At 61.6% G+C, this 48346-nt stretch carries 40 protein-coding genes and 1 pseudogene; 17 read left to right on the forward strand and 24 right to left on the reverse strand.

Annotated elements, in window-relative coordinates:
* The first annotated feature begins 450 nt into the window (after positions 1-450).
* From AC3EA7_RS18035 to AC3EA7_RS18065, 7 genes are all read left to right on the forward strand, one after another.
* Positions 451-1005 (forward strand): DUF6174 domain-containing protein, encoded by a 555-nt coding sequence (locus AC3EA7_RS18035; RefSeq protein WP_488615460.1) that lies wholly within the window; start codon positions 451-453, stop codon positions 1003-1005.
* 64 nt (positions 1006-1069) lie between these two features.
* Complete coding sequence (gene msrQ, locus AC3EA7_RS18040) at positions 1070-1741, forward strand: protein-methionine-sulfoxide reductase heme-binding subunit MsrQ (protein WP_488615461.1); 672 nt, start codon at positions 1070-1072, stop codon at positions 1739-1741.
* 802 nt (positions 1742-2543) lie between these two features.
* Positions 2544-3074, forward strand: coding sequence for a copper resistance CopC family protein (locus AC3EA7_RS18045; protein WP_488615462.1), 531 nt, complete (start codon positions 2544-2546; stop codon positions 3072-3074).
* A gap of 652 nt (positions 3075-3726) precedes the next feature.
* Positions 3727-5490 (forward strand): copper resistance CopC/CopD family protein, encoded by a 1764-nt coding sequence (locus AC3EA7_RS18050; RefSeq protein ID WP_488615463.1) that lies wholly within the window; start codon positions 3727-3729, stop codon positions 5488-5490.
* Positions 5491-6226: 736 nt separating this feature from the next.
* Positions 6227-6673 (forward strand): c-type cytochrome, encoded by a 447-nt coding sequence (locus tag AC3EA7_RS18055; protein WP_488615464.1) that lies wholly within the window; start codon positions 6227-6229, stop codon positions 6671-6673.
* 318 nt (positions 6674-6991) lie between these two features.
* Positions 6992-7561 (forward strand): hypothetical protein, encoded by a 570-nt coding sequence (locus tag AC3EA7_RS18060; protein ID WP_488615465.1) that lies wholly within the window; start codon positions 6992-6994, stop codon positions 7559-7561.
* Between the two features lie 112 nt (positions 7562-7673).
* A complete protein-coding gene (locus tag AC3EA7_RS18065; protein WP_488615466.1) occupies positions 7674-8273 on the forward strand; it encodes a DJ-1/PfpI family protein in 600 nt (199 codons plus the stop codon).
* On the opposite strand, the gene AC3EA7_RS18070 is transcribed toward AC3EA7_RS18065, so the two are convergent.
* Positions 8261-8665 (reverse strand): RidA family protein, encoded by a 405-nt coding sequence (locus tag AC3EA7_RS18070; protein ID WP_488615467.1) that lies wholly within the window; start codon positions 8663-8665, stop codon positions 8261-8263. The two genes, AC3EA7_RS18065 and AC3EA7_RS18070, sit on opposite strands and share 13 nt — an antisense overlap.
* Before the next feature lie 104 nt (positions 8666-8769).
* Here AC3EA7_RS18070 and AC3EA7_RS18075 point away from each other — a divergent pair, with 104 nt between their 5' ends.
* On the forward strand, positions 8770-8994 hold the full coding sequence (locus AC3EA7_RS18075; RefSeq protein ID WP_488615468.1) for a DUF2267 domain-containing protein: 225 nt from the start codon (positions 8770-8772) through the stop codon (positions 8992-8994).
* A gap of 7 nt (positions 8995-9001) precedes the next feature.
* On the opposite strand, the gene AC3EA7_RS18080 is transcribed toward AC3EA7_RS18075, so the two are convergent.
* Positions 9002-9679 (reverse strand): VanW family protein, encoded by a 678-nt coding sequence (locus AC3EA7_RS18080; protein WP_488615469.1) that lies wholly within the window; start codon positions 9677-9679, stop codon positions 9002-9004.
* Positions 9680-9910: 231 nt separating this feature from the next.
* Here AC3EA7_RS18080 and AC3EA7_RS18085 point away from each other — a divergent pair, with 231 nt between their 5' ends.
* A complete protein-coding gene (locus tag AC3EA7_RS18085; RefSeq protein WP_488615470.1) occupies positions 9911-11044 on the forward strand; it encodes an SH3 domain-containing protein in 1134 nt (377 codons plus the stop codon).
* On the opposite strand, the gene AC3EA7_RS18090 is transcribed toward AC3EA7_RS18085, so the two are convergent.
* The 10 genes from AC3EA7_RS18090 to AC3EA7_RS18135 all read right to left on the reverse strand — a co-directional run bounded on the left by AC3EA7_RS18090 (position 11041) and on the right by AC3EA7_RS18135 (position 22699).
* Positions 11041-11736: a hypothetical protein gene (locus AC3EA7_RS18090; RefSeq protein ID WP_488615471.1), complete on the reverse strand. Its 696-nt coding sequence runs from the start codon at positions 11734-11736 to the stop codon at positions 11041-11043. The two genes, AC3EA7_RS18085 and AC3EA7_RS18090, sit on opposite strands and share 4 nt — an antisense overlap.
* A gap of 217 nt (positions 11737-11953) precedes the next feature.
* Positions 11954-13474 carry a xylulokinase gene (gene xylB / locus AC3EA7_RS18095; RefSeq protein ID WP_488615472.1) on the reverse strand — a complete coding sequence of 507 codons (1521 nt, stop codon included), beginning with the start codon at positions 13472-13474 and terminating at the stop codon, positions 11954-11956.
* 78 nt (positions 13475-13552) lie between these two features.
* The gene (locus AC3EA7_RS18100) at positions 13553-13720 is read right to left on the reverse strand and encodes a PKD domain-containing protein (RefSeq protein ID WP_488615498.1); all 168 of its coding nucleotides are present in this window, start codon (positions 13718-13720) and stop codon (positions 13553-13555) included.
* A complete protein-coding gene (locus AC3EA7_RS18105) occupies positions 13720-16563 on the reverse strand; it encodes an Ig-like domain-containing protein (RefSeq protein WP_488615473.1) in 2844 nt (947 codons plus the stop codon). The genes AC3EA7_RS18100 and AC3EA7_RS18105 overlap by 1 nt, the downstream gene beginning before the upstream one ends.
* Positions 16564-16886: 323 nt before the next feature.
* Positions 16887-18056, reverse strand: coding sequence for a xylose isomerase (xylA, locus tag AC3EA7_RS18110; protein ID WP_488615474.1), 1170 nt, complete (start codon positions 18054-18056; stop codon positions 16887-16889).
* 172 nt (positions 18057-18228) lie between these two features.
* Positions 18229-18651, reverse strand: a complete 423-nt coding sequence (locus tag AC3EA7_RS18115; protein ID WP_488615475.1) for a DUF4332 domain-containing protein — start codon at positions 18649-18651, stop codon at positions 18229-18231.
* A gap of 93 nt (positions 18652-18744) precedes the next feature.
* A complete protein-coding gene (locus AC3EA7_RS18120; protein WP_488615476.1) occupies positions 18745-19521 on the reverse strand; it encodes an SDR family NAD(P)-dependent oxidoreductase in 777 nt (258 codons plus the stop codon).
* 17 nt (positions 19522-19538) lie between these two features.
* Positions 19539-20537 carry a sugar phosphate isomerase/epimerase family protein gene (locus tag AC3EA7_RS18125; protein WP_488615477.1) on the reverse strand — a complete coding sequence of 333 codons (999 nt, stop codon included), beginning with the start codon at positions 20535-20537 and terminating at the stop codon, positions 19539-19541.
* Positions 20538-21107: 570 nt separating this feature from the next.
* Entirely contained in the window at positions 21108-22271 is a 1164-nt protein-coding gene (locus AC3EA7_RS18130; protein ID WP_488615478.1) for a Gfo/Idh/MocA family protein, read from the reverse strand.
* Positions 22272-22312: 41 nt separating this feature from the next.
* Positions 22313-22699: a VOC family protein gene (locus tag AC3EA7_RS18135; protein ID WP_488615479.1), complete on the reverse strand. Its 387-nt coding sequence runs from the start codon at positions 22697-22699 to the stop codon at positions 22313-22315.
* Positions 22700-22960: 261 nt separating this feature from the next.
* On the opposite strand from AC3EA7_RS18135, the gene AC3EA7_RS18140 reads away from it, so the two are divergent.
* A complete protein-coding gene (locus tag AC3EA7_RS18140) occupies positions 22961-23254 on the forward strand; it encodes a cupredoxin domain-containing protein (protein ID WP_488615480.1) in 294 nt (97 codons plus the stop codon).
* A 135-nt stretch (positions 23255-23389) separates the two neighbouring features.
* Here the strand turns inward: AC3EA7_RS18140 and AC3EA7_RS18145 are convergent, their stop codons facing one another.
* From AC3EA7_RS18145 to AC3EA7_RS18155, 3 genes are read right to left on the reverse strand one after another with little or no spacing between them, the layout of a single operon-like run.
* Positions 23390-24592, reverse strand: coding sequence for an MFS transporter (locus tag AC3EA7_RS18145; protein ID WP_488615481.1), 1203 nt, complete (start codon positions 24590-24592; stop codon positions 23390-23392).
* Position 24593: 1 nt separating this feature from the next.
* Positions 24594-25025: a tetratricopeptide repeat protein gene (locus AC3EA7_RS18150; RefSeq protein ID WP_488615482.1), complete on the reverse strand. Its 432-nt coding sequence runs from the start codon at positions 25023-25025 to the stop codon at positions 24594-24596.
* Between the two features lie 15 nt (positions 25026-25040).
* Positions 25041-25307 carry a YkgJ family cysteine cluster protein gene (locus AC3EA7_RS18155; protein ID WP_488615483.1) on the reverse strand — a complete coding sequence of 89 codons (267 nt, stop codon included), beginning with the start codon at positions 25305-25307 and terminating at the stop codon, positions 25041-25043.
* Positions 25308-25366: 59 nt separating this feature from the next.
* Here AC3EA7_RS18155 and AC3EA7_RS18160 point away from each other — a divergent pair, with 59 nt between their 5' ends.
* Positions 25367-26170 carry a DUF4058 family protein gene (locus AC3EA7_RS18160; protein WP_488615484.1) on the forward strand — a complete coding sequence of 268 codons (804 nt, stop codon included), beginning with the start codon at positions 25367-25369 and terminating at the stop codon, positions 26168-26170.
* Positions 26171-26548: 378 nt separating this feature from the next.
* Here the strand turns inward: AC3EA7_RS18160 and AC3EA7_RS18165 are convergent, their stop codons facing one another.
* Complete coding sequence (locus AC3EA7_RS18165) at positions 26549-27346, reverse strand: metallophosphoesterase (RefSeq protein ID WP_488615485.1); 798 nt, start codon at positions 27344-27346, stop codon at positions 26549-26551.
* Positions 27347-27523: 177 nt separating this feature from the next.
* Here AC3EA7_RS18165 and AC3EA7_RS18170 point away from each other — a divergent pair, with 177 nt between their 5' ends.
* The 4 genes from AC3EA7_RS18170 to AC3EA7_RS18185 all read left to right on the forward strand — a co-directional run bounded on the left by AC3EA7_RS18170 (position 27524) and on the right by AC3EA7_RS18185 (position 38065).
* A complete protein-coding gene (locus tag AC3EA7_RS18170; protein ID WP_488615486.1) occupies positions 27524-30082 on the forward strand; it encodes a PBP1A family penicillin-binding protein in 2559 nt (852 codons plus the stop codon).
* A gap of 527 nt (positions 30083-30609) precedes the next feature.
* Positions 30610-37200 carry an Ig-like domain-containing protein gene (locus AC3EA7_RS18175; RefSeq protein WP_488615487.1) on the forward strand — a complete coding sequence of 2197 codons (6591 nt, stop codon included), beginning with the start codon at positions 30610-30612 and terminating at the stop codon, positions 37198-37200.
* A 153-nt stretch (positions 37201-37353) separates the two neighbouring features.
* A complete protein-coding gene (locus tag AC3EA7_RS18180; RefSeq protein ID WP_488615488.1) occupies positions 37354-37572 on the forward strand; it encodes a hypothetical protein in 219 nt (72 codons plus the stop codon).
* A gap of 262 nt (positions 37573-37834) precedes the next feature.
* Positions 37835-38065 carry a hypothetical protein gene (locus tag AC3EA7_RS18185; RefSeq protein WP_488615489.1) on the forward strand — a complete coding sequence of 77 codons (231 nt, stop codon included), beginning with the start codon at positions 37835-37837 and terminating at the stop codon, positions 38063-38065.
* Positions 38066-38152: 87 nt separating this feature from the next.
* Here AC3EA7_RS18185 and AC3EA7_RS18190 read toward each other — a convergent pair whose 3' ends face one another.
* A complete protein-coding gene (locus tag AC3EA7_RS18190) occupies positions 38153-40927 on the reverse strand; it encodes a coiled-coil domain-containing protein (RefSeq protein WP_488615490.1) in 2775 nt (924 codons plus the stop codon).
* Positions 40928-41409: 482 nt separating this feature from the next.
* On the opposite strand from AC3EA7_RS18190, the gene AC3EA7_RS18195 reads away from it, so the two are divergent.
* Positions 41410-42639, forward strand: coding sequence for an MFS transporter (locus AC3EA7_RS18195; protein WP_488615491.1), 1230 nt, complete (start codon positions 41410-41412; stop codon positions 42637-42639).
* A gap of 1 nt (position 42640) precedes the next feature.
* Positions 42641-43729 (forward strand): TRM11 family SAM-dependent methyltransferase, encoded by a 1089-nt coding sequence (locus AC3EA7_RS18200; protein ID WP_488615492.1) that lies wholly within the window; start codon positions 42641-42643, stop codon positions 43727-43729.
* Between the two features lie 86 nt (positions 43730-43815).
* Here AC3EA7_RS18200 and AC3EA7_RS18205 read toward each other — a convergent pair whose 3' ends face one another.
* From AC3EA7_RS18205 to AC3EA7_RS18235, 7 genes and pseudogenes are all read right to left on the reverse strand, one after another.
* The gene (locus AC3EA7_RS18205; RefSeq protein WP_488615493.1) at positions 43816-44595 is read right to left on the reverse strand and encodes an ADP-ribosylglycohydrolase family protein; all 780 of its coding nucleotides are present in this window, start codon (positions 44593-44595) and stop codon (positions 43816-43818) included.
* 310 nt (positions 44596-44905) lie between these two features.
* Positions 44906-45526: pseudogene (locus tag AC3EA7_RS18210) on the reverse strand (type ISP restriction/modification enzyme).
* Positions 45441-45737: a type ISP restriction/modification enzyme gene (locus AC3EA7_RS18215; protein ID WP_488615499.1), complete on the reverse strand. Its 297-nt coding sequence runs from the start codon at positions 45735-45737 to the stop codon at positions 45441-45443. Before AC3EA7_RS18215 ends, AC3EA7_RS18210 begins: the two are co-directional and overlap by 86 nt.
* Positions 45721-46239 (reverse strand): hypothetical protein, encoded by a 519-nt coding sequence (locus AC3EA7_RS18220; protein WP_488615494.1) that lies wholly within the window; start codon positions 46237-46239, stop codon positions 45721-45723. Before AC3EA7_RS18220 ends, AC3EA7_RS18215 begins: the two co-directional genes overlap by 17 nt.
* A gap of 376 nt (positions 46240-46615) precedes the next feature.
* On the reverse strand, positions 46616-46924 hold the full coding sequence (locus tag AC3EA7_RS18225; protein ID WP_488615495.1) for a type II toxin-antitoxin system HicB family antitoxin: 309 nt from the start codon (positions 46922-46924) through the stop codon (positions 46616-46618).
* A gap of 194 nt (positions 46925-47118) precedes the next feature.
* Positions 47119-47631, reverse strand: a complete 513-nt coding sequence (locus tag AC3EA7_RS18230) for a hypothetical protein (protein WP_488615496.1) — start codon at positions 47629-47631, stop codon at positions 47119-47121.
* Between the two features lie 133 nt (positions 47632-47764).
* Positions 47765-48019, reverse strand: coding sequence for a hypothetical protein (locus tag AC3EA7_RS18235; RefSeq protein WP_488615497.1), 255 nt, complete (start codon positions 48017-48019; stop codon positions 47765-47767).
* Positions 48020-48346 lie beyond the last annotated feature (327 nt).

Raw genomic sequence — 48346 nt, forward strand, 5'->3', positions numbered from 1 at the left:
GGGGGTAGAGCCGGTTCAAGGCTTGGCGGATGGCACGGTATCGGCGTACGTTGTCGCTCATGATTCCTCCTAGGGCTGGGACTCGCCATGGAGTATACCATAAGTCAACCCCCAGAAAAAAAGTGTACGGTAGTGAAATCATGGTATGAGTCCACTGCACACCGGCTTCACCGCCAAGGACCCGAAGCGCACGAAGGGGATGAAGCGCATGTCCTTGGTGTCCCTTTGTGCCCTTCGTGGTTACAAAGGACCCGAAGCGCACGAAGGGGATGAACCATGAAGCATATGTCCTTGGTGTCCCTTTGTGCCCTTCGTGGTTACAAAGGACCCGAAGCGCACGAAGGGGATGAACCATGAAGCGCATGTCCTTCGTGTCCCTTTGTGACCTTTGTGGTTACCTTCGTGGTTACAGCTTTTTGCAGTGAAGTCAAATCATGGTATGATTCTTCTATGCCGCCTCTCTTCCGCAACATCCGGCTTCTGATCGTCGCACTGCTGCTGCTCACGGGTGCATGTGGCATCAGTGGCGTGCTGGCGATTGCTCGTCAGCCGGCGGCACGCGATGCCGCCTTGCTCGACGCATACAGGCGCTGGAATGAACGCACCTTCGATGCCTATCGCATGCAGTTGCGTGATCGCGGGTGTCGGATGGAAGTGGACGTGCAGGCTGAGCGGGTGCGGCAAACGCGCTATGCTACGCGACCATGCGAGCAGCCGCCGGTTGCGGTGCGCGATCTGTTTGATCTGGTCGAACGACACGGAACGGTGCGCCGAACCTGTGTCTCACGCGGGTGCGCCTGTGATGATGTGCTTTCGGTGCGCGCCGACTATCACCCGACCCTTGGTTATCCGCGGACTATTGAGATTACGCTGACGCCTACGCCAAACTGGCGCCACCTCGATTTCTGGCAGGCGGTATGGAAAATGCGCAGCCTCGATGCCTGCAACGACCTGCCCGTCGGCAGCCGGGTTCTGACGGTGGTTGCGCTAACACCGCTTCCCTGATGGTAGAGAAGATACTACCGATACAATAAAGCGAGATATCGCTCAAGAAGAGTACCAATCATCCATGCGCGACTGGTTGAAAAAGAACGGGATGCACCTTGTTCATTTTGGGGGCCTGGCGCCGCTGGCGCTGCTGGCATGGGATGCATTCACCGGGAACCTGACCGTCAATCCTATCCAATACCTGACACAGCGCACCGGCTACGCGGCGATCATCTTGCTGATTGCATCGCTTGTCTGTACGCCGTTGAGCGTCGTGAGCGGCTGGAAGCGCATCCTTGCCCTGCAGCGTCCGCTTGGACTGTACGGCTTTCTCTATGCCGTGCTGCACATGCTGATGTTCACCACGCTCGACTTTGGTCTCAACATTCCCCTGATTGTGCAGGAAGTCGCTGAGAAGCGGTATATTCTCGTCGGAACATCGGCGCTTCTGCTCCTCGTGCCGCTGGCGCTGACCTCAACGAAAGGATGGCAGCGGCGGCTGGGGCGTTCCTGGAAGCGTCTGCATCGTCTGGTGTACCTGGCGGCGCCGCTGGCGCTGGTGCACTATGCCTGGGCGCAGAAGAGCGATATTCGCCAGCCGCTGATCCTTGGGGCTTTGGTGGCAGTGGCGCTGATCCTGCGCCTGCCGGCGGTACGTCGCCGGATTGAGGCGTGGCGCCGCGCCTCTGGTCCTGCCCGTGCTGTCGATGGGAGCCGGCGCACATCGACTGGCGGCGCTTCTCGCACCAGATGAAGACTGATGTGCTCAGCGTGCGCCGATTTTCCGGCGCCAGAGCAAGATGTTCATGTTCTATGTTGAAACACATGGGCATCGCCGACGCCGATGCGCATTTTCCGGCGCCAGAGCAAAATGTTCATGTTCTATGAGCGGTAGCATTTTGGCATTGGTTTGACATAAGACGCTGAACGACGTTTTCTCGCCTGTCTGTGATGTCCTGTCCCACTGAATGCCGTGTCTGCAATCCACGCTTTACAATCTGCGCTCTGCCCTCGCAACGGCAGTGAAGGGGCGCCTGCCATACGCGCCCGTGTTCTGCCGGCTCTTGGTTCCATCATCGTCACGATTGCATTGCCGCTGCTCTGTGTTGTACACTGCTACGTGCTGTCGGCACGCGACCACACGACGCCGCACCCCGTCCAGTTTCTTTGCCGCCTGGCTCCAGGCGCTGGAGGTTCGTTTGCATCGTATGCGGCAGAAGTCTCTCCCTCACCTGCGCTGACACTCCGCGCCGTGTATGAATGTGTAGCGGCGCTGCTGCTTGTCATCGTTTGTCTGCTGTTGGTGCGGGTGCGAACGCCTGATGCAACGGCGCGCTACCATCGCTTTGCACCCTCCCCGCAACCTCCCCCTCCCAGGAATTGAACGGATTGCTCAAAGGGCGTCCATCGCCCTTGATATTCGTTCCTGTTCGCGCGCCGCAACGAGGGCGTGGCAATGCCCTCTTGGTCTGCCATGTGCGAATGCTATGGCAGGCGCGCTCCACCCGGATATGTGTTCAATCGAGTTACCTTGAAACACTCGAAGGAGTCATCATATGCCATCATTTCTTCGCCTCAAGCCCATGATCGCCATGCTGACCCTGCTGGCGCTGACGTTCATCAGTGCGAGTCGGGCGCTGGCGCACGCTGATTATGTTTCATCCGAACCGCCCGCCAACGGAACAGTTACCTCAGCGCCAGAGCGTGTCGTCATCGTCTTTTCGCAGGAATTGAAGCCGGAAGGCAACACGATTCGCGTCACTGATGCACGCGGCAATCAGGTTGATCGCGGCGATACAACGCTGGATCGGAATGACCCGAATCGCAAAACGCTCATTGTGTCGCTCAGCCCCGGTCTGAGCGATGGCGTCTACACGGTGAACTGGAAGAATGCCAGCACCGACGGGCATAGCGAGACCGGACGCTTCCGGTTTACCCTCAGCGCCGGTGCAACCCCGGCGGCTGCGGCTACGCCGCTGCCGGCCACATCCGGCGAGGAGGCGCCCTGGCTTGTGTTGCTCGCGGCTGGCGCCGGGGTGATGCTGATCGGGTGGGCGCTGCGTCGCCGTGTGATGCATCAGTCGTGACATTCGGCGTCCAGGCGGAGGGGTGCTCCGACAGAGCATCCCTTTACACTAATGACTTCACGGCACAAAGCGAACCACAAAGGTCACAAAGGGACACACAGGAAATGCGCTTCATGGTTCTTCACCTTCGTGCGCTCCATGTCCTTGGTGGTTAAGCCTTTGTGCAGTGGACTCACTAATACTAAATGGCAGTCAGTCAGACGAGATATTCAAGCGTTCGCTGTGCAAGGCGCAACGGTCAACGCGCACCGGCAGTCGTGTCGTGGACGCAGACTGCGCCCTGGCATCAGCAGCCCTAGCGGGGCTTCCACTTGCGGTGAGCGCAGTCGAACCGCGTGCGGTGAGCATGGTCGAACTGCGTCCTCAGCGAGGGCTTTCGCCCGCAGCGCCCAGGCGTCCCGCTGCGCGCCCCGGCGGTATTATACAAATGACCACGCATGAGTATAACTCGTGTTTGAAGCGAACCAGGCGCTCGAACATCTTGTCTGATTGACTGCGATGTGGCATCAGAGGGAAAATGGTGTCCCTGTGGGAGGGCGCAGTACGAGCAATGCCGCGATCTCGAACATCTCCCCATACAAGCCCCCTGTATTCTGACAGAATTCTAACCAGGCGACGCTCGTTCCTCCAACATCGGCGTTACCGGTTGGCGATGAGCGCCGTCGTCGTATGGCTGATGCTACTGTCGGCGTCGGTCGTGTACGCTCACCCGCAGATTGTGTCGGCTGAACCCGCGCCGGATGCGCAGCTCGACGCTGCTCCTCACTCGGTGCGCATAACCTTCAACGAACCAATCGAGGAGGCGTTCACATCGGTGCAGGTGTTCGACGCCACAGGGCGCGCCGTTGATCGTGGCGATGGCGGTCGGGCGTCGGACGATCCGCGGGCATTGCACGTCAGCCTTCCGCCGCTCGATCCCGGCGTCTACACAGTGGCATGGCAGGCAGTGGGGCGTGATGGGCATCTGGTGAAAGGATATTTCGCCTTCACGCTGCTCGGCGTCCTGCCTGAACCGACGGTATCCGCTCCAATCCCGCAATCGACGCCGACTCCCGTGATGAACGAGGCGCCCGAGACGTCGCCGGTTTCGCGCGAACCTGGATTGCCACCATCCGTTGATCTGCTGGCGCTGCTACGCAGCGTGATGCTGATCGGCGCCGTAACAGCGATTGGCGGATGGGTCTTCCTGTCGGTGACGCTTATATCGGAAGGCGGAGATCTGGCAGCGCCAATACGACGAATGACCGCCGGCGCATCATTCCTTCTGCTCGTGGCAACACTGGCATTCTTTGTTGCGTACACAATCACGGTCGCCGGGCGCGTGACGCCGGATACCATCACTGCTGTTGCGCGCGATACCCGATTGGGGCAGGCGCTCGCCGGACGGATAGCGTTTACGATGGTCTTTATTGGCGTGATGCGGTTCTCTAACCGATGGTCCCATCCTGGAGGCGTGGTGATTGGCGGGTTGATCCTGCTCACCTTTTCGATCAGCGGGCACGCCGCAGCGACGGATCGACCATTTGTGTCGATGGCGCTCGACTGGGTGCATCTGGCAGCAGTGACGATCTGGGTTGGCGGGCTGATGGCGCTGACCGTCGTGCTGCTTCGCCGGAATGCGGCGTCGGCGCCGCATCTTGTGCGACGGGCGCTGGTGCGCTTCTCGTGGCTGGCGCTTGCATCGGTTGTCGCGCTGACGATCAGCGGCGCGCTTGCGGCGCTATCCTATCTGCGCGACGAGAGCGACTTGTGGGTGACCGCTTATGGGCGCACATTACTGGCAAAGACTGCGCTGTTCGCGCTTGTGGCTGGCATTGGCGCCTATCATCTTGGACTGGTGCGCCGCGCAGCGAAGCATGCGGCGAGAGCAATGACCGTAGTGCTGCGGATGCGTCGCTCAGCGCCGTTCGAGGCGGCGTTTGCGCTTGTGATCGTTGGGGTTGCCGGAGTGCTGACGAGTCTGCCGCATCCGGGCGCAGCGCCGGTGCAGCAACCGCCGGTTGCCGCACCAACTGTCGTGCCTGAACCCACGAGCGTTGTTGTTGAGGAAACCGCAACGCCAGAAGAACCGGCGCCGCTCTCTGATCCACAGCCATTCACGGCAATCCAATCAGCAGGCGATCTACGGGTTGCGCTGCACGTCGAACCTGCCGTCGTTGGTCGCAATGTAATGCGCATTACGATTACCGATGCACAGAACCAGCCGCGTGATGTGCAACGAGTCAGGGTGATGTTTCGTCTTAGCGACAGGGATATCGGCGAAACACATGTTATTGCAGAGCCTGATGGTCAGGGAAGGTATATTGTTCGCAACCAGACGCTCGGCATTGCCGGCGTGTGGCGGGTGGAGGTGCAGGTGCGGCGGATCGACGCCGATGATGTGACTGTCGATTTTCTGTTGCCGATTAGCACGTAATATGCCGTATAATGGATTCTGGAATCCCGTGGATCTGCTCCATCACAACCGAATCCTCACGGCATGCAACGGCTCTGCGTCGAACGCCATCGGCATCCAGACGCAAACGGTGAAGATGTGTTCACTCGAAATGAGTTGCAAACGTCCTGGAGGTGTGCTACCATACCCCTGTCAATCTTTGTGATAAATCGCACATGGTACGTGCATCCGCACAACTGAACAGTTTGCCCGGACGGCTTTCCCTCGTTGTTCAGGCAATGGTGCACACCGCGCGCAGAGCAGCGCCACGGGTTTTGGCAATTCTGCTCGTGTGGAATATCGCGTTGCACGCTCCATTCTGTTGCATTGTGCACTGTCACGTTGCGCCCTGGTTGATGACCCGCACGTCTTCGCATCAGAAACCCTCATTTACGTGCACGTTCAACATTGATACGAATAGTTCGCTTCCGCCAGTCTCGGCGCTGCCGCCGGTGTTCTACCCGGCGATTCTTACGCTCCCAATCGTGTTGATTGTGCTTCTGACGGCGGTCGGCTGGCTGATGTCCGTTTCGTATACATTCTCGCGTAATCTGGCGCCTCCTCCCACCCCTCCTCCTCGCAGCGCGTAACCGTCTCCTGTCGGCGACCGGGTTGGTGCGACAGTCGGGCGAAAAGCCTGCTGCGCCTGATCTGGTTGGGAAACTCTCTCTGTCCATGTATCTGAACATTGTGCCTTCATCTAGGTAGGGAGGATTCTATGAATCGCACGTACACGATCACATTCGCCGCTCTGCTAGCGTTGGTGCTGACGCTTTCGGCATGCGGCGGCGGCGGGCAAAGCGGTCCAGCCGCCAGTGCGCCAGTCGAACCGCTGGCTCGCACGATCTCAGCCAACGGCGACCCTGAGAAGGGGAAGATCTACTACGAAAACGACGGCGGATGCCTGGCGTGCCACTCGACCGGCACCGATAAGCTTGTCGGTCCGGGCATGGCGGGTGTGATGACCACGGCAGGTCCGATCTATCCCGAAGGGGTCAATTACCGCGGAAACCTGCCAAATGGCCAGCCGCGCTCTGAGGAGAACATCGCAGCCTGGATCCGCAGCGGCGGCCAGGGGCAGATCGGCGTGATGTCGCCGCACGAAATGAGCGATGAAGACATGGCGAATCTGCTGGCGTACCTGCATACGTTGCAGCGACCGTAGGAATTGTTGTTGCGAGGAGGAAGACGGGTGAGGACTCCGCGCCTTACCCGTCTGTCCAGGTGTGGGAGGCGCAACAGCCGGCGCGTGCAGTGAAGTGGGGGGCGGCGCATCGTCTATTGCCTGCTGAATGGCAGTGCAAGTAGTTGCTATTGTCTCAAAACGCCTCCCCTCATTGCATCTTCATGGCGACATTGGCGATCGTTCGCCTCCCCAATGTGAGCAATATCGTCCTTTGACCGGGTATACGATGCGTGTTGTGGAGCAGGCACGCTTCTCTGGCTGTGCTTCGCACGACGCCGTTTATGGAGAGAGTTTGCCATGAAGCGACTGCTGTGCGCTCTGATCTCCTCAGAACGCCGAGAGGCGTTCTGTTTACAGCGCGTCAGTCTCAGTCTCCTGATGGGGTTGATAATCTTGTGGCCCGTTGCTGTTCCAGGAGTTGCCGTCGGCGACATGCCGATCCAGGCGCATCTGACGATCCAGGTGCGCCGCTTCTGGGAACGCAACGTCCCGTTCTTCCTGCGGCGCGCAGGCATGATCCCGCAACCGCCGGAGCATGTTGCGCAGCAGGTGCTGTTCGCTCTGGATCGCCACGATATGACCGGCGTGATGCGGTTTGTCGATCCTGGAGCGCCGTCGGCGCATCGGGACATCAGTGAGGCGCTGCGCCGCTGGCCCGCTGACGTGTTGCGCCAACCAGGATGCTGGGGACGTATCGGTCCGTATGTCCAGGACGTCTGGTTCGCTGCTATTCCCGAAGGGAGTATGCGTCGCATCCCAATCACCCTGTCGAGTCCGCGTGAGACGCACGAACTTGTTCTGCTTGTGCGCTTCAATGGACGCGCATGGCACATTGCCAGCGCGCATCACCGACAGATAGACCGTTAGCGCCTGATCTCTCGTGCGACACACGCCCGTTCCTTCTCTTTGATGCGCCAGAACTGGTAAAAATCGGTTACAATATATGTCCGTTCACTCGTCAAAGAGAAAGGAGGCGGTGATGTCATCTCGCAAACGTACCGTTGCGATCCTGATCTTCGACGACGTTGAGTTGCTCGATTTTGCCGGTCCGTTCGAAGTATTCAGCTCGGTGCGCAACCTGACCGGCGATCACGAGCGATTGATGGATGTCTTCGCAGTCGCCGAGTCGATGGCGCCGGTGCGCTGCCGCAATGGGCTGGTCGTTCAGCCGGAGCGGACGATCCACGATTGCCCGCCGGTCGATGTACTGGTCATTCCGGGAGGCGCGGGAGTTCGCTCTGCGCTTGAGCGCAACGACCTGGTGGAATGGGTGCGCTCGCGCGCGCAGGAAGCGGAACTGACGGTCAGCGTCTGCACCGGCAGTTTCCTGCTGGCACAGGCGGGTCTGCTTGGCGGTCGCCCGGCGACGACGCACTGGGAACGGATCGACGAAATGCGCGAACGTTTCCCTGAAATCGAAGTCGTCGAGGATGAGCGCTGGGTCGATACCGGCGCGATTATCACTGCTGCCGGGGTCAGCGCCGGCATCGATGTTGCGCTGCACGTGGTTCGGCGGTTGTATGGCGCGGATGTGGCGCGCGCCACGGCTCTCGGTATTGAGTACGATTATTGGGAATGACCGGCGTCCTCACGCACCATCGCCCATACATCGATCTCGACCTGCGCGCCGCCGAGTAATTCTTTGACCCCAATCGTGCGGCGCGTCGGGTAGGGCGGATGAAAATATTCGCGGTAGAGCCGATCCATCTCGGTGTATTTCTGTATATCGGTCAGCGACACATTCACGCGCACCACGTCGCGTAGCGTACACCCGGCGGCTGTGAGCACGGCGATGATATTGTGCATCGCCTGACGAAACTCCGCCTCGAAACCGCCGGCGATAATGCCTGCGTGACTCGGATGCAACCCCATGTAACTCGATGTGATCACGATATTGCCGATACGGATGGCCTGATCGTATGCGCCGTGTGGGACCGGAGCGGCGTCGGTGAGGATGTGTATGTGCTCCACTGTGAGCCTCCTGTTGTGCGCCAGGCGACGCTGCTGCGCCTGCAATGATTGCTGAACTATGGTACCATAGTTTTGTCGCAGGCTCGAATAGAAGGAGGAGAAAGATGGCGACTCTCGCGCAACTTGTGGCCGAAAAAGCTGGCATTACCGAATCGCAGGCGCAGATGGCGATCAAGACGGTTGCGGATTTTCTGAAAGAGAAATTGCCGGCGCCAATCGCCGGTCAGGTTGAAGGGTTGCTCGCCGCTGACGTCAGTGGCGTTGCGGGAGCGGCTGAGTCGATGATGAAAGGGCTTGGCGGGTTCATGGGAAGCAAGAAAGAAGGGTAGGAGACATTCAATCCGCTACCCTCAATGCCCGCACGACGATCTGGTCCGCCGCTGGTCCCTCGACGACAACCAACCGCAGCGTACCATTGGTCGTATTGGTGATCTGCAAATCCTGGCGCCCGCCGAATGATCCGGGCTGACCGTCGATATTCCAGATGGCGACTGCGTCTTCATCGGCGACATTCAGCAACCCGATGCCAGCGGTGCGCACGTGGTTCGGAAAGGCGAACGCTTCGGGCGGCAACACCGGACGCAGCGCCTGAACATACCGGCTGGCAAGATCGCACCATCCACCGCCGGGGATGCCAGCGACGACGCGTACGCGAATGTGAGCAGGCGGGCCGACGCTGGCGTTGAAACTCCACGTCTCACCCGGTCGGATGATGACATCGCGCAGGGCGCCGTTGCTGGCATCGAGCGCTACGCGAACGTTGTGGCCCACATCGCCGGCCAGGCTCAACGGCGCACTCTCACCGAGCAGCACGAAGCGTGGTGACGAAATGTGCGCAAACGCAGGAGTTGCTCCTGTCGTCTGCAACCAGGCTGGGTCGAATATCCCATTCTGCTGGAGCGGTCGGTCAAAAACGATGGACGAAGGCGCATACCGATAATCCAGATACAGGACGGCGGCGCTCAGTGTCAGCACGATGATCGCAATCCGCGGCGATACCGATGGTCGCAGCATTGTCTGAACTCCTTTGCCCGGGTTGTACGATCTGCGCATGATGCCTCCCTGCACCCGTGTGGCAGACAGGGATCGACAAAAGGCGACACGAATTATAGCACACTTGTTCTAAAACGCAAACAAGAGCCTGCCTCCCCCAAAAGTACCGCCCTATCCTGGCGCTGATTGGGGTATACTTGAACCCGATATGGTCGATGACTCCGATAGCAAGTCATGCAAGTGCGTCTTTTTATGCTGATAGTGAGCGTTGCGCTGCTGGCAGGCGCTGCGCTGCCGGATCCAGCGGCAGAACCGGCGTGGGCGCAGACAATCGTAACCGTCACCCCCACGCCTCCGCGCCAGCCTGCGGCGCCGGGCGGCGCGCCACGCCCGACGACCACGCCGGGCGCAGCAGCGAAAGAAACCGAACGTCTGCTTTCTGCGGCGCTGGAACGCACGTCACAGTCGCCGTCCTATCAGATGAACGTATCCATTCGCGCAGCAGGCGTCGTGGCTGGCGCACGCGGCGTGCGCGAGGAGACGTTGATCGACTACACTGGCGAGTATAACGGCGCAAACTTCGCATTTGTCTTGCGCGCGCCAGAACTGCTGCGCCAGGGTATCGACCCGACGACCGGCGTTACCGCAGTGCGCGCGAATGGGGTGACGTATGCTGTCGGTCCGCTCCCAATCCACGGTGTAACCGAAGCGGTCTGGTACACGGTCGGTTCAAATGCGCCATCGTTTTTGTCGCCTCCCTACCGTCTCGACAATCTGTTACGACGACTGGGCAATGCGCTTCCACTGGCAGAGATGACGCGCGGTCGCACGGAAACGATTGATGGGCGGCGCTGCACGGCGTACCAGGCGGCTGCGGATGTGACGCCGGCGGCGCTGGGAGCGCTTGGCAGACCGCTTTTGCCGCCACGTGCGACGAATACGAACACGCCGCTCGATCTCAACATCCAACGGGGCGTGGTGCAACTCTGGCTGTGTAGCGATGGCATGCTGCGCCGTGTTCAGGTGATTGCAGCAGGCAATGTGCGCCAGCAGCCATCGAATGTGTTTTCCACGACGTTTCTCATCGAAGTCAGTAATCTCAACGGCAGGGTGACAATTGCCGCGCCGGCAGAGTCTCGTTCGCTGAAGCGCACTCCTGAGCCAACCGTGGCTGCCCGACGCGCCGGTCCGATCCGGAGTGCGCCAGGCGCAGGCAGCATCGTAGGGCAGATGAACGTCCAGGATGCAGTCATCATTATCGAGCGCAGCGCCGATCAGCGCTGGTACCGCGTGCGTGCGCCAGCAGCGACGGGGTGGGTCAGTGCGTCGCTGCTGTCCGTATCGCCATCGGTTGCGCGCCAGGTGCCGGTAACCCCTAACCCCTAACCCCTATCACCAGGACTCAGCGCTGCTGAGGGGAAGACCACGCTGGCGCGTTCGAGCAGGTCGAGGCAGGTTTCCAGGATGGCGATGCCGCGCTCATCCAGGGGGACGCCGCTCTCCCAGTCGTGGAGCAGGCGTGAGGCTTCGCTGTACGACGCGAGGATGGCGGCGGTTTCCGCCGTTGTGGGCAGGCGCGCGTCGATTGCGGCAATCAGGAGGTTCAGACGTTTGCGGGTAATCTCCATATTCTCGGCGTGCGGGCGTATCGCCTGGTCGCACTCGATCAGCAATCGTTCTTCCTCTTCCAGATACGCGATGATGTTATTGAAACAGGTGGTCAATTCATGCGCCTGCGGATCGCTCGATGTGTGGCGCGCCAGCATGGTGATTGCACGCTGCGCTTCGTTGCGGTAGGCGCGCGCCTCGTTGATCTCGTTGGAGAAGCCAAGCGTGCGTGCCAGTGATTGCTCACGATATGGCCAGAGATTGCTGATTGTGTAGGCGATCTGCGCGAGCGTTGCGATCTGCGGGCTGTTGGCGAATGCCAGTAGCGCCTGCACCAGACGCACCTCTTTGAGCACTTTGTCACACAATGATCGCGCCTCGGGCAAGGCTTCGACAATTGTGCGCAATGCCCGTGCGTATGCCGCCATGTCGTGCCGCAGCGCCTGATTCGCGTAGTCGAATGTGGTCAAGGTTTCCCTCCAACATGGTGACGGTCACGTTAATCGGCGGTGCGCCCGCGACGCGGCCGCCGCCCGGCTCGCTGGCGTTGCGGGTTCGCCCGGCGTATCGCGCGTGACCGTCACCTGGCGGCTCCGCTGTTCTGCACCCCACCCGGCGTTGCAGAGTGGCGCGGAGTCTTTGCCTCGCCGCTGTTTGCTTGAAGTACCGTTCGACTGAGCCGTGCAGTTACGTTGCCAGCGAAAGATGCGCCAGCCGGTGCATGCTGTCGCGCAGTGTTGCGTACATGTCACGGTAGACTGCGTAGACCTCATCATACCGTGCGACGGCGCGGTCGTCCGGCGCGGTCGTCGTTGTGAGCGTCACGCAGCGTGCAACGGCATCGTCCACATCCCGGAAGACCCCGGCGCCTACCCCCGCGAGCAGCGCGGCGCCGTATGCCGGTCCCTCTTCCGCCGCCAGCGTCACAACATCGGTGGCGTAAATGTCCGCCTGCAACCGTCGCCAGAGCGGGCTTTTGCCCCCACCGCCGGTGGCGCGGATCTGGTCCGGCGCAATGCCCAGGCTGCGCATGATCTCCAGTCCGTCCCGCAGCGAGAAGACGACTCCTTCCATCACTGCGCGCGCCATATGCGCCGGTGTGTGGCGCGCCGTCAACCCGATGAATGCACCGCGCGCCAGCGGGTCGAGGTGTGGTGTGCGTTCGCCGCTGAGATAGGGCAGGAAGATCAACCCTTCGGCGCCAGGTGGAACCGATGCCGCCAGCGTGGTCAGTTCGTCGTAACTGAGACTCTGACCGGTGACGGCGCGTAACGTATCGCGGAACCAGCGGAACGAGCCGCCGGCTGCCAGCGTGACTGCCATGAGGTGGTACCGTCCTGGAACGCTATGGCAGAAGGTGTGCAGGCGCCCCTGCGGATCGAGTGCAATCTCGTCGGAATAGGCGAACAGAACCCCGCTGGTGCCAATACTGCTGCTGATAATGCCGGGCTGTACGATGCCGGCGCCGACCGCCGCTGCCGCATTGTCGCCGCCGCCGGCAATGACCGGCAGTTCAGCGGGCAACCCGAGGTCGGCTGCAATCTCCGGCAGGATTCCGCCGGTCACGTCTGGTCCCTCGAACACATGCGGGAGCCAGGCGCGCGGAATGTCGAGCGCCGCCAGCAGGTCATCGCTCCAGTCGCGGCGGCGCAGATCGAGCAACAGGGTTCCGGCGGCGTCGGCGGCATCAGTGGCACTGATGCCGGTCAGTTTGCGGCGGATGTAGTCCTTGGGCAGCAGCACCTGCGCAAGCCGCGCGTAATGCTCTGGTTCGTGGTTGCGCAGCCAGAGGATCTTAGGCGCCTGGAACCCGGTGAGCGCCGGGTTTCCGGCAATGGCAATCAGTCGTTCGGCGCCAACGCGCTGCGTGATCTCGGCGCACTCCGCCGCGGTGCGCTGATCGTTCCACAGCAGCGCAGGACGAATGACCCGATCCTGTTCGTCCAGAAAGACCGATCCATGCATCTGGCCCGTCAAGCCCAGCCCTGCGATCTGCGCCGGTGCGACGCCTGCCTGCGCCACAACCGTGCGGAGCGTCTCACACGCTCCGCGCCACCAGTCCTCCGGGTTCTGCTCGCTCCAGAGTGGTTGGGGAGTCGAGAGCGGGTACTCGGCGGTTGAGACTACCAGAACCCGGCCGTTTTCGTCGCAAAGCAACGCTCTGGCGCCTGTGGTGCCGATGTCGAGACCGAGAAGATAGGCGGGCATGAGATATTCCTTGCAGGTCAGAGACGTTCCTGCGCAGAATCATATCGTGTTCTGGCATATCGTCAAGGCGTCGGTTGCTCACCGCACCACCAGCGGCATATGGACAAAGAAAAAGCGCGACACACGGACGGATATGGTCGCAGTTCCGGCTGCGCCTTCGATGTCGGAGACGCGCACTGTGACGGTGTATGTTCCTTCCTCCGCGTAAGTATGGTTCAGCGTGAAACGCTTATCTCCAGACAGCATCAACGGCTGTGGTCCGCTCCCGTCGCCGTAATCGACGGTTGCATTCCACGAACTCGTAGCAACTCTTCGATATCGGCGAACGATCCGGCGCCGGTAAAAGCATTGCCCAGCAGAACCTGACCTGGCGCGTTGAGGGTGACGACCGGCGGCATATTGACGACCTGTACTGTTTGGGTGGTGCGCGTGGTCGACTCGGAGTCGCTCGCTGTGACGGTCATGGTGTACGTTCCGGTTCGCTGATACCGGTGACTGAACGTAAAGGCGCTGCTCGGCGACGCGGTGAGCGATTGGGCCTCCGTGCCGTCGCCGAAGTCAATCTGAAGCGTAATGTTGTCGTTCTCGGTGTCGAAGAACGAACCGGCGCCGTTGTACGGGGTGAAAATATGCGCAGTTGCAGGATTGTCGGCATTGAACGTCACAACGGGCGGGTCGTTGATCACGCGCACCACAAATGAGGAACTGGCAGCCGCATTCTCGGAGTCGCGCACCGTCACGGTGACGGTGTACGTTCCGCTTTGTTGATAGGCATGGTTGAATATGAATGCTCGATCCGGGGCGGATGCAGTGGTCTGCGCCGATGCGCCATCGCCAAAATCGACCGTTATTGTCAGCGTCTGGTCTTCGACATCGAAGGACGAGCCGCCGATACTGAACGGCGCCAGGATATGGGTTGTCGTGATGCTGCTCGAAATCGAGATCTCTGGCGGATCATTGACCGGTGTCACGGTAATTGTTGCGGTTGCCGTGGCACTGCTATAGGCGCTGGTTCCGCCGCCATTGCCGGGATCGACCCCGCGCTGACCATTGGCGAAGCCATCGGTCCGATCCCATGCGCGATAGGTGATGCTTGCCTGACCAAAGAAATTCGGCGCCGGACGGAACCGTAGCCGTGCCGATGGTTCGAGCAGCAGGGTGCTGGTTGGGGCGACTGTGCCGACATCTAGCCAGGAATTGCCGTCGAGTGAGTATTGCCATGTTCCATTGCCGCTGGCGCCGGTCAGCGCTACCCCTGCGGGAAGCGCATCAGGATCGGGATCGGTGACCATGCCGCTGAGCAGTGCGCTTACCGTCGTTCCAGGATTGCTGGCATCGGGAACATCTTCGGGAATCGAGGGGAATGTGCGTGGCGACGAGTTCAGCGCCGGCGCATCGTTCACCGGCGTGACGACGATATGAATGGTTCCGGTATCCTCGCCGTCGGCGCTCGAGACGCGGAAGTCGAACCGATCCGCACCGTTGTAGTTCGCCTGCGGCGTATAGCGGTGCGTGGTTCCCGATCCGCTGAGCGTTCCACGCGACGGGTTGTTGATCGGTGCGATCGTCAGCGGGTTAAGGAACGGCGTCGAGCCGGTCAACGTGACCGTAATCGGTGTGTCTTCCGGGGTGACGATCACCTGGTCGTGGGCATAGGGCGCATCGACCCGTTCAACCATCAATGCCGGACCGGGCCAGTTGATCTCCAGATGATGCCCCTGGCGATTGGTCCATACCCCGAAAAGATTATCCCCCCGGATCAACGCCGACACTGGCACATCGCGCCAGTCGAAACTCCAGTGATGGTCAGCGCCGATCGGCGGCGTCGCGACGGCAGGCGGAGGGGCATTGACATTGACGATGGGGACATTGTTGATCGTGATGCGATCGCGCACATTCGGCTCTTCTTTGGTCTGATCGCCTGCCCAGGTATGGATGATCATCCGTGCTGAGGCGGCGCCGGTTGGGTCATCGTCAATCGTGATAGTGGTCGTCAGTGGCGGTGTGGAAGCGCTCATATTGCGCGGGCCGAAGTTCTGTCGCACGCCAAACACACGTTGAGGCAGACTGCCGTAGTCGTGCGAGGAGGTATACATCCGCACCTGACGCCCGCTGCGCTGGAACCAGACCGTGCGCGCGGCGGTCATCACCGACACCCCGTCGCTGTCGGTGATCCGCGCCATCAGGCGCACCGGCAGCGGATTGCCGTTTGCATCGACCTGATCCGGTATCCAGGTAGTGTTCCAGACCACGCGGTAGACATTGCCGTCGCGCACTGCCCAGCCGATGTGACGTTGCATCTGGGTGCGCGCCAGTTGATACTGCCACTCGCGCAGCACGCCATTGCCGTCCCAGTCGTAGTCGAGGTATTCACCGATGACGTCGACACGCGCAATCGTTCGACCGGCGGGAGGGGTCGCCTGGACAGTAATCTGCGGCATCTCGCCAATCGTGGCGTTTTCTGCAGGTGAGGCGATGCTGCCGCTTGGCGCGGGAATGCTTCCCGGCGTGTAGTACAGCCGGGCAGTGAAGCCATAGATATAGGTTGTGCCCCAACCAAAGTTTCCAGGGCAACTCGTATCCTGCCCGAATTGGTTGTTGTACTGAATGGTGAAACGGAAACGGTTCTCACCATTCCGCAGCTGGCTCAGGTCGAGCGGCAGTGTGCGTCCCAGGATGGTGCGGAAATAACACTGCTGGCGAGCGCCCGAGGGAACATTCTGGATCGGCGGCAGCGGTTGCCAGTAATCTTGCGCGTTGACGCGAAAATGCTGGCGCGTGCCAATGTGCCCGCCCCAATATTCAACGGCTAATTCAGCCCGCGTGGCGCCTGCGGGGTTGAATGTCAATCCGGCGGAACGTTCTGCCGGAATGTTGTTGCACGATGCGCTATTCGATGGCCGAAAACAGAGAGTCAGGCGCTGCGGGAAAGCAAACTCACGGAAGACATCGCCTGGTTGCGGTCCTCCCACAGCGCTCTGCGCCAGCGCGACCGGTTGCTCCAGATGTGTGATGGAACCCACAGGCAATCCGCCAAGGATCACGACAATCAGGGTCCATAACGCCACCCAACGATTCACACGAAACATAGCCGTCTCCTGGCAGATGCACTGAAGCCATAATCGCCCGAACGCTTGCTTCCGTCGCGCAACGCACGTCTATGCACGGACAAACGTCTACGGATGTCCATGTGCGATATGATCAAACCCGGATCGCACATTCCTTCGAGTTACGAGCAGTGAGCGGTAGACGAATGCACTATACCTATTCGTAACGCATGTCGTCAATCATTCTGAAAAGATCGTTATCCAGAGAAGCATGTCGCAGATGTGGTATTCTGAGGCGATAAAAACCGAAGCGCGCCGTCCAGTGGCGCGCTTTGAGGTGAGAAAAATGTTATTTTGCCGGGCGATTAGCGCACGCCAAGCAGCAGTTCATTCGTCAGTTGATCGAGGCGCTCATACGCCAGCCCACGTCGTCCGAGCGTGCCACGATCAAACGGATGCGCCTTGAGCGCAGTTGCCTTCTCGCGGCTGTAGCCGCCCCAGAACGGCGCCATCGCGCCGTCGTCGGCGGTGATCTCTGCGAGCAGCGCCTGGATTTCAGCGTCTTCGTCGAAGCGGCGCGCCTTTTCTTTCAAGATCAGGTAGGTGCGCATGCAGCCGCGCGCGAATGCTTTGACCCCCTCATAATCCTCGGTGCGGTAGGCGTGCGCGTCGAAGTGGCGGCTCCCCTGGTAGCCGACATTCTCCAGGAAGCGCACCAGGAAGAACGCTGCTTTCAGGTTCACCGCGCCAAAACGAAAGTCCTGATCGTAGCGCCCGATCACCTGATCGTTCAGGTCGATATGGAACAGTTTGCCCGCGTCCCACGCCTGTGCGACGCCGTGCAGAAAGTTCAGCCCCGCCATGGTTTCGTGAGCGACTTCCGGGTTCAACCCGACCATGTCGGGGTCGTCGAGCGTGTTGATGAACGCCAGTGCATGCCCGACGGTCGCCAGGTAGATGTCGCCGCGCGGCTCATTCGGTTTTGGTTCGAGTGCGAATCTCAGATCGTACCCCTGATCTTTCACATAGGCGCACAGAAAATTGATCGCTTCGCGGTAGCGCTTCAGTCCCTCCAGCGGGTCTTTGGCGGCGTCGCTCTCCACCCCCTCGCGCCCGCCCCAGAAGACGTATACCTTTGCGCCGCATTCAACTCCCAGATCAATAGCGCGCATCGTCTTTTGCAGCGCATAGGCGCGCACCTGTGGGTCGTTCGAGGTAAACGCGCCATCCTTGAAGACGGGATCGGCGAAGAGGTTGGTTGTCGCCATCGGCACGACAAGTCCGGTCTCCTGCAACGCCGCCTTGAAATCACGCAGAATACGATCCCGGTCGGCAGGCGTCGCATCGATCGGGATCAGATCGTTGTCGTGAAAGTTGACGCCATACGCGCCGACTTCCGCCAGGAGATGGACGATCTCAACCGGTGACAGCAGATGGCGCACCGGCTCGCCGAACGGATCGCGTCCGACGTTGCCGACCGTCCAGAGACCGAAGGTGAACTTGTGCTCAGGTTTGGGTTCGTACATGGTGCTCATAGGATTACTCGCTTTTATGAAGGAAGGTGCGCCGCCGCTGCGGGCTAAAGCCCTCGCTGAGCGTGTGAAAGCCCCGGAGGGGCTTGCCTGGCCTGAGCCGGGGCGTCAACCCGCAGATCAGAATGTCCAGGTTCACGTTGATCGTCCCTGGAAAAGGACGCGGGACCAACGTTCAATACGTTTCGCCGCCGCCATCGAACCGCAGCGTGGCGGGCAGCGTGCGCGCCTGCTCGATCCAGGCGCTGACCTGCGCCAGTGACGGGACGCGCTTCACCAGGCTACGTTCAGCATTGATCGCCGCCAGGCGCTTGCGCAGGTCCTCCGCCTGACGGTGCGCCAGATCGACTGCGGTGCTGACACCTGCCTCTACCAGCAATCCGGCGTAATCCCAGCCAACGCCGCGCACTCGTTCAAGGTCGGCGCGGAACAAGATGGCGAGCAGCGCCGTCTCGGTCAACCCGGAAGCGCCGGTGATCTCGGCTCTGCCCGCCGGTTCGGCGCCCCGGTGCAGCAGATCATGCGTTGTGTCGATGCCAATCGTACTGAGGCGGGCAATCATCTCCGGTTCGAGTCCTTCAATCTGCGCCAGTTTCATCCTCTCCTCCTCCTGGTTGCATATGCCCGGAATGCCTTTCTGCATGCAGAACGCATCCTCGGCGCCCCTGCGCCGCGCGCATGATACCAGGAGTCAGGAAGACGACGGCAGCGGGCTGATCAGCGTCCATCCGCCGTCGATAATGAGCGTTTGTCCGGTGATATGCGCCGCTCCCGGCGACGCCAGAAAGATCAGCGCCCGTGCAACATCGTCTGGCAAGCCGACGCGCCCGGTCGGCGTGACGCTGTTCCAGTGCGCTTCATACTCCGGGTCGTCGGCGCGGTTGCGTTCATTCAGAATGGCGCCGATGCCCAGGGCGTTGACGGTGATGCCATACGGACCGAGTTCACACGCCAGGGTCTTCGCCATGTGCCGCAATGCGGCTTTGGTGATCCCATAGGCGCTCAAGCCTGGAATCGCCTGCACGCCGGTCACCGAAGCGGAAAAAACGATCCGTCCGCCATCACCCTGTGCAATCATCTGGCGCGCCGCCGCCTGCGCCGCGAAGAACGATCCTTTGACGTTCAGGTTGAACAGCGTCTCCCACTGATCCTCGGTTGTGTCGAGGAATGGTGCGCTGATCGTGATGCCGGCGTTCGCTGCCAGAATATCAACGCGCCCGAAGGCTTCCACCGCACGCGCGATCAGCGCCTGGTTCGCCGCAACACTCGACAGGTCGGCGTCGCAGGCTTGCGCCCGCCCGCCGGCGGCGCGGATGCGTTCGACCACCGCTGCTGCGCGTTCCGCCTCACCGAAGTGCGCCGCCAGCACCGTGCATCCATGCGCTGCCAGCATCTCTGCCATCGCCGCGCCAATTTCGCGGCTGGCGCCGGTCACAATGGCGACTTTTCCTTCCAGAAGCGGGGGCATGCACTTTACCCTTTGTGTCAGGACTTCTGGAACGCCGCATCGAAGGCGACGGCGCTCGGCGGGAAGTCGCTCTTCTTCACGAGCGCACACGCTTCTGCAGCGCCGAACTCGCGGTCCATGCCGCTGTCTTCCCACTCGACCGACAACGGACCGTTGTAGCCGATGCGGGTCAACGCGCGGAAGATCGGGTCCCACTGAATATCGCCATGCCCTGGCGACACGAAATCCCAGCCGCGGCGTGGATCGCCGAAGTTGAGGTGCGATCCCAGAATACTCGTGCGACCATTCAGGTTACGGCGGCTCTCCTTCACGTGGACGTGATAGATGCGGTCGGCGAATGTCTCGATAAACAGCACCGGATCGACGAACTGATGGATCAGGTGGCTGGGGTCGAAGTTGATGCCGAATGCCGGTCGGCGTCCAATCGCTGCCAGGGTCTTCTCGGTGGTCACGATATCGTAAGCGATCTCGGTTGGATGCACTTCCAGACCGAAACGCACCCCCACCTCATCGAACACGTCCATGATCGGATTCCAGCGCGCTGCGAAATCGGCGTACCCGGCCTCGATCTGTTCGGGAATGTTGGGCGGGAAGGAGTAGATCAGATGCCAGATCGAGGAACCGGTGAAGCCGTTGACCTGTTTGACGCCGAACGCAGCGGCGGCGCGCGCAGTATTCTTCATCTCCTCGGCAGCGCGCTGGCGCACTCCTTCGGGGTCGCCGTCGCCCCAGACGCGCGCCGGAATGATCGCTCTATGACGTTCGTCAATGTTGTCACACACGCATTGGCCGACCAGGTGGTTGCTGATGGCGAAGCATTGCAACCCGTGCTGTTCGAGCAGTTCGCGCTTTTCGCGGATGTAACGGTCGGATTCAAGCGCCTTATCGACCTCGAAATGGTCGCCCCAGCAGGCAAGTTCCAATCCGTCATAGCCGAAACTTCTGGCTTTGGCAGCCAGCGTCGCCAGCGGGAGATCCGCCCACTGGCCCGTAAACAGAGTAACCGGTCGTGGCATAGATTCTTCTCCTGTATTCACTGGCGCACACCTTTGAGGTCAATCCGCGTGCGTGGCGCTGTCGCCGTTCGTTCCGGCGGAAACATGCCTCGAACACCTCCAGAATCGATGGCTGAGACCTCAAAGATCGTACATGCGTTTGATGTTCTTGGAGACGTTGCGATGCAACGTTGCTACTCGCTGTGAACCCCTCTCACCTCTCACCTCTCACCTCTCACCTCTCACCTCTCACCTCTCGCCTCTCACCTCTCACCTCTCACCTCTCATCTCTTGCCTCTCACCTCTCGCCTCTCACCTCTCACCTCTCACCTCTCACCTCTCACCTCTCACCTCTCACCTCTTGCCTCTCACCTCTCACCTCTCACCTCTCACCTCTCACCTCTCACCTCTCGCCTCTCACCTCTCACCTCTCACCTCTCACCTCTCACCTCTCACCTCTCGCCTCTCGCCTCTCACCTCTCGCCTCTCGCCTCTCACCTCTCACCTCTCACCTCTCACCTCTCACCTCTCACCTCTCACCTCTCGCCTCTCGCCTCTCGCCTCTCGCCTCTCGCCTCTCGCCTCTCGCCTCTAATACTCCGGCGCCACCCACTGCTTGCTTCCGGCGGATCGTTCGACGGCGTCGAGGATCGCCTGGCAGCGCAAGCCGTCCTCGAAGGTCGGGGCGGGCGAGACGCCGGCGGCGATGCCGTTCAGCAAATCGTATATGCCGTGGGTGAAGGTATGTTCCCATCCGATGATATGCCCGGCGGGCCACCAGGCGTTCAGGTACGTGTGTGCATTGCCGTTGGTGACCAGCACAGTGCGGAACCCGGCGACATCCAGCATGTCGTCGTCGAGCAGCACCTCGAGTTCGTTCATGCGTTCGAGGTTGAAGCGCACGCTCCCCTTGCTGCCGTTGATCTCGAAACTGTTGTAGTTCGCGCGTCCCTTGGCGAAGCGCGTCACCTCGAACGTGCCGACGGCGCCACTGGCGAAGCGTGCCAGGAACAGTGCTGCATCATCGACGGTCACCTCTCCCATCTCCGTTCCGGCCGCAGCTCCAAGCCCGCCGGTCGTCGCCGCGAGCGTCGGTCGGCGCTTGATGAACGTCTCGGTCAACCCGGTCACTTCGGTGATTTCGCCGACCAGCATGCGCGCCAGGTCGATGATGTGCGCGCCGAGATCGCCCAGCGTGCCGGCGCCGGCGACATCCTTCTGCAACCGCCAGACCAGCGGGAAATTCGGGTCCATGATCCAGTCCTGCAAGTAAACGGCGCGCCAGTGGTAGATCGTTCCCAGGCGCCCGGAGTCGATCAGCGATTTGGCGAGTTGCACCGCCGGGACGCGGCGATAGTTGAAGTTGACCATGCCGACGACCCGGTTGCGCTGCACGGCGTCGAGCATCTGCCGCGCCTCGGCGAGGGTGTTCGCCAGCGGCTTTTCACAGAAGACGTGCTTGCCGTTTTCGGCGGCAGCGATGCTGATTGCGGCGTGCGTGTCGCCCGGCGTCGAGACATCGATCAACTGAATGTCGTCGCGCGCGACCAGTTTTTTCCAGTCGGTTTCGTATCCTTCCCAGCCGAACTGCGCCGCCGCAGCGCGTACCGCCGCCTCGTCGCGCCCACAGATCGCCTTCATCACCGGGCGCAGCGCGACATCGGGAAAGAATGCGGCAACCTGGCGGTACCCGTTCGAGTGCGCTTTGCCCATGAACTTGTAGCCGACCAGACCGACGCCAATTGTGTTTGACATAACCGTGTGCCCCTTCTGCTTCAGAAACAGATTGGTATGCGTTATGCCTGATATTTCAGGTAGTCATCGATAATTGTCGTGAACTCGATCCGATTGCCGAACGGATCGCGGCAGAAGAACCGTGGACGACCGGGGATGGCGACAGTGTCCTCAGGGGTATAGCCTGCGGCGATCAATTGCGAGCGCGTTGCTTCGAGATCCTCGACCTCAATGCAAACGTGTCTTCCAGATGGATCGGCATGCGGCTCCTCGGCGAACAGATGAAGTTCGGCATCACCCAGACGATACCAAATAACATTGAAAGGGATCATTGACGAGGGCGCCGGAATCTCTTCCAGCCCAAGCAATCCGCCGTAGAAGGCGCGGGTGGCTTCATCGCTGCCGGGGGGACGCGGGATGCTGACGTGCTGCACTCGTGGACGTGTCATAAGCCCTCCTCATCGCGGGCAGAGCGGCATCTTTCGGGGCTGGCGCGGAATACGATACGCAGCGTACAGCCTCTGCGAAGGGATGCGCAACTGCACGACTGCGTTGTCGTACACAGGACCATTGCTCGTGAACGGGAGCCGCCAGGCGGGCGATGTCTTTTGCAGGCGCGGATACCGCCAGCGAGTATACCGCAGCCTGAGAAGCGCGTCAAGGTGATGCTATAATAGCGCGAATGGTGATCCGCTTTTGGGGAAATGCGTGTGAGTCAGACCGAGCGTCGTCTGTTGACCGTGGACGTTGATCGGCGCGGGTATGGTCGGCGTTATACCAGCCTGCCGGTCGACGAGTTGCGCGACGATGGGTTCAGCATCTATTTTGAGGGCGCCTACATTCGCCCAGAACATATCGATGTGCGTGTCGGCGACATGGTGCGCTGGCGCAAGGGAGATCGCCGGTTGCAGGGGCGCGTGATTGAGGTGCGCCGCGAAGAACTGGCGTTGCACGTCAGGCTGGCGGATGTGGCGCCGTTGCCGCCGGATGCGTTTTTTTCCTAGGGCGGGAGGGGATGAGGCGCGAGGGGCGAGGGGCGAGGGGATGAGGCGCGAGGGGCGAGGGGATGAGGCGCGAGGGGCGAGGGGATGAGGCAAGAGCAAGGAGAGAGGTCACTGGTTCTCGGTTCTCAGTTCTCGTTACTCCCTCGGTTTCACTACCAGCAGGCAGAGGAGCGACGCGCATAGGATCGCCGCAGTGACCGCTGCCGTCCAGCCGATCCCGAAGGTCAGCCAGAGTGACGTGGCGACCAGCGAAGCGACGACCCGCCCGGCGCCGATGGCAGCGGCGCTGAGCGCGAGCATGGTGCCGCGCGCCGACGGCGCCACCGCAGATACCAGCGGGAATGCCGCAACAATCGCATACTCAAACGACAGATAGAGCAGAACATACACCGGCAGCAGCCATAACCATTCCTGACCGACAAACGGCAGCGCCGCAACGCATGCCGCTGCCAGAAGAAATCCGGCAGCGGTCGTGCGCCGGATGCCGAGCCGGTCTCCAAGGAGCGCGACCCCCAGGGCGCCGATCAGTTCGCCAATCCCTGCCAGCGCAAACAGTTGCCCCAGTTGCGCCTCATTCACCGCAAGCGTCTGACGCAGCCAGGGCGCCAACACGATCTGGATCAGGTCGTATGCACAGAGGGTCAATGCCACGAACAGCAGCGCCAGCAGCGCCTCTCGTGTGCGTAGCGCCCGCCAGTCGATCCGGCGCGTCGTTGTGCGGAGATTGCTCGATCCGTCCGGCAGCAGTGCCCACACCAGCGCCAGTGACGCCAGACCGGCAAGAGACAGCGACCAGAAGGCAGGGGCGGATCGTTGTGTTGTCTGAACGAGTTGCATAAGCGGCGCCACTCCTAGCAGCGCCCCCAGCGCCCACGAGGTCTCGAACACGCCCAGCGCCCATCCCCGCCGCGCATAGGGGGTGCGCGCCGCCAGGTACGCCTGCGCCGCAGGTTGATAGAGCGCAACCGCCAGCCCCACCAGCGCATAGCCGATCAGGAAAGCAACAAACGAAGGCGAGAGCGCACACAACGCCGTTCCCAGCGCAAAGATCGCCAGACCGCTGCTCATCGTTGCACGCTCGCCGCGTGTATCCGCCATCGCTCCGCCCAGCGGGCTGAGCATCGACGCTGCCAGTTGCACCGTAATCAATGCGCTGACGGTGCGCAGGTCCACGTTCAACTCATCGGTCAGGAACGGTTGCAGCGGATAGATGATGCGGAACGCCGCCACCAACGCCAGGCGACCGCCAGTGACAATCGCCAGGTGCGCTGTCGTCAGGTCGACAATGCGGGTGTGCGCGGCAGGCGAAGCGATGCTGCACGGTGTTTCGTCCGGCATATCAGCATTCCGCCCGCAGCGCGGCAATCTGTCGCTCTGCCTCGTCGCGCCAGGAGGAGTCGCCGGTCAACTCAAGGTAGCGTTCGAGGTCGGCGATGGCATCATGGGGGTTGCCGTGGAACCGCCGGATGAGACCGCGACGGAGGTAGGGTTCGGGCCATTCCGGCGACAGTACAATCGCCTGGCTCAGGTCGCGCAACCCGGCGGCGCGCTGATTGAGTTCGCGTTCACGGATGATGCCGCGCTGGAAATAGGCGCCGCTGAATGTGGGCCAGAGCGCAATCGCGCGACTGTACGCCCCTTCCGCCGCCCGAAAGAAACCGACATCGGTGGTGCGCAGCCCCCAATACGTCAGGCTATTGCCCCACACATACCACAGGTGCGCCAGCCAGCGGCGCCATGCAGCGGTCTTCGGTTCAGGAACGTTGTGCATCGATGACTCCCTCCATCACTCTGGCGATGTCAGGCGCTCCAGAGCAGTCAATATGATAAACGCTTCCTCGTTCGTTGTGCCGCACATCTCCACGCTTGGCTGCAAGGAAGCGCATACTGCCGGTCGTTCAGGGCGCCCGAACAGCATGCAGCGATTGTCGGCGCTCAACTGGATGCATCGCACACCTGCCGGTTTGCCGTGCGGCATTCGCGGAATAGGCGACGAGATCGATGGTGCAATGCAACACGCCCCACATCCCACCCGGCAATCGATAGATTGCATGCTGCGCTCCTGCGTGCTACACTGAAACCACACCATTGTACATCAGGCGAGGTGCTGCGATGCGCTCCCCCTTCCCCGGCATGGACCCGTTCCTCGAAGCGCCCGATCTGTGGCCCGATGTGCATACCGAATTGATCAGCGGTATGCGCAGTGTGCTGGCGGACATCCTGAGTCCGCGCTTCGTCGTCGCCGTCGAGCAGCGCCTGATTGTGGCGGAAGAGGACAGCCCGACCCGCATCGGCGCAATAGTTCCCGGCCTGGCGGTCGTCACCCCGGCGCGCCCCGGCGTCACTGCGCCGCTCGACGCCAATTATACCGCGCCGACGCTGATTGAGCCGCTGCCGGAACCGGAACTGCGCGAACGCTTCATCGAAATCCGCGACGCGCGCACCCGTCGCGTGGTGACGATCATCGAACTGCTGTCGCCCGCCAACAAGACGCCGGGCACGCCGAGCGCCGTCGCCTTTGCGCGCAAGCGGTCGGTGGTGTTCGAGTCGCGCACCCACTGGATCGAGATCGACCTGCTGCGCGCCGGGGAGCGGTTCGAGGCGACGGCGGGAAGGAGCGATTACTGCGTGCTGCTCAAACGCGCCACGGATTATCGCTATGAAGCCTGGTTCATCGACCTGCGCGACCCGCTGCCGACCATTGTGGTGCCGACGACGGAGGATTTCGGGGTGGTGACGCTCAACCTGCAGCAGGTGTTCGAGACGGCGTATGCCCGCGCGCACTATGCCGACTCGGTGGATTACGCGCGCCCTGTGCCGCCGCCGCCGCTGCCGCCTGCCGATGCCGTCTGGGTGCGCGAACGGGTGCGGCGCTGGATGGAGATGCGGCAGCAGAGGGACGTGGAGAGGGCTTAAGCTGACGCAAAGGCGCGAAGACGCAAAAGAAAGCGTACTGTGTCATTACGAGGCTTGGCGCCCCGACGTCTTTGACTCAACCTTTTCGAGCGATGCTGGCAATGCCTTCGTGGACACACGAACGTCAGGAAATGAATTCCGGTCGACCTGCGCCGCCGGGTTGCGTGAGCTGCGGTAAAGCTCTCGCTCAGGACATGGAAGCCCCGGAGGGGCTTTCACGGCCTCAGCAAGGGCTTATGGTTTTTGAGAAAATAATCCGGTATCGCCACGTCCAGCCCGCGCAGGCGGGCTTCGCTTCCCTTAGCCCGCGACTTTAGTCGCCGGGCGGGTAGGCGGATAGCGGAATAATTATTCAAAGTTCATCAGCCCGCAGCGTCCCTAAAAATTCAACTCGACCGCCGTCGGTTCTCCAGGGCGGCTGCCGACCACATGGCACTCGACTGCGCCATACCGTCCCGCAATCGTCCAGCGCCCGGCGCGGTGCAGGTGCCCGCTGACGATATGGCTCACCTTGGGCTGGTCGAGCACAAACTTCCCCAGCGTGAGATTCCCCAGGTAAGCGCTCATCAGGCTCCAGAAGTCGCTTTCGGGATGGCGCGGCACCGCCGCCTCGATGATCGGCACATGGGTCACAACCAGGATCTGCGAGACGCCTGGATTACCGATCAGCGTTTCCATGCGGCTGGCGAACCCCTTCGCCAGGTAGCGCGCCATGGCGCGGTCGCTCCAGGGCCAATCGACATAATCAGCGTCGTGGTTGACGCTTCCCTTGAGGATGCGATACTCGTGATCGCCAAACGCGAGGTGCGGCGCACGCGATGAGTAGTCGTACCACGCCATGGTGCCGCAGATGCCAATATTTTCCAGCGTCAGCACATCGTTTTCGAGCCAGATGAACCCTTCCTCACGCGCAATGCGCGGCAGACAGGCTTCCCAGAGCGTGCGACTATCGTGGTCGCTGCGGTAGACATCGTGGTTTCCGGCGATCACGGCGCGCGGGCAGGGCAGGTCGCGGAAGAGTTGCAGCCCGCGTTGAAAAAGGCGGAGCGGATGCCCGATGTCGCCGGCAATGATGAAGCAGTCGGGATTGCGCTGTCGCACCCATTCGGCGAATGCCAGGTAAGCGTCGCGTTGTGCCGGGCGGTAGTGGAGATCGGCTGTTACAATAATGCGCATTGTCTGAACGTCCTTGTCCAGATAATAAGTGTGTGATCAATAATACTGCGCATGCCGCAGTGTGACAAGACCTCATTTCTGCCGATTAATCGCATGTCATCCATTGCTCATTCCATGCTTGCAGCCAATGTGCTATGATCCAAGCGAATCACCAGGCAGCGCGGGAAAGGCAAAGGTGTGGCGCAGCGTTCCTATCGCAGGCAATTAGGTCGTCTCCTCCGCATACCGGTCCGCGTCGCAGTCGTCGGCGCCGCCGCACTGGCGTTGCTATGCGTCTGGTTGTGGGTTTCGACCGATCTGCCTTCTCCTGAGCAACTGCGCGCGCGCGCCGGTCTCGGCGCCACCCTGGTGTTGGATCGCAACGGTCGTCTGCTCTACAGCGCCCCTGATCCGTTTGGCGCGCAGCGTCGCTCTATTCCTTTGAGCCAGATGTCGCCTGCGCTGATCCAGGCGACGATTGCCGTCGAGGACGCCGGTTTCTACGATAATCCCGGCATCGATCTTCGCGGCATTGCGCGGGCGATCTGGCTCAACCTTCAGCAGGGTCGGATTGTCGCCGGCGGCTCTACGATCACCCAGCAACTTGCGCGTTCGTTTTTGATTGACCCGTCGCTGGCGCAGGAGCGCAGCCTGGAGCGCAAGGCGCGCGAGATTGCGCTGGCGCTCAAACTGACTGCGGCGCTTTCCAAGGACGAAATTCTGGAATTGTACCTCAATCAGACCTATTATGGCGCGATGAGTTACGGCGTCGAGGCGGCGGCGCAGCGGTTCTTCGGCAAACCAGCGCGTGACCTCGATCTTGCGGAAGCCGCGCTGATCGCCGGTCTGCCGCAGGCGCCGTCGCGCTACGACCCATTCGTCAACCCCGATGCGGCGCGCGCCCGTCAGCGCGATGTGCTGGCAGCGATGGTGCGCGCCGGTTTTATTACGCCAGCCGAGGCGGAAAGCGCCGCCGGCGAGCCATTGCAGTTCCGCAGTAACTGCGGCACGCCGGGATGCCTGCCGCGTGCGCCGCATTTCGTCTTCTTCGTGCTGGAACAACTGGCGGCGGAACTTGGTCCCGATGCAGTGACGCGTGGCGGACTGACGATCACCACCACTCTCGACCTGGGATTGCAGGAAGCGGCGGAACGTGCGCTGCGCCGTCAGATCGCCGCGCTCGCCAATCCTTATGACGGCAGCCCCGATCGCCGCGCTCGAAATGGCGCGGTAGTCGTGCTCGACCCGCGTGACGGCGCGATCCTGGCGATGGTCGGCAGCCCGGATTTCACCAACGACGCCATTCAGGGTCAGGTCAATGCTGCGCTGGCGCTGCGTCAGCCCGGATCGGCGATCAAGCCGCTCACCTACGCGGCGGCGCTTGAACGTGGGTGGACGCCGGCAACGACGATTCTCGATGTGCCGACTGCGTTTACCGATGCGGATGGTCGTGTCTACGCGCCCCAGAACTATGACCGCGCCTTTCACGGTCCTCTTTCCCTGCGTGAGGCGCTCGCCACCTCCTCGAATGTCGCTGCCGTGCGCACCCTCGACTTCATCGGCATCCCGGCGTTGCTGGAGATGGCGTCGCGCCTGGGGATTACGTCGTTTGGCGATAATCCGGGGCGCTTTGGGCTGGCGCTGACCCTTGGCGGCGGCGAGGTGACGTTGCTGGAACTGACCGGGGCGTATGCGGCTTTTGCAAATGGCGGCATGCGGGTGACCCCGTATGCCATTCGGGACATCAGTGGCGCTTCATCGTCCGAGTCCGTGATGCCGCTAACGCGAGAAGCGCCGTCGCCTGTCCTCGATCCGCAGATCGCCTATCTGATCAGCGATATGCTGAGTGATGGACATGCGCGTATGCGTGCGTTTGGCGGCGCACTCGACATTGATCGCCCTGCCGCCGTCAAAACCGGCACCACAACCGACTGGCGCGATAACTGGACGATTGGGTACACGCCGGACCGCGTGGTTGGGGTGTGGATCGGGAATGCCGACGGGCGGAGGATGGAAGCGATCAGCGGCGTCACCGGCGCCGCGCCGGTCTGGCGTCAGGTGATGCAGTCGGCGCACGAAGGGTTGCCGCCACGGTCGTTTGATCGCCCGCCGGGGATTGTCGAGGTGACCATCTGCGCCGAAGGGGGCATGCTGCCGTCACCGGTCTGTCCGGCGACCCGGCTCGAACGGTTCACTGCCGATACTGTGCCGCAGCGCCCCGACGACACGCACGTGATGGTGCGCATCGATCCGGTACGCGAATGCCGTGCGCCGGACGGGTACCCGCAGACGCGCACGATGCTACGCATCTATCGCCTGCTGCCGCCGGAAGCCGGGCCTTGGGCAGCGAACGCTGGCGTGCCGCGCCCGCCGCGCGCCGTGTGTTCGCCGTTGCCGGAAGTCGCTGAGGAGCAGCGCAATTCCCAAACGCCGGCCAGCAGCACGACCGGAAACGTAGTCGCTCCACCTTTCCGGTGGTCTGTTCCCCTCCTGATCACCTCCCCGGCGCATGGCGCAGTCTTTGCCTTGAGTCCAGGCGTGCCGGTCGAACATCAACGCATTGCCATTATCGCAGGGGCAACCATGGATGTCGAACAGGTGACGGTCTTCGTCAACGGGGCGCCGGTTGCAGCGTCGCAACGCGCATTCTGGCAATTGCGGCCAGGCACGCATCAGGTATGGGCCGAAGGGCGCGATGCCGGCGGACGGATCGTGCGCAGCCCGGTAGTGGAATTCGAGGTCCGCAGCGCGCCGTAAACAGGAGAGACGTTGCACCGCAACGTCTCCAATTGTGGCACGTTGACCGCGGGGCGGTTGCCGGTAGGGGCGCGCCGGTGGCGCGCCGATAGGGGCGTTGGTCGTAGGGTGGAGGTGCTGGTAGGGGCGCGCCGGTGGCGCGCCTGGTCAGCGGGGGTAGTTACCGGTAGGGGCGCGCCAGTGGCGCGCCCAGGCGCCTGGCGATGCGCCAGTGGGCGCGTTGCACGTTGAACGAAAGCGCGACCTTTGAGGTCTCCGGCATGACTCTGGCGTTCTCCAGAGCATCGCTCCTGCAGAACGAACCGTAGCAGCGCCGGGCATCCGAACCGACCTCAAAGGTCTGCGCCATCGAACGCAGGCGGGTTGCAGGTGCGAAGGTTGAAGGTGCGAAGACGGTTCTCTCTGCGCCCTCTGTGTCTCTGTGGTTTTAGGACAGCGATCGAAAGGTACACCCTGGCACATTCGCTGACGTATTCGCTTATTCGCTTGCACTCACTTATCCGCTAACGACGCAAGGGAAATAACCCATGAAACAAACTCCACAATTCCCGCTGCGCGCGATCATCGCGGCAGGCGCCGGACTGATCCTGATCATCGTCGCTGTGCTTGCCGGTCCGCTCCTCCTGAGCGCGCCGCAGATCGTGCGCATCGACCCGCCGGACGGGGCGGAGATGGTCAACCCGCAGGCGCCGCTGCGCATCGAGTTCAGCCAGTCGGTGCAGAAGGATTCTCTCGTCGCAGCGCTGAAAATCGAGCCTTCTGTTGACATAACTGTTGATGTGCAGAGGAATGTTGCGCTGGTGCAGCCGGTCGGCGGGTTGCAGTACGGCGCGGAGTATACGCTGACCATCGGCGCCGGTGTGCGCAATGCGCTTGGGCGCGCGACCGAGAGCGTCCAGTCCGTCCGCTTCCGCACCGCGCCGTACATCGCCGTGCGCGAGGTTTCCCCCGCCGATGGCAGCGCCGATATTCCGCTCGAAATGTTCATCATGGTCGAGTTCAATGCGCCGGTGGTGAGTGCTGAGGCGGTCGCGGCAGCAGCAGACGATCCGCGTCGCGCCGATGAGTTGCCGCAACCGCTCGTGCTGACTGCGGGCGGCGATCCAACCCCGATCGTCGGTGTCGGGCGCTGGCTTTCGCCGACGCGCTTCGGCTTCTCGCCGGAGGGCGGGTTGCGCCTGGCAACCACCTATCGCGTTACGGTGCGTCCCGATCTGACGCCCGACGGCGCGGCGCGGATGGAACAACCGGTCATCTGGAGTTTTACAACCGCGGCGCAGCTTCTCGCCGATACGCGCCCGTTCGATGGCGAAACCGATGTCGCAGCGGATCGCCCAATCGAAGTTCGCCTCCATCGCGATGTTGATCCCGCCTCGGCAAGCGCAAGTTTCCGCCTGCTCGACGCCAACGGCGTGGCAGTTGCGGGAACGGTGGAAACATTCGAAGGCGGCGTTCGCTTCAAGCCCGCCGCGCCGCTCCAGCGCGGCGTGCGTTACCGGGCGATGCTCGAACCGGGTGTCAGCGCGCGCAGTGGCGCCATCCTCAATACCAAACCGTTCGAGTGGGCGTTTGTCGTCATTGGCGACCTGGAAGTGCAACAGGTGGAACCCGTTGGCGGTACGCGCGATGTGCCGGTCGATATTCCACGGATCAGCGTGCGCTTCAACCATCCGGTCGTGCCGGTGGTCGATGTCGCTGCGACCGGCGGGTTGCCCGTGGCGGCGACGATTGACCCGCCGGTGCAGGGCGTGGCGCGCTGGATCGATACGTCCACCTTCGTGATTTCGCCAACGGCGCCGCTTGACTCGGCGACGGAGTATCGGGTGCGAGTGGCGGCGGGTCTGACCGATCAGACCGGCGGTGTGCTGCGCAACGAGTACGTCTGGTCGTTCCGAACAATCGACCCGGCAGTGAATGATGTTCAACCGGCGTCGGTGTTTGCTGCGCCGACCACGCCGGTGACGGTGACGTTCAACCAGGCGATGGACCTGGCATCACTGCGCAGCGCGCTGCGCGTCACACGCGCCGACAATGGCGCGCCGATCGCCGGTACGCTTACCGTCAGCGGAACCGACGCGATCTTTCGCCCTGATACGCCGCTGGAACGCGGCCTCACCTGTGTCGTGACCGTGGACGCCGGCGCGCGATCGGCGCGTGGCAACGGCGTGCTGGAACAGCCGTTCAACAGTTCCTTTCGGGTGGCGCCGCTGCCAGCGCTCGTGACGACCGATCCGGCGCCGGGTGCGACCGTCTCTCCCGAGTCTGGCGGCTTCCGCCTGATCTTCAGTACGCCGATGGACTGGGATACGGTTGCCCGCGCGCTGGTGATCGAGCCACAACCGACGGACGTTTTCACGTCTTCCTACGACACGGATTTTTACGTCTATTTCCAGCCAGAACCCGAAACTGAGTATCGTATAACGGTCGGCGCCGCTGCACGCGACCTTTACGGCGTTGCCCTCGGTCAGGATGCGACGGCGACCTTCCGCACCGGTCCGCGCGAACCGTCCGTCGGTCTGATCGGCGCCTATCGCGCCGGTTTCTACCGCGTCGTCGGTAATGTGCGCGTGCCGCTCCAGTGGGTGAATGTTCCCAACGTGGACTGGCGCATTACGCGATTGACGCCGGAAACCGCAGCCGTTCTGATGTCCAGTTATGAGGATTGGGTGTCGTTCTTGCCAGATGCGGGCGATCTGGTCAGTCAGGGAACGCAGCCGCTCGGCGGAGACCGGAACCGTGGGCGCGTCGGGACTATGGAGGTGGGAACGCTCGATCCGGGCGTCTATTACCTGGAGTTGCGCGCATTCGGCAGGCTGGTGGACCGCCAGGTGATGGTAGTCAGCCCATATGCGCTGACGGTCAAACGCAGCGCGGATCGCCTGTTCGTCTGGGCGATCGATCTGACCACCGGACAACCGGTTCCCAACCTGGCAGTGAGCGCTACGGCGTATCGGTACGAAAGCCGATCGCTTGGTAATCTGGTCAACCTTGGACGCACCGGTGCGGATGGCGTGCTGGCGGCGCCGTTCGATGGACGGCAGTTTGAGACGCTCTTTCTCTGGGCGTCGGAGGGTGGTAGAACAGTCACCTTCACAACCAGCGATTGGGAGAGTGGCATCAGTCCCTGGAGTTTTGGGCTGATGGCAGATTATGGCTCGCGCACATTCGCTGGCAGCGTTTTCACCGACAAGCCAATCTACCGTCCAGGGCAAACGGTGCATGTGCGCGGCGCGTTGCGCGGCATCGCCGTAAGCGCAGGACCGGGACAGGCGGAACGGTATGTGCTCCCCGGCGCCGGGGATCGCGCGTATGTGGAAGTGAGCGATCCAGAAGGGACTACGATCATTTCGACAACGTTGACCTTCAGTCCATTCGGCACATTCGCACTTGATCTGCCGCTGGCGCAGGGCGCGCCGCTTGGTTCCTACTCGCTGATTGCGCGGCTTGGCGGTCCGCAAGGGTTCGACAACAGCGCACCCGTTGTGTTCGGAAGTTTCCTGGTGGCGGAGTATCGCGTGCCCGCGTTTGAAGTGAGCGTCACGCCGTCCACTCCTGACCTATTGCGCGGCGATCCACTGAATGTCGCTGTGCAGGCGGCGTACTTCGCCGGCGGCGCGCCGTCGAATGCGCCGGTGCGCTGGCGCATTCTGTCGCAACCATTCTATTTTTCCAGCGACAGCGCGCCGAACTTCAGTTTTGTTGATGTTGATGACGCCTACGCATGGTACATGTTCCGCCAGGATTTCATCTTTGGCGACTTGATCGCCGAGGGTGAAGGCGCGACCGATGCGCAGGGACGCTTCACGCTGTCTCTGCCAGCATCGACGTATGACCGTCCGCCGGCGGGCGGCGGTCTGCGCACCGGCAGCCAGGTGTTGACCATCGATGTCGAGGTGACCGACGTCGATGGACAGGTGATCGCCTCACAGTCGACGATCACCGTCCACGGCGGGGCGTTCTACATCGGTCTGCGCCCGGAGGGGTATGTTGCGAGTGTCGGGCAGCCGCAGCAGGTCTCGATCGTCACCCTGACACCGCAGGGTGATCCGGCGCCGAATCGCACCCTCGCAGTGGAGTTTTACCGGCGCGAGTGGTACAGTGTGCGCGAACAGAGCGCCGATGGACGCTTTTACTGGACATCCGCCTATACCGATACGCTGGTCGAGACACGCCCTGCAACGACGGATGGGCAGGGGCGCGGGCAGGTGCAGTTCACGCCGCCGCAGGGCGGATCGTACCGCATTGTTGCAACCGGAAAGGACGATGCCGGGCGCGCGGTGCAGACGAGCGCCTATACGTGGGCGGCGGGTGGTGACGTCTTCTGGGGGATCGATGACAGCAACCGTGTCGATCTGATCGCCGACAAGCGTCTCTACAAGCCGGGCGATACAGCGACTATTCTGGTGACGGCGCCGTACCCCGATATGACCGCGCTGCTTACCATTGAGCGCGGCAGTGTGCTCGAACATCGCACCTTCACGCTCCAGGGAACCACCGGCGTGCTCCAGGTTCCCATCCGCGACGAGTATGCGCCGAATGTGTACGCTTCGCTCACGCTGATCAAAGCCCCGGGTAACGGCAGCACCTCCGACGCGCCCGCCGCGCCCGATCTGCGCGTCGGCATTGTGAAACTGCCGGTCTCGACCGAGCGCCAGGAACTGACGATTGCCCTCACCCCCGACAAAACGCAAGTCGGACCACGCGACACTGTGACCTACACGATCAAAGCGACTGACTATACTGGCAAGGGCGTGCGCGCCGAAGTCTCGCTGGCGCTGGTTGATAAGGCGGTGTTGACCCTGGCGGACGACCCGAATCCATCGTTGCGCCAGGCATTCTACGACCAGCGCGCGCTGGGGGTGTTCACCTCCAATCCGTTGACGGCGCTTGTTGATCGGGTGACGCTGCGCTTGCAGCCAGGCGACAAGGGAGGCGGAGGCGGTCTCGAAGCGCCGCTGGACATACGACGCGACTTCCCCGACACCGCGTTCTGGAATCCGGCGCTTGTCACTGGCGATGACGGCATAGCGCAGTTCAGCGTGACCCTGCCGGACAACCTGACGACCTGGCGCCTGACGGCGCGTGCCATCACCGCCGATACGCTGGTTGGCGAGCAAACGATTGACATCGTTGCCAGTAAGCCGCTGCTGCTGCGTCCGACGCTGCCGCGCGCCCTGACGGTCGGCGACCGTCCGGTGCTCCAGGCGGTAGTGCAGAATACGACGAATACGGCAATTGAGGCGACAGTGCAGGTGACGCCCAACCCGGCGTTGACCATCGACGGCGCGGTTGAGCAGCGGGTCAACGTTCCGGCGAATGGCACAACCCTGGTGCGCTGGCAGGCGACCGTCAATCTGCCGCCTGGCGACGCCGATGAAGTGATCCTGACATTGCGCGCAAACGGCGGCGGTTTTAGCGACGCGGTCGAGGCGCGCGTCCCGCTGCGTTTCCTGACAACCGCAGAGGCGACCGCGAGTGCCGGGCAGGTGATCGACGAGGTGGTGGAGACGGTCAAACTTCCGCCGGAAAAGACGACAGCCGATGCGCGCGTCGAACTCGATTTGACTCCGTCGCTGGTGGCAGGCATTGCGCAGGGTGTCGAGCGATTGACGCAGGCGCCATACTTCAGCAGTGAAGCGACAGTTAGCAGTTTCATGCCGGCTGCCGCCGCCTATCGCCTGCTCCAGCAGGCCGGTTTCGACGACCCGCAGTTGCGGGCAACCCTGGAGCGCAGCCTGACGAACGGCGTGCAACGCCTGTCGGCGTTGCAGCGGCTCGATGGCGGTTGGGGATGGTGGGGCGGCATCGAGAGTGATCCCTATCTGACTGCCTACGTGGTTCAGGGTCTGGTCGAAGCGCAGCGCGCCGGTTTCACCGTCGATCAGGTGATGCTGGACCGCGCGATCGTCTTCCTGACCGAAGCGCTTGATGAGCCGCCATCACCCCGTTCGCGCCTGAGTGATCCGAATACCCGCGCCTATGTGCTGTTCGTTATCGGGGAGGCGGGCAAGCCAGATCGTGGACGGGCGGTCAATCTGTACAACGAGCGTAGCAAACTGAATGCCGCAGGGAAGGCGTACCTGCTCCTGACCCTTCAGGCGACCGGCAGCGAAGAGAGTCGCGTCCGAACGCTGGTTGCTGAACTGATGGGCAGCGCCGTGCTGACCGCGTCCGACGCACACTGGGATGTGGGCGGGATGTCACCCTGGTTGCTCGACACCGACGTAACGGCCACCGGCCTGGCAGTGCGGGCTCTTTTGCGATCTGATCCGCAGAACTTCCTGATCCCCAATGCGGTGCGCTGGTTGATGGGCGAGCGTGAGCGTGACATGTGGCGCACAGCTTACGACTCCGCCGGCGCCGTGCTTGCGCTGGCGGAGTATGCGGCGCAGACCGGCGATCTGCAAGCCGATTACCGCTACCGGGTCGCACTCGACGGACGCACCATCCGCGAGGCGGTGGTCTCACCGGCGACCTTGCGGGAAACTGACCGGGTGATCATTGCAGGAACCGACCTGAAGCCCGAAGGGAGCCAGGTGCTGTTGCAGCGGCAGGCAGCCGCCGATCAGAGCGGCAGGGGGCGGTTGTACTATGCGCTGCGGCTGCGCTACCGTGAAGATGCCGCCAATGCCCAGGCGCTCGACCGGGGATTCGGCGTGCTGCGCGAGTACATCGCCGTCGCCAGCGACACCCTCAGCCCCACGGGGCAGTTGGTTACCCAGGCGCAGCAGGGCGAGATCGTGCAGGTGCGAATCACGTTGAGCGTACCCACGAATGTGCGTTACCTGACGGTGGAAGACTTCCTGCCCGGCGGGTTGGAGGCGCTTGACACGAGCCTGAAGACCACGACGGCTGCGGCGCGCGATGCGCGATTGACGCCGCAGATCGAAGGGGAAGAGATGCCATACTGGTGGTATTTCGGGCACACCGAGGTGCGCGCCGGGCGTGTGGCGCTCTTTGCCGCCGACCTGCCGAAGGGAACGTACACCTACACCTACCTGGTGCGCGCGACTGTTCCTGGAACGTATGCTGCGCCGCCAGCGACCGCATACCGCACGTATGCGCCGGAAGAGTTCGGCAGAAGCGCAGGCGCGTCGTTTACCGTGGCAGCGCCGTAGGGCTGATCCCGGAGATTGCCAATGTTCGGGGCGCCCCTGGCGGGCGCCCTTCGGGGGCTGGGGGCGCCCCGGTGCAGCGCCGTCGTCGGGGCGCCCCTGGTGGGCGTCTATGAGCACGCCAGAGTGACAGCCATCTTTCACAAGGGAGTTACGATGACCACCAACGACGATTACACGCGCCACACCTTCACCATCCTGTTCGATGTTCCCGTCGGTCTGGCGGCAAAGAACGAGGTTATGCGCGATGTGTTAAATGCAGCAGCCAGCCGGATCACCGAACTAATCGAATCCGATGAGCGCTTACAGGCGCTGTTGCGGCAGCATGGCATCGAGTATGGTTGGGAAGAAGGAAGTTGGGAGACAACACCCTGACGTCACTCTCCGGCGAGTTCCAGCGTGCGGCGCACCAGCGCGTCGCGGAGGGAGATGCCGCGTTGCTGCAGCTCTGTAACTTACCCATGTATGTTAAGATCAGCGAAAAACAAGACGTGGAGCAGGTGCGAGCATTGCTTTACAAAATCGTCATACGATGTTAAAATAAATGGCGGAATACTGGCAAAGAACGCCATGCAGGGCATATGCCGCCCGCCTTGAGAGGCGGGCGCTTTCTTATATGAAATCTTGGAGAAATGCGATGTCCCAGAACGACAACTCAAATCACGCTTACTACTGTCCCACATGCGGCAGCGCGCTGGTTCCCGAACGCGACCGCCTGCGCTGCACGACGCCAGACTGCCCTGAGCGCAACCACAGTCTGTTTCTTGCCTACGGTCCCCGCCTGGTCCTGCGTGAGCCACGCACTAATGGGCATTCATCTGTGACAATGCCCTGGGAAATGCATGCTGGCGAAAGCGCCTCCACGTAATTTACCTCTGTGGCGCTCCTCACTCCTGACTGCCAGGCAATAACTGTCCACTCTGGCAGTCGGGCAGTCAGGTCCTTACGTCATCGCTCACCATCCGCCGCCGCTGCGACCGCCGCCGCCGAAGCCGCCGCCGCTGCGACCGCCGCCGCCGCGACTGCCGCCGCTCCAGCTCCCCGAACTGCGACTGCCGCTTCCGCCCCAACTGCTGCGACCGGAGCGACTATCGTTCAGCAGGGTGCCAACCAGCACGCCGCCGATAAAATCGCCCAGGCTATCCTGGCTGCCCTGAGCGGCTGCGATCTGCTCCTCGAAGATCCGCGATGCACGTTCGGCTTTGTCGTATGCGTCGCGCGCCCGCTCCAACGCACGCTGTGCCTCGGCTTCGTTGTACACCTCCCCAATTTGATTGTAACTGGCGCGCGCTTCCTGCAACAGTGCGAAGCCGCTTGCATTCCGCATCACCAGATTTCCTGCGCGCGCCGAGAGTTGCTCTGCGCGCAGGATCGCCGACCTGGCGCGATCGGCTTCGGTGCGTACCTGCCGCCGCAGCGCCTCGATGTGCCGGTAGTGATTCTGGATTTCTTCGAAGATCTGGGAAGCCTGCTGCTCGAGCGCGGTGTAGCGTTCGATGGCATCGCGCAGAGCGTCGGAGCGCGCCGTTTCTTCTTTTTGTTCGGCGCTCTGCGCTGCGGCGTAAGCGGCCTGGAGGTTGATCTGCAAGCCGTTGATCTTATCCTTCGCACCGACCGGCAGATCGCGCGGGTGGACGGTCATGAACTGCACGATCTTCTGCACTTCCGCTGTGGCGACCTGCTGCATACGCTTCAGTTGTTCGCGCAACCGGTTCATCGCCTCGACTTCGGAGCGCGCGCCACGCAGCGCCTCATCCGCCAGATGATTGGCTCCGTGCGCCAGGCGGACGATCTGCAGCCAGTCGGGGCGCTCCTGCTGCATTTCGGCGCGCGCCTGCGCCAGCGCCGACTCGGCGCGCACCAGCAGTTTCTCCGGTTCCTTGCCGACATCGGGATCATTGGCGGCGATGAATGCGCGCCCCTGCATGATGTCCGCCTCGGCAGCGGCGATTTCGTCGCGTGCTGCATTCCGCGCTGCCTCAAGGTCTTTCAGGCGCTTGATGATCGCCTCAATAAGCGCGCGCGCATACGCGATACGCTCTTCTGCCTGATCGAGATCGGCGCTGGCTTCGATGAACTCCTGCCGCTCCATCGAGTTACGTTCGGTCGCCCGTTCCCACAGTTCCTGGGCTTCATCGGCGGCGCGCTCGGCTTCGCTGCCGTTGCCGCGAATGTCGCTCCAGGCGCTTTCGGCAAACTCATCGACAATGTCGAAGACGCGCCATCCTTCGTCGATGAACGCCGCAAGCGCTTCGCCCGCTGCCCGAACGTTGTCGAGACGTTCGAGGTTGGCGCGATAGCGCGCGGGCAACCCGCCGCCGCGAATGACCCCCAATTCCCGCGCTTTGTCCGCCTGGTCGAGCAACGTGGCAACGCCTTCGGGTCCGACCACCGGCAGCGCCGCTGCCGCCTGGCGCAACAACCCTTCGGCAGTGTTGAACGACGCCATACCCGCATCGACGCGGAACCCCTGTTTCGCTGCTCGTTCGGCGGCAGCGCGTCCGGCGGCAATCCCGTCCTGAATATCTCGCATTCGTGCAATCGCGCCGGCAAATGCCGTGATTGCGGCTGACGCTGCCCCGGCTGCCGCGATTGCGTCGGCAGCGCGGCGCTCCTTCAGCAACTGTTCGGCGCGTTCAACCAGCGACTCGGCGGGACGTAACGCCGCTTCGGGCTGGAGATCGGCGCTGAGGTCACTGAGTTGCGCGGCAACGTCAGCCAGCGCTTTTTTTGCTTTGTCCACCTCACCAGGCGCTGCCTGCGCGATCCGGTCGAGTTCGGCGCGGCGTGCTTCGATCTGCGCCAGTCGCTCGCGCACAACGTTCGCTTCCTGCGCCATCTGACGATATATTTGTGTGGCGGCTTCATAATCCGCCTGCACAGGCGTTTTGCGCAGCGCAAGGCTTTTTTCCGCCTCGGCGAACCGCTCCTGAACGCGCGCGAACTGTTGCTCGACCTCACTCTGCAGCGATGCAAGTTGCCGCACGTCCGGCTCCGCGTAGGAGACGCGGTCGAACTTGGCTTTTTCCTGAGCATTACGTAGCGCCTGGCTGAGATCGACGATCGCGGAGCTTGCCAGGCGCCGCGCTTCCTCGGTGGCGGCGCGCGCCGCTGCCAGCGACTTCGCCGCTGCACGGCGCTTCTGAAAGCCGCTCCAGAGCATTGGACCGGCGACTGCCAGCAGCACCAGGAAGATGACACCGGCAACGATCGGGACCAGATCGATATTGACGGTCGTTCCACCTGCGGGAACCGGCGGCGAGGCGATGGAACGCTCAATTGCCGTCAGCGCGTCAACGACGCCGCGGGTCGCATTGCCGCTCGCCAAACCGGGGTTCAACTGATTTTGACGAATCGTCTCGCCATTATCGTTCGTGCGCAACGCCGCATTCCAGCGGTCTCCATACGCAATCTCCGAGTAGCGCGGGTCGAACGAGACGTAGATGGCGATCGTGTCGGCATTGATGGCGCCGCCACTGGCGAGACCGGCGCGCTGATAGTGGCGCAGCGCGTCGTCCTCGCCGCCTTGCTGCACCAGGAAGATGCCGACGCGGGCGCCGCGGTCGACAAGCGGCTGCGCTGCGCGCTGCACGGTGGCCACATCAAGATTGCCGGTTTCGTCCACAATCGTCAGGTTCGACTGCGCCAGCGCCGGGGCGACTAGCACTGCCAGCAGCAGCGCGAGCAGCGCCAGAGCGCCTGCCTTGCGCGCATGGATCAGGAGTATCATGGGCGACTCCTTTGCTCAGATATGCCTTCATTGTAGCATGGGTTGCTGGCGGGCGCAGATGACCGTCACCTGGGCGGTGCTGGCGGAATGCGAGGGTGACGCCCAAGCACGGCGGGTTTGTCAGTCAGCGCGTTGTCAGGCATGGGTGACGGTCATCGCCTGGGGTGCTGGCGGAATGCGAGGGTGACGCCCAAGCACGGCGGGTTTGTCAGTCAGCGCGTTGTCAGGCATGGGTGACGGTCATCGCCTGGGGTGCTGGCGGGCGCAGATGACCGTCACCTGGGCGGTGCTGGCGGAATGCGAGGGTGACGCCCAAGCACGGCGGGTTTGCCGGTCAGCGGGTGGCGGGCGTGGGTGCCGGTCAGCGCCTGTCAGACACCCTTCACTGCGCAGTCTGGTACAGGCGGCGGTCATCTGATATACTCTGCTGCATTGCATTTTTGGTCGAACACCTACGCGCCTGTGCAAGGGAGCATACCATCGTGGATCGGCAAACGACGAACCGCAACCTTTACCTGCTGGTCATCGAACTCTTCTGGGCTTCTATCGCTATTGCCTGCTACTCATTCGCGGCAGCGTTCCTGATCCGGCTAGGCGGGTCGAACCTGATGGTCAGCCTGCTGACCTCGGCAGCGGCGCTGGTCAACGCGCTCACCTCGATCCCCTTCGCCATGTTTCTCGAACGGATTGGCAATCGTCGCCCCTGGATCATCGGCAGCCTGCTGGCATTACGTCTGGGGCACATTGGACTGATCTTCATTCCCTTTCTTCCGGCATACCGCGCCGAGGTGATGGTGGCGCTGCTGTTGCTGATCAATGTCCCGGTTGCGCTGTTCAACGCCGGATGGCTGCCGATGCTCGGCGATATCGTGCCACTGGCGCAACGGGCGCGTCTCTTTTCGGCACGTAACATGACAATGGGCATCACTGTGATGACAGTGACTTTCCTGATGGGTCGCTGGCTCGATGCCGCACCCTTTCCGTTCAATTATCAGTTGATGTTTGCGCTGGCAGTCGTTGCGAGCCTGTTGAGCACCGTCTACGTGGCGCGCCTGACGATCCCGCCGTCGCCGGCGGTTGAGCGCGCGCCGGGGCGGCGGCGTCTGACCTTCGCCGAATTTCGGGCGCTTCTGTCGCAGAAACGCTCATTTGCCAATATCACGATCAACACGCTGGTTTTCAATATCGCATTCTGGATGGGTACGCCGCTGCAACCGATCTACTTCGTGCGCGAACTTGGCGCGAGCGACGGATGGCTTGGCGTGTGGCTGGCGCTCATCAGCGGCGGGCAGATTATCGGCAATCTGGTGTGGCCTCGCCTGATTGAAAGACGCGGCTATTCGTGGGTGTTGCTGCGTGCAACCGCAGCGAGTTCGCTGTACTATTTCCTCATTGGCGCTGTGCCCGATCTGACGCTCATTCTGCTGTTTGCGCTGCTGTTCGGCGCGGTCAGTCCGGGGGTGGACATCAGCCATTTCAATATTCTTCTGGAAGTGTGTCCGCTGGAACGACGCGCGTTCTACATGGGGGTATTTGTCACGGTTATGAATGCTGGTTTTTTTGTCGCCACGCTTGCCTGTGCACCGTTGATCGATTTGGTCGGCGCACAGGCGCTGGTGCTGATCCTTGCCGGTATGCGCCTGCTAGGGGCGTTGCTGTTCGTGGTGAACCCGGTGCGCGCGGCGACGATCGAAATGGTGAAAGCAGGCTGAGATGCCCCCGGCACGTCACGTTTACATCGCTCAGACGCAACCCGGCTTCGAGGCGATTGCTGCGACCGAGATCACCGCGCGTCTCAAGGGTGTGCAGATCATCGATCTGCGGGCGGTCGCCGACAAGAACGGCATGGCGCGCTTCGCTTACGCCGGCGATCCGCGCGACCTGCTGGCGCTGCGAACGGTGGAAGATGTCTTTGTGGTTGCAGCAGAAATGCGTGATCTTGCCCCCGGTTTTGCGGCGCTGCGCCAGCTGGAGCATCTGGCTGCGACAGCGCCCGGCGTCGAACGCGCCATCCGCCTGGTGCGGACGGTCGATCTGCGGCGCGGTGGCGAGGGCCGCATCCACTACCGCGTCATTGCGCGGCAGGTTGGGCGCACGCCGTACCGTCGCGTCGATGCGCAGGCGGCTGTGGAACGCGGGATTGCCGCGCGCCCGGATCATCGCTGGCGGATGGTTGCCGACGGCGGGATCGAGTTCTGGCTGACGCAGTGGCCCGGTGAGGCGCTCCTCATGGTGCGGCTGAGCGACGAGCGTATGCGCCATCGTGAGTACAAGATCGAACACCTCCCCGCATCGCTGCGTCCGGCGGCGGCGGCTGCGCTGGCATGGCTGACAATGCCGCGTGATGATGATGTGTTCCTTGATCCGATGTGTGGCGCAGGGACGATCCTGATCGAGCGGGCGCATTTGGGGCGTTACCGCGCGCTGATCGGCGGCGACATCGACCCGGAAGCGGCGGCGACGGCGCGGGCGAATATCGGTTCGCGCTACAAGCCGATCACAATCCACGAGTGGGATGCGCGCCGGTTGCCGCTCGACGCCGGTTCGGTCACGGCGCTGGCAGTTAATCTTCCATTCGGCGCGCAAATGGGGTCAGTGGAGGAGAACCGTGCGCTCTACCCGGCGTTTCTGCGCGAAGCAGCGCGGGTGCTGCGTCCTGGTGCGCGGCTCGTGGCGCTCAGCGGCGACGCGCGCACCCTGAACGACGCGCTGCGGCGCAGCGACCGGTTTGTCCGTCGTGAAACCTACCCGGTGCTGATCCTCGGTCGCCGCGCGACGGTGGCGGTAGCGGAGCGGAAGTAGGGGCGGTTGTGTGACGTTGTGCCTGAGACGTTGTGCCTGACAGTATGCGTTACGGTAACTCAAGCGATGGTTGGCCGGATCGCAGGTCAGGCGGCGCCTAAGCCAAACCTCTGATAAAACCGTTCAACGACGAGCAGCAAATCCTCCGGCAGCATTCGACGAACTGTCTGAACGATCTCTTCGGGGATGCTTCGGTAATATGCCTCGGCGATTCCACCCGTGATACAGGCCAGCGTATCACTGTCTCCGCCAAGGGAGATCGCCTTTCTGACCGCATCTTCGTAATTGCACGAGTCGAGGAACGCAATGATCGCTTCCGGCACGGTACCCTGGCACGAAATGTCAAAGCGATACGACGGCCGTATCTCATCTACGGTTCGATTCAGGTTGTATCCGAAGCGCTGTGCGATATGGCGCCTGATATTTTCTTTGGTCTCGCCTTTTCGCGCAAGAAAAACTGCAACGGCGGCAGCTTGCGCCCCTTTTATTCCTTCAGGATGATCATGGGAAACTTCGGCGGTGCGCTTCGCCTCGAGCAAAACCCTGTCGATATCGTCAAAGGCGAAACCGACTGGACTGACCCGCATCGCAGCGCCATTGCCCCAACTATTGTACGGACGAACCTCGTCTTCAAATATCCACCCGATAAAAGCGCTCCCGTACCCTGCGTTTGGATATTTACGACCGAAGCTCTTCAAGGCACGCGCATAATCTAATGAATCCAAAATGGCAGCGGCAATCGCTACGGTCATCACCGTATCATCGGTGAAGCGACAATGCGGGTGAAACAGCGGAAATTCCTCTGTTTTCACCGGGAACTGCTCATGCACCGAGCCAATCACGTCACCTGCAATGGCGCCGAGCATGGGTTTCCTCTAATGACTTCACTGCAAAAAGCGGTAACCACGAAGGTCACAAAGGGACACAAAGGAAATGCTCTTCATTTTATTCCCCTTCGTGCGCTTCGTGTCCTTGGTGGTTAAGCCTTTTTGCAGTGGACTCAACAATGGTTTTTGAACATGTATTCCGCTATCCACTCGTCCGCCCGGCGGCTGAAGCCGCAGGTTAGGGGAAGCAAAGCCCGCCTGCGCAGGCTTCACCGCGCAATGCCGGATGCTTTTCTCGAAAACCAGCCCGCGCACATGAGAACATGCCAAAGCGAGAACGCAGGATCGCTTACGGCAAAACTTTTTCCTCCACTCTTTGATACATGCTGTCAATATCTCTCTGGATCTCGACTGTGCGAGCAATGGCTCGAGCAATGCGAATGTAGCGCACAGGGTCGTCCATGCGGCGACCCTTGCGGTCTTTGAGGTACTTTTCCAGCACCTGGTAGCCGCCGATTTGATATTCCCACATTTCCGGCGTGACGCCCTCGAAGTATTTATCGTTGTTGACGGCGACGCGCCCGCCGGCGGGGTCGTTGCGCACGAACTCAATTTGGTCGCTGCCCTGCCCTTGATATTTCACCTGTGGTTGGTCGGGGACTTTACGCAGCAGGTGCAGGTCAATCAGTTCCTACCCCAAGGCGGCCATTTGCCGGAAGAGAGTGTCATCCGCCGTGAACGGAACGCGGGGGAAGTCCGTGCGCAATTCCTGGGCGTACTTTTGGCGGTAGGTGGGACTGTAAAAGACGGCATAAATGTAGGCCAGAACTTCTTCCGGCGTGGGCTTGAAGCCGTAGGCGTCGCTCAACTTGGGCAAGAGCCATTCAGCCAGGTTGGGCCGCTTCTCCTGCTGGAACATATCGGGCGATTCGCTGGAGGGGTAGAGGTAAAGGGGGGAAGCAGTAGTCAATGGTTTTCAGCGAGACCGCTACATGCTCGACAATCGTATTGGCGACAAATAGGTGTCGCCAAGCGCCCACATGCTCAACCCGACGGGGCGGAACAAGCGCCACATTCTCCCCGGCCAGCATGTGGCGCATGACTTCGGCGCGGGGCATGCAGTGAAAGCCGCGCGAGCGTCCGGTGTAGTAGGTGTAGCGAACGTCAAAGGGGCGATACAGAGTTCAGGCGGCTGAAATTCAGCACAGTCGCCCAGGCTTCCTCCGGCGTCCAGTGGATGGTGAGATTATCCCGCGCAGTGACAATGCCGATGCTGTTGACCGGGAAAATCTCGTTGACGCTTGGCCAGGAGAGATAGCCCTGCAAATTCTGGCTCTGGCGCGGGACGAAGAAGTAGGAGGGGGATTGGGGCGCCAGGGGCTGATAGCCGGCCGTCTCCAGCGTGTGCGTCTCCAGCCAGCGGTATTTCTCTTCGCGCCGGCCGTAGAGGTCGGCGTGGTAAACGCCGCGCGGCTCCGGCTTGCCATGCTTGATAAAGATGCCAATCGCTACGCCCTGGCGGATGTCGAAGACGTTCTCATCGGAGCCGCCGTCGGGGGCGGTTTCGCGCTTCAGGCTGTTGCCATGCAGGTCGAGCAGGTAGATTTCGTCGAAGGTCTTCAGCAGGCTCTGCCGCATGCCGCGAAAGGTGGGGTTATCCAGGTAGCCGTGATTGGTGATCATGGCGACGATGCCGCGCCCGGCCTTGTGAATCTTCCACTTCGCTTTCTGTGCATAGCCTTAATCAATAGCCGCCTAACCGCTTGCGTCTCACATACTGCACCGCATAGGATCGGCGCCGCCCCTGGAAACCGCGACGGCAGGCTTAACCACCTTTGCAATGCAGCGCAATAGCGCGGTCGGGTGAAGCCGCAGGTTATGCCGCCTTCTGGTATTGACTACGGCAAGACAGCAACGTTACGAACACTGACTCGCAGTCAGTCAGACAAGATGTTCGAGCGTCTCGTTCGCAAGGCGTCACAATCCACAATGCGCGTTAGCGGTCGTGGACGCTTGACCGCGTCTCGGCGCTAGCAGCCCCAGCAGGGCTTGCACGTGCTCAGCGAGGGCTTTCGCCCGCAGCGCCCCGGCAGTATTGCACGAATGACTGCACATACGTATCAGCAAAGGCATGAGACTCGAGAACAGGAAAGTTGTCTTCAAGCAGTCCCCGAACGTGCATCTCGATGACCTCGTGCATATTGCGCGTTATCTCTTCGCGGGTCGCGCCTGGCGCCGCGCAGCCGGGCAAATCCAGCGAGCAGAACGAGTAGTTGCCGTTGGCTTTTTCGACTGCCAGCTGAAGCCACACAACCATTCTAGCACAAACTGCCGAATAGTAGTCCTGACCGGGTTCTGCCTGACACATGGGTGTGCCGGTGGCGCGCTTCCGGTTGAGGAGGCGACCGATAGCGCGTCACGAACTGACAGATGCGCCGTTTGCGCTCCCGGAACGTCCACGTTCTATCGGCAATTCAACTAGAAAGAACTGTCGCCGACCTGCCCGGATTTTATGGCTTCAGGAGGTCTGCGGAGACAGTATGACCATTCGTCGGAAATCTGCTATCTGCTTCCAAACTTTCTGACAAGATTGTATTTCTTTCCTTCTTCTACGCCTTTTGTCTGCGACCATATCCGATGTCGGCAATGCAACAAGAAGGTCAAACCGAAATCCTTCAGTTTCTTGAGCTCTCCAACTCCCATTTGTCCCATGAAATTACGAACGAACATATCGTTACCAAGCACGTTTGGTGGTACTTGATCGACAAGGCCTGGGCATGCAAACACGTATATGAAACCGTAGCCATCCCATTGAGTATTGGCGTAATCAACGCATTGCGCAAGCCAGGACGTTAGATTTTTCGTATCGTAATTTTGCGAAAAACGGACCACGTCCTTGAATTCAACTCCCAGAGCTACTTCTGGGTTGCTCCATTCTTGAGGATTGAGAGGGCGCAAGACTGCATCAAGACGCATTCTCTTTCCAGAAAAATGTTGTCCGGGAACCTCCTTCTCGACTATGAAGTGTTCTTCCAGTTCCTGCAGATATTGTTGCTTCAAGGTGTTCTCAGACACTTGCGTTTCTCCTGGTTGCGCAACTGCTCATTCGACAGACTCCGCCTGATCGGAAGATCAATCTAAATCGGACAAACACGCCTGCACATGCGGAGCGATTGGCGTTGGCTGAGCCTGTTGAAGCCAACGCCGATCACGAGATTGTCTCATATCCGGTTGATCTTCCGGTAAGCATGCCGGGGTTTGCCTTCAGCGCGGCTGCATTCAGGGCTCGCAGGTCGCCGGTCGCGCGAAGCGCCTTCCTGACATGTTCGGCGGTTTTGACCCGTGGAGACCGACATGCCTCGGGCGCAAAGACCATGAACCGCTGGTTGAAGCGATCAACAGACGCAGCGATGTCCGCCTTCCATAGATGTGGTTTGTCGGCGTTGATTCGTCGCGTCTTCATGCCAGCCCTTCGTTCACTATCACCTGTGAATCTCCTGTTTCAGCTGTGATCCTGGGGCGCCTAACGGTTCGCGCTTCACCTGCGACGCGAAGCCTCGCCCTGAGCAGAGCGAAGGGGCAGCGGAGCGGCGTCAGGTGGAAGCGCGTGTTGGGCGGCTAAACAATGGCGTAGATTTGCCAAGACAATCTATCTATTTGTTTCTTTCCTGGACGCTTTGTGTAATCTGGAATTCAAGGTCAGTAATATCGGTAGGCAATACAATTGATTTATCAGATTGACCATACGAAACAACTTTCTCGTTGACAATCCTATAACGGCCAAACGGGT

The sequence above is a fragment of the Roseiflexus sp. genome, assembly GCF_057785375.1.

Bases quoted from the DNA above. Each gene is read 5' to 3' on its own strand.
- AC3EA7_RS18035 (WP_488615460.1), top strand. From the start codon at position 451: ATGCCGCCTCTCTTCCGCAACATCCGGCTTCTGATCGTCGCACTGCTG.
- msrQ (WP_488615461.1), top strand. From the start codon at position 1,070: ATGCGCGACTGGTTGAAAAAGAACGGGATGCACCTTGTTCATTTTGGG.
- AC3EA7_RS18045 (WP_488615462.1), top strand. From the start codon at position 2,544: ATGCCATCATTTCTTCGCCTCAAGCCCATGATCGCCATGCTGACCCTG.
- AC3EA7_RS18050 (WP_488615463.1), top strand. From the start codon at position 3,727: ATGAGCGCCGTCGTCGTATGGCTGATGCTACTGTCGGCGTCGGTCGTG.
- AC3EA7_RS18055 (WP_488615464.1), top strand. From the start codon at position 6,227: ATGAATCGCACGTACACGATCACATTCGCCGCTCTGCTAGCGTTGGTG.
- AC3EA7_RS18060 (WP_488615465.1), top strand. From the start codon at position 6,992: ATGAAGCGACTGCTGTGCGCTCTGATCTCCTCAGAACGCCGAGAGGCG.
- AC3EA7_RS18065 (WP_488615466.1), top strand. From the start codon at position 7,674: ATGTCATCTCGCAAACGTACCGTTGCGATCCTGATCTTCGACGACGTT.
- AC3EA7_RS18075 (WP_488615468.1), top strand. From the start codon at position 8,770: ATGGCGACTCTCGCGCAACTTGTGGCCGAAAAAGCTGGCATTACCGAA.
- AC3EA7_RS18080 (WP_488615469.1), bottom strand. From the start codon at position 9,679: ATGCTGCGACCATCGGTATCGCCGCGGATTGCGATCATCGTGCTGACA.
- AC3EA7_RS18085 (WP_488615470.1), top strand. From the start codon at position 9,911: ATGCTGATAGTGAGCGTTGCGCTGCTGGCAGGCGCTGCGCTGCCGGAT.
- xylB (WP_488615472.1), bottom strand. From the start codon at position 13,474: ATGCCCGCCTATCTTCTCGGTCTCGACATCGGCACCACAGGCGCCAGA.
- AC3EA7_RS18100 (WP_488615498.1), bottom strand. From the start codon at position 13,720: ATGCTGTCTGGAGATAAGCGTTTCACGCTGAACCATACTTACGCGGAG.
- AC3EA7_RS18105 (WP_488615473.1), bottom strand. From the start codon at position 16,563: ATGTTTCGTGTGAATCGTTGGGTGGCGTTATGGACCCTGATTGTCGTG.
- xylA (WP_488615474.1), bottom strand. From the start codon at position 18,056: ATGAGCACCATGTACGAACCCAAACCTGAGCACAAGTTCACCTTCGGT.
- AC3EA7_RS18115 (WP_488615475.1), bottom strand. From the start codon at position 18,651: ATGAAACTGGCGCAGATTGAAGGACTCGAACCGGAGATGATTGCCCGC.
- AC3EA7_RS18120 (WP_488615476.1), bottom strand. From the start codon at position 19,521: ATGCCCCCGCTTCTGGAAGGAAAAGTCGCCATTGTGACCGGCGCCAGC.
- AC3EA7_RS18125 (WP_488615477.1), bottom strand. From the start codon at position 20,537: ATGCCACGACCGGTTACTCTGTTTACGGGCCAGTGGGCGGATCTCCCG.
- AC3EA7_RS18130 (WP_488615478.1), bottom strand. From the start codon at position 22,271: ATGTCAAACACAATTGGCGTCGGTCTGGTCGGCTACAAGTTCATGGGC.
- AC3EA7_RS18135 (WP_488615479.1), bottom strand. From the start codon at position 22,699: ATGACACGTCCACGAGTGCAGCACGTCAGCATCCCGCGTCCCCCCGGC.
- AC3EA7_RS18145 (WP_488615481.1), bottom strand. From the start codon at position 24,592: ATGCCGGACGAAACACCGTGCAGCATCGCTTCGCCTGCCGCGCACACC.
- AC3EA7_RS18150 (WP_488615482.1), bottom strand. From the start codon at position 25,025: ATGCACAACGTTCCTGAACCGAAGACCGCTGCATGGCGCCGCTGGCTG.
- AC3EA7_RS18155 (WP_488615483.1), bottom strand. From the start codon at position 25,307: ATGCAATCTATCGATTGCCGGGTGGGATGTGGGGCGTGTTGCATTGCA.
- AC3EA7_RS18160 (WP_488615484.1), top strand. From the start codon at position 25,367: ATGCGCTCCCCCTTCCCCGGCATGGACCCGTTCCTCGAAGCGCCCGAT.
- AC3EA7_RS18165 (WP_488615485.1), bottom strand. From the start codon at position 27,346: ATGCGCATTATTGTAACAGCCGATCTCCACTACCGCCCGGCACAACGC.
- AC3EA7_RS18175 (WP_488615487.1), top strand. From the start codon at position 30,610: ATGAAACAAACTCCACAATTCCCGCTGCGCGCGATCATCGCGGCAGGC.
- AC3EA7_RS18180 (WP_488615488.1), top strand. From the start codon at position 37,354: ATGACCACCAACGACGATTACACGCGCCACACCTTCACCATCCTGTTC.
- AC3EA7_RS18185 (WP_488615489.1), top strand. From the start codon at position 37,835: ATGTCCCAGAACGACAACTCAAATCACGCTTACTACTGTCCCACATGC.
- AC3EA7_RS18190 (WP_488615490.1), bottom strand. From the start codon at position 40,927: ATGATACTCCTGATCCATGCGCGCAAGGCAGGCGCTCTGGCGCTGCTC.
- AC3EA7_RS18200 (WP_488615492.1), top strand. From the start codon at position 42,641: ATGCCCCCGGCACGTCACGTTTACATCGCTCAGACGCAACCCGGCTTC.
- AC3EA7_RS18205 (WP_488615493.1), bottom strand. From the start codon at position 44,595: ATGCTCGGCGCCATTGCAGGTGACGTGATTGGCTCGGTGCATGAGCAG.
- AC3EA7_RS18220 (WP_488615494.1), bottom strand. From the start codon at position 46,239: ATGATCACCAATCACGGCTACCTGGATAACCCCACCTTTCGCGGCATG.
- AC3EA7_RS18225 (WP_488615495.1), bottom strand. From the start codon at position 46,924: ATGTGTCAGGCAGAACCCGGTCAGGACTACTATTCGGCAGTTTGTGCT.
- AC3EA7_RS18235 (WP_488615497.1), bottom strand. From the start codon at position 48,019: ATGAAGACGCGACGAATCAACGCCGACAAACCACATCTATGGAAGGCG.